Annotated in this window: 64 protein-coding genes and 1 pseudogene (1 of these 65 cut by a window edge); 31 read left to right on the forward strand and 34 right to left on the reverse strand. The window is 58.2% G+C overall.

Going from position 1 to position 54550, the window contains the following annotated elements:
- Both GS612_RS18375 and GS612_RS18380 read right to left on the reverse strand, forming a co-directional pair.
- Nucleotides 1–67, reverse strand: partial view of a hypothetical protein gene (locus GS612_RS18375; protein ID WP_171642279.1) — the 5' end (the start) only. It extends 341 nt beyond the left edge of the window; 67 of the gene's 408 nt are visible here — the first part of the coding sequence; it begins with the start codon at nt 65–67; its stop codon lies beyond the left edge, outside the window.
- Nucleotides 68–111: 44 nt separating this feature from the next.
- Complete coding sequence (locus tag GS612_RS18380) at nt 112–1305, reverse strand: PLP-dependent aminotransferase family protein (protein WP_171642281.1); 1194 nt, start codon at nt 1303–1305, stop codon at nt 112–114.
- A 150-nt stretch (nt 1306–1455) separates the two neighbouring features.
- Here GS612_RS18380 and GS612_RS18385 point away from each other — a divergent pair, with 150 nt between their 5' ends.
- Nucleotides 1456–2226 carry a FadR/GntR family transcriptional regulator gene (locus GS612_RS18385; RefSeq protein ID WP_152457051.1) on the forward strand — a complete coding sequence of 257 codons (771 nt, stop codon included), beginning with the start codon at nt 1456–1458 and terminating at the stop codon, nt 2224–2226.
- Between the two features lie 42 nt (nt 2227–2268).
- Here GS612_RS18385 and GS612_RS18390 read toward each other — a convergent pair whose 3' ends face one another.
- The 6 genes from GS612_RS18390 to GS612_RS18415 form a co-directional block, all read right to left on the reverse strand.
- On the reverse strand, nt 2269–3102 hold the full coding sequence (locus GS612_RS18390) for a hypothetical protein (RefSeq protein ID WP_152457050.1): 834 nt from the start codon (nt 3100–3102) through the stop codon (nt 2269–2271).
- A gap of 201 nt (nt 3103–3303) precedes the next feature.
- A complete protein-coding gene (locus GS612_RS18395; protein ID WP_170344804.1) occupies nt 3304–3864 on the reverse strand; it encodes a F0F1 ATP synthase subunit B in 561 nt (186 codons plus the stop codon).
- Nucleotides 3865–3869: 5 nt separating this feature from the next.
- Entirely contained in the window at nt 3870–4421 is a 552-nt protein-coding gene (locus GS612_RS18400; RefSeq protein WP_171642283.1) for a F0F1 ATP synthase subunit B', read from the reverse strand.
- 86 nt (nt 4422–4507) lie between these two features.
- On the reverse strand, nt 4508–4732 hold the full coding sequence (locus GS612_RS18405) for a F0F1 ATP synthase subunit C (protein ID WP_005981269.1): 225 nt from the start codon (nt 4730–4732) through the stop codon (nt 4508–4510).
- Nucleotides 4733–4780: 48 nt separating this feature from the next.
- Entirely contained in the window at nt 4781–5539 is a 759-nt protein-coding gene (locus GS612_RS18410; protein WP_171642285.1) for a F0F1 ATP synthase subunit A, read from the reverse strand.
- Nucleotides 5540–5541: 2 nt separating this feature from the next.
- Nucleotides 5542–5874: an AtpZ/AtpI family protein gene (locus GS612_RS18415; protein ID WP_171642287.1), complete on the reverse strand. Its 333-nt coding sequence runs from the start codon at nt 5872–5874 to the stop codon at nt 5542–5544.
- Nucleotides 5875–6105: 231 nt separating this feature from the next.
- On the opposite strand from GS612_RS18415, the gene GS612_RS18420 reads away from it, so the two are divergent.
- On the forward strand, nt 6106–6441 hold the full coding sequence (locus tag GS612_RS18420; protein ID WP_170344797.1) for a metalloregulator ArsR/SmtB family transcription factor: 336 nt from the start codon (nt 6106–6108) through the stop codon (nt 6439–6441).
- On the opposite strand, the gene GS612_RS18425 is transcribed toward GS612_RS18420, so the two are convergent.
- The 3 genes from GS612_RS18425 to GS612_RS18435 form a co-directional block, all read right to left on the reverse strand.
- Nucleotides 6438–6851 carry a universal stress protein gene (locus tag GS612_RS18425; RefSeq protein WP_171642289.1) on the reverse strand — a complete coding sequence of 138 codons (414 nt, stop codon included), beginning with the start codon at nt 6849–6851 and terminating at the stop codon, nt 6438–6440. The two genes, GS612_RS18420 and GS612_RS18425, sit on opposite strands and share 4 nt — an antisense overlap.
- Nucleotides 6852–6977: 126 nt before the next feature.
- The gene (locus GS612_RS18430; protein WP_171642290.1) at nt 6978–7892 is read right to left on the reverse strand and encodes a DMT family transporter; all 915 of its coding nucleotides are present in this window, start codon (nt 7890–7892) and stop codon (nt 6978–6980) included.
- Nucleotides 7889–8767: a LysR family transcriptional regulator gene (locus GS612_RS18435; protein WP_171642292.1), complete on the reverse strand. Its 879-nt coding sequence runs from the start codon at nt 8765–8767 to the stop codon at nt 7889–7891. Before GS612_RS18435 ends, GS612_RS18430 begins: the two co-directional genes overlap by 4 nt.
- 120 nt (nt 8768–8887) lie before the next feature.
- On the opposite strand from GS612_RS18435, the gene GS612_RS18440 reads away from it, so the two are divergent.
- On the forward strand, nt 8888–9469 hold the full coding sequence (locus GS612_RS18440) for an FMN-dependent NADH-azoreductase (protein ID WP_171205723.1): 582 nt from the start codon (nt 8888–8890) through the stop codon (nt 9467–9469).
- A gap of 70 nt (nt 9470–9539) precedes the next feature.
- Nucleotides 9540–10277, forward strand: coding sequence for an aspartate/glutamate racemase family protein (locus tag GS612_RS18445; protein WP_171642294.1), 738 nt, complete (start codon nt 9540–9542; stop codon nt 10275–10277).
- On the opposite strand, the gene GS612_RS18450 is transcribed toward GS612_RS18445, so the two are convergent.
- Nucleotides 10278–10808 carry a prolyl-tRNA synthetase associated domain-containing protein gene (locus tag GS612_RS18450; RefSeq protein WP_171642296.1) on the reverse strand — a complete coding sequence of 177 codons (531 nt, stop codon included), beginning with the start codon at nt 10806–10808 and terminating at the stop codon, nt 10278–10280.
- Between the two features lie 278 nt (nt 10809–11086).
- Between GS612_RS18450 and GS612_RS18455 the strand changes: the two genes are divergently transcribed.
- Complete coding sequence (locus tag GS612_RS18455) at nt 11087–11611, forward strand: hypothetical protein (protein WP_171642298.1); 525 nt, start codon at nt 11087–11089, stop codon at nt 11609–11611.
- On the opposite strand, the gene GS612_RS18460 is transcribed toward GS612_RS18455, so the two are convergent.
- Nucleotides 11608–12495, reverse strand: coding sequence for a sulfotransferase domain-containing protein (locus tag GS612_RS18460; RefSeq protein ID WP_171642300.1), 888 nt, complete (start codon nt 12493–12495; stop codon nt 11608–11610). The genes GS612_RS18455 and GS612_RS18460 overlap by 4 nt on opposite strands.
- 251 nt (nt 12496–12746) lie before the next feature.
- Here GS612_RS18460 and ffh point away from each other — a divergent pair, with 251 nt between their 5' ends.
- The 11 genes from ffh to GS612_RS18515 all read left to right on the forward strand — a co-directional run bounded on the left by ffh (nt 12747) and on the right by GS612_RS18515 (nt 20086).
- A complete protein-coding gene (gene ffh / locus GS612_RS18465; RefSeq protein ID WP_171120316.1) occupies nt 12747–14243 on the forward strand; it encodes a signal recognition particle protein in 1497 nt (498 codons plus the stop codon).
- A 41-nt stretch (nt 14244–14284) separates the two neighbouring features.
- Nucleotides 14285–14797, forward strand: a complete 513-nt coding sequence (locus GS612_RS18470) for a GNAT family N-acetyltransferase (protein ID WP_171642301.1) — start codon at nt 14285–14287, stop codon at nt 14795–14797.
- Entirely contained in the window at nt 14794–15345 is a 552-nt protein-coding gene (locus tag GS612_RS18475; RefSeq protein WP_171120321.1) for a GNAT family N-acetyltransferase, read from the forward strand. The genes GS612_RS18470 and GS612_RS18475 overlap by 4 nt, the downstream gene beginning before the upstream one ends.
- A complete protein-coding gene (locus GS612_RS18480) occupies nt 15342–15881 on the forward strand; it encodes a GNAT family N-acetyltransferase (RefSeq protein WP_171642303.1) in 540 nt (179 codons plus the stop codon). Before GS612_RS18475 ends, GS612_RS18480 begins: the two co-directional genes overlap by 4 nt.
- A complete protein-coding gene (locus GS612_RS18485) occupies nt 15878–16174 on the forward strand; it encodes a chorismate mutase (protein ID WP_171642305.1) in 297 nt (98 codons plus the stop codon). Before GS612_RS18480 ends, GS612_RS18485 begins: the two co-directional genes overlap by 4 nt.
- A 41-nt stretch (nt 16175–16215) precedes the next feature.
- On the forward strand, nt 16216–16605 hold the full coding sequence (gene rpsP / locus GS612_RS18490) for a 30S ribosomal protein S16 (RefSeq protein ID WP_010437590.1): 390 nt from the start codon (nt 16216–16218) through the stop codon (nt 16603–16605).
- Nucleotides 16606–16617: 12 nt separating this feature from the next.
- Nucleotides 16618–17253, forward strand: a complete 636-nt coding sequence (gene bluB / locus GS612_RS18495) for a 5,6-dimethylbenzimidazole synthase (protein WP_171329939.1) — start codon at nt 16618–16620, stop codon at nt 17251–17253.
- 148 nt (nt 17254–17401) lie between these two features.
- On the forward strand, nt 17402–17905 hold the full coding sequence (gene rimM / locus GS612_RS18500; protein ID WP_152457030.1) for a ribosome maturation factor RimM: 504 nt from the start codon (nt 17402–17404) through the stop codon (nt 17903–17905).
- Nucleotides 17905–18720, forward strand: a complete 816-nt coding sequence (locus tag GS612_RS18505) for a hypothetical protein (protein WP_171642307.1) — start codon at nt 17905–17907, stop codon at nt 18718–18720. Before rimM ends, GS612_RS18505 begins: the two co-directional genes overlap by 1 nt.
- On the forward strand, nt 18717–19526 hold the full coding sequence (trmD, locus tag GS612_RS18510; RefSeq protein ID WP_171642309.1) for a tRNA (guanosine(37)-N1)-methyltransferase TrmD: 810 nt from the start codon (nt 18717–18719) through the stop codon (nt 19524–19526). Before GS612_RS18505 ends, trmD begins: the two co-directional genes overlap by 4 nt.
- A gap of 134 nt (nt 19527–19660) precedes the next feature.
- Nucleotides 19661–20086, forward strand: coding sequence for a hypothetical protein (locus GS612_RS18515; RefSeq protein ID WP_171229165.1), 426 nt, complete (start codon nt 19661–19663; stop codon nt 20084–20086).
- On the opposite strand, the gene GS612_RS18520 is transcribed toward GS612_RS18515, so the two are convergent.
- On the reverse strand, nt 20083–20883 hold the full coding sequence (locus tag GS612_RS18520) for a GH25 family lysozyme (protein WP_171642311.1): 801 nt from the start codon (nt 20881–20883) through the stop codon (nt 20083–20085). The two genes, GS612_RS18515 and GS612_RS18520, sit on opposite strands and share 4 nt — an antisense overlap.
- Before the next feature lie 370 nt (nt 20884–21253).
- Between GS612_RS18520 and rplS the strand changes: the two genes are divergently transcribed.
- From rplS to GS612_RS18535, 3 genes are all read left to right on the forward strand, one after another.
- Nucleotides 21254–21637 carry a 50S ribosomal protein L19 gene (rplS, locus tag GS612_RS18525; protein WP_152457026.1) on the forward strand — a complete coding sequence of 128 codons (384 nt, stop codon included), beginning with the start codon at nt 21254–21256 and terminating at the stop codon, nt 21635–21637.
- A gap of 11 nt (nt 21638–21648) precedes the next feature.
- A complete protein-coding gene (gene rpmE / locus GS612_RS18530; protein ID WP_050605278.1) occupies nt 21649–21870 on the forward strand; it encodes a 50S ribosomal protein L31 in 222 nt (73 codons plus the stop codon).
- A 165-nt stretch (nt 21871–22035) separates the two neighbouring features.
- Nucleotides 22036–22263, forward strand: a complete 228-nt coding sequence (locus tag GS612_RS18535; RefSeq protein ID WP_171642312.1) for a hypothetical protein — start codon at nt 22036–22038, stop codon at nt 22261–22263.
- On the opposite strand, the gene GS612_RS18540 is transcribed toward GS612_RS18535, so the two are convergent.
- Nucleotides 22260–23867, reverse strand: coding sequence for an MFS transporter (locus GS612_RS18540; protein WP_171642314.1), 1608 nt, complete (start codon nt 23865–23867; stop codon nt 22260–22262). The two genes, GS612_RS18535 and GS612_RS18540, sit on opposite strands and share 4 nt — an antisense overlap.
- A 77-nt stretch (nt 23868–23944) precedes the next feature.
- Nucleotides 23945–24832 (reverse strand): AEC family transporter, encoded by an 888-nt coding sequence (locus GS612_RS18545; protein WP_171642316.1) that lies wholly within the window; start codon nt 24830–24832, stop codon nt 23945–23947.
- A 217-nt stretch (nt 24833–25049) separates the two neighbouring features.
- On the opposite strand from GS612_RS18545, the gene GS612_RS18550 reads away from it, so the two are divergent.
- Nucleotides 25050–25859: a division plane positioning ATPase MipZ gene (locus GS612_RS18550; protein ID WP_152457022.1), complete on the forward strand. Its 810-nt coding sequence runs from the start codon at nt 25050–25052 to the stop codon at nt 25857–25859.
- A 33-nt stretch (nt 25860–25892) separates the two neighbouring features.
- Here the strand turns inward: GS612_RS18550 and GS612_RS20740 are convergent.
- From GS612_RS20740 to GS612_RS18605, 11 genes and pseudogenes are all read right to left on the reverse strand, one after another.
- Nucleotides 25893–26129 (reverse strand): annotated as a pseudogene (locus GS612_RS20740) (XdhC family protein); the annotation flags it as partial.
- Between the two features lie 117 nt (nt 26130–26246).
- Nucleotides 26247–26699, reverse strand: coding sequence for a carbon monoxide dehydrogenase subunit G (locus GS612_RS18560; RefSeq protein ID WP_171120341.1), 453 nt, complete (start codon nt 26697–26699; stop codon nt 26247–26249).
- 103 nt (nt 26700–26802) lie between these two features.
- Nucleotides 26803–27588, reverse strand: coding sequence for an XdhC family protein (locus GS612_RS18565; RefSeq protein ID WP_171120343.1), 786 nt, complete (start codon nt 27586–27588; stop codon nt 26803–26805).
- Nucleotides 27585–28772 (reverse strand): VWA domain-containing protein, encoded by a 1188-nt coding sequence (locus GS612_RS18570; protein WP_171642318.1) that lies wholly within the window; start codon nt 28770–28772, stop codon nt 27585–27587. The genes GS612_RS18565 and GS612_RS18570 overlap by 4 nt, the downstream gene beginning before the upstream one ends.
- The gene (locus GS612_RS18575; RefSeq protein WP_171642320.1) at nt 28769–29644 is read right to left on the reverse strand and encodes a MoxR family ATPase; all 876 of its coding nucleotides are present in this window, start codon (nt 29642–29644) and stop codon (nt 28769–28771) included. The genes GS612_RS18570 and GS612_RS18575 overlap by 4 nt, the downstream gene beginning before the upstream one ends.
- 59 nt (nt 29645–29703) lie before the next feature.
- Nucleotides 29704–32130 carry an aerobic carbon-monoxide dehydrogenase large subunit gene (locus GS612_RS18580; protein ID WP_171642322.1) on the reverse strand — a complete coding sequence of 809 codons (2427 nt, stop codon included), beginning with the start codon at nt 32128–32130 and terminating at the stop codon, nt 29704–29706.
- Nucleotides 32127–32621 carry a (2Fe-2S)-binding protein gene (locus tag GS612_RS18585; protein ID WP_152457016.1) on the reverse strand — a complete coding sequence of 165 codons (495 nt, stop codon included), beginning with the start codon at nt 32619–32621 and terminating at the stop codon, nt 32127–32129. The genes GS612_RS18580 and GS612_RS18585 overlap by 4 nt, the downstream gene beginning before the upstream one ends.
- A gap of 11 nt (nt 32622–32632) precedes the next feature.
- Nucleotides 32633–33487, reverse strand: coding sequence for a xanthine dehydrogenase family protein subunit M (locus GS612_RS18590; RefSeq protein ID WP_171642324.1), 855 nt, complete (start codon nt 33485–33487; stop codon nt 32633–32635).
- A 148-nt stretch (nt 33488–33635) separates the two neighbouring features.
- The gene (locus tag GS612_RS18595) at nt 33636–34739 is read right to left on the reverse strand and encodes an MHYT domain-containing protein (protein ID WP_171232724.1); all 1104 of its coding nucleotides are present in this window, start codon (nt 34737–34739) and stop codon (nt 33636–33638) included.
- A 308-nt stretch (nt 34740–35047) separates the two neighbouring features.
- On the reverse strand, nt 35048–36298 hold the full coding sequence (locus tag GS612_RS18600; protein ID WP_171232725.1) for an adenylate/guanylate cyclase domain-containing protein: 1251 nt from the start codon (nt 36296–36298) through the stop codon (nt 35048–35050).
- A 60-nt stretch (nt 36299–36358) separates the two neighbouring features.
- Complete coding sequence (locus GS612_RS18605; protein ID WP_171642326.1) at nt 36359–36811, reverse strand: MarR family winged helix-turn-helix transcriptional regulator; 453 nt, start codon at nt 36809–36811, stop codon at nt 36359–36361.
- Nucleotides 36812–36868: 57 nt separating this feature from the next.
- On the opposite strand from GS612_RS18605, the gene hmgA reads away from it, so the two are divergent.
- The 8 genes from hmgA to GS612_RS18645 all read left to right on the forward strand — a co-directional run bounded on the left by hmgA (nt 36869) and on the right by GS612_RS18645 (nt 44121).
- Nucleotides 36869–38224 (forward strand): homogentisate 1,2-dioxygenase, encoded by a 1356-nt coding sequence (gene hmgA / locus GS612_RS18610; RefSeq protein ID WP_171642328.1) that lies wholly within the window; start codon nt 36869–36871, stop codon nt 38222–38224.
- Nucleotides 38221–38844: a LysE family translocator gene (locus tag GS612_RS18615; RefSeq protein WP_171642330.1), complete on the forward strand. Its 624-nt coding sequence runs from the start codon at nt 38221–38223 to the stop codon at nt 38842–38844. Before hmgA ends, GS612_RS18615 begins: the two co-directional genes overlap by 4 nt.
- A 21-nt stretch (nt 38845–38865) precedes the next feature.
- On the forward strand, nt 38866–40122 hold the full coding sequence (gene fahA / locus GS612_RS18620) for a fumarylacetoacetase (protein WP_171642332.1): 1257 nt from the start codon (nt 38866–38868) through the stop codon (nt 40120–40122).
- A 10-nt stretch (nt 40123–40132) separates the two neighbouring features.
- Complete coding sequence (locus GS612_RS18625) at nt 40133–41083, forward strand: MBL fold metallo-hydrolase (RefSeq protein ID WP_171642334.1); 951 nt, start codon at nt 40133–40135, stop codon at nt 41081–41083.
- Nucleotides 41084–41217: 134 nt separating this feature from the next.
- Nucleotides 41218–42828 carry an FAD-dependent oxidoreductase gene (locus GS612_RS18630; protein WP_171642336.1) on the forward strand — a complete coding sequence of 537 codons (1611 nt, stop codon included), beginning with the start codon at nt 41218–41220 and terminating at the stop codon, nt 42826–42828.
- A 5-nt stretch (nt 42829–42833) separates the two neighbouring features.
- The gene (locus tag GS612_RS18635) at nt 42834–43031 is read left to right on the forward strand and encodes a DUF2783 domain-containing protein (protein WP_171120365.1); all 198 of its coding nucleotides are present in this window, start codon (nt 42834–42836) and stop codon (nt 43029–43031) included.
- Nucleotides 43032–43042: 11 nt separating this feature from the next.
- Nucleotides 43043–43681 (forward strand): maleylacetoacetate isomerase, encoded by a 639-nt coding sequence (gene maiA, locus GS612_RS18640; protein ID WP_171120367.1) that lies wholly within the window; start codon nt 43043–43045, stop codon nt 43679–43681.
- An 86-nt stretch (nt 43682–43767) separates the two neighbouring features.
- Nucleotides 43768–44121 (forward strand): DOPA 4,5-dioxygenase family protein, encoded by a 354-nt coding sequence (locus tag GS612_RS18645; RefSeq protein WP_171642338.1) that lies wholly within the window; start codon nt 43768–43770, stop codon nt 44119–44121.
- Here the strand turns inward: GS612_RS18645 and GS612_RS18650 are convergent.
- Nucleotides 44100–45728, reverse strand: coding sequence for an acyl-CoA synthetase (locus GS612_RS18650; protein WP_171642340.1), 1629 nt, complete (start codon nt 45726–45728; stop codon nt 44100–44102). The genes GS612_RS18645 and GS612_RS18650 overlap by 22 nt on opposite strands.
- Nucleotides 45729–45949: 221 nt before the next feature.
- On the opposite strand from GS612_RS18650, the gene GS612_RS18655 reads away from it, so the two are divergent.
- On the forward strand, nt 45950–47341 hold the full coding sequence (locus GS612_RS18655) for an aspartate aminotransferase family protein (protein ID WP_171642358.1): 1392 nt from the start codon (nt 45950–45952) through the stop codon (nt 47339–47341).
- A gap of 90 nt (nt 47342–47431) precedes the next feature.
- Here the strand turns inward: GS612_RS18655 and GS612_RS18660 are convergent, their stop codons facing one another.
- From GS612_RS18660 to GS612_RS18680, 5 genes are all read right to left on the reverse strand, one after another.
- Nucleotides 47432–48607 (reverse strand): peptidase S41, encoded by a 1176-nt coding sequence (locus tag GS612_RS18660; protein ID WP_171642342.1) that lies wholly within the window; start codon nt 48605–48607, stop codon nt 47432–47434.
- Nucleotides 48608–48734: 127 nt separating this feature from the next.
- Nucleotides 48735–49100 carry a 50S ribosomal protein L20 gene (gene rplT / locus GS612_RS18665; protein WP_152457001.1) on the reverse strand — a complete coding sequence of 122 codons (366 nt, stop codon included), beginning with the start codon at nt 49098–49100 and terminating at the stop codon, nt 48735–48737.
- 14 nt (nt 49101–49114) lie between these two features.
- On the reverse strand, nt 49115–49315 hold the full coding sequence (rpmI, locus tag GS612_RS18670) for a 50S ribosomal protein L35 (RefSeq protein ID WP_010443552.1): 201 nt from the start codon (nt 49313–49315) through the stop codon (nt 49115–49117).
- A 183-nt stretch (nt 49316–49498) separates the two neighbouring features.
- Nucleotides 49499–51049 carry a sodium:alanine symporter family protein gene (locus GS612_RS18675; protein WP_171232732.1) on the reverse strand — a complete coding sequence of 517 codons (1551 nt, stop codon included), beginning with the start codon at nt 51047–51049 and terminating at the stop codon, nt 49499–49501.
- A 13-nt stretch (nt 51050–51062) separates the two neighbouring features.
- Nucleotides 51063–51500: a universal stress protein gene (locus GS612_RS18680; protein WP_152456999.1), complete on the reverse strand. Its 438-nt coding sequence runs from the start codon at nt 51498–51500 to the stop codon at nt 51063–51065.
- A gap of 198 nt (nt 51501–51698) precedes the next feature.
- On the opposite strand from GS612_RS18680, the gene GS612_RS18685 reads away from it, so the two are divergent.
- Entirely contained in the window at nt 51699–52160 is a 462-nt protein-coding gene (locus GS612_RS18685; protein WP_174830357.1) for an Lrp/AsnC family transcriptional regulator, read from the forward strand.
- Between the two features lie 12 nt (nt 52161–52172).
- Here the strand turns inward: GS612_RS18685 and pyk are convergent, their stop codons facing one another.
- Nucleotides 52173–53618: a pyruvate kinase gene (pyk, locus tag GS612_RS18690; protein WP_171642344.1), complete on the reverse strand. Its 1446-nt coding sequence runs from the start codon at nt 53616–53618 to the stop codon at nt 52173–52175.
- A 142-nt stretch (nt 53619–53760) separates the two neighbouring features.
- Between pyk and GS612_RS18695 the strand changes: the two genes are divergently transcribed.
- Nucleotides 53761–54498, forward strand: a complete 738-nt coding sequence (locus tag GS612_RS18695) for an N-formylglutamate amidohydrolase (RefSeq protein WP_171642346.1) — start codon at nt 53761–53763, stop codon at nt 54496–54498.
- The last annotated feature ends 52 nt before the right edge of the window (nt 54499–54550 follow it).

Here is a 54550-nt window from a genome sequence, read left to right on the forward strand (position 1 = left end):
CGTCACGGAAATGCGGAGTACCGGCGGCGCAGGCGGCCAGCAACAGAGGTGCGAGAAACCGGATCATGCCGCAGAGTTGCAGCATTTTGGTTAACAGAACCTTTCCGGACGTCAGGCCCGCAGCACCTCTCCCAGCCGGCGAATGCCTTCGCGTATTGTCGCCTCGTCAGAATTCGAAAAACTGAGACGGATCGTTTTTGCCCCGCTGCCATCCGGGAAAAACGCCTGCCCCGGAACAAAAGCTACTTTGACGGTGTCCAGCGCACGCGCCAGCAGGTCAGAGCCAACCATCCCCTCGGGCAACGTGACCCAGATGAACATTCCCCCCTCGGGACGTGTCCAATCCACCCCGTCAGGCATATGCTGTTCCATCGCGTTCAGCATCGCATCACGACGGGCGCGATAGACGTTTCGTACTTTCGGAATATGGGTGTCGAAACAGGCCTGCGCCACCTGATGCACGGCCATCTGGTTGATGGTCGCGGAATGAAGGTCGGCTGCCTGTTTCAACAGCACCATCTGGGAAATGACTGGCTTGGACGCAACGACCCATCCCATGCGCAAACCCGGCGACAGCGTTTTCGAGAAACTGCCGCAATAGATCGTCCGACAGTCCTCGATTGACCCTTTGCGCGCCTGCTCCAATGACAGTATGGGGGGGATCGGATCCCCGTCATAGCGCAGAGCCTGATAGGCTCCGTCCTCTATCAACGCGCAATCCAGTTCCTCGGCCAGATCCAGCAAAGCCTCTCTGCCCTGCAAGTCCACGGTTTCTCCTGTCGGGTTCGCAAAATCCGCCGACAGATAGGCAAATTTAACTGCCCCTTCGCCCGCTGCGGCCTTGTATTCCTTGGCCCCCTGATTGCCATTGAGCCGGTCAAAGCGCGGCTCGTAGGCGTTGAATGCAGCCAGCGCGCCCAGATAAGTGGGCCACCCGACCAGGGCCGTGTCACCGGGGGACAGGAACAGCTTGCCCAGATAGTCCAGCGCCTGCTGTGACCCCGAGGTGATCAGGATGTTGTCGATGTCACAGGCCACTCCGATTTCGCGCATGTGCTGCGCCAGCCACTGCCGCAATGGGACATAGCCTTCGCTGACCGAATATTGCAGCGCCTGCGCTTGCAAATCCGGCCCCAGGGCCTGCTGAAACGCCTGTGCAAACGCATCGGCGGGAAACAGTGCGGGATCAGGAATCCCACCGGCAAAGGAAATGATGCCGGGTTGGTCAAGCAGCTTCAGCAATTCGCGAATCTCTGACGCTTTCATTCGCGAGGCCCGGGTGGCAAACAAAGGGTGTTGGGACATGAGGCTCCTCCGATCTCAATTCGGTGCAGCCTAAGCTCTCCACTATTAAAGTCAATATTGCTGACCTAATTATTCAATGGATGCGACCGGGGATTCTTGAACAGCACCGGCGTCCATGGTCAAATGAATTGACCAATTTCGGAAGATGAGATGCCATTTCACAAAGTTCAGACGGAAAAGCTGTCGCTCGCAGTCGTTCGCCAGATCGAGCTTTTGATCCTGCGAGGCATCCTACGCCCCGGCGAGCGCCTGCCATCCGAGCGGGAGTTGGCAGAGCGCATGGGCGTTTCGCGCCCGTCCCTGCGAGATGCGATTTCCGACCTTCAGGAACAGGGGCTTTTGACCGCGAAGGCCGGATCCGGGATCTATGTGGCCGAGGTTCTGGGCTCTGCCTTTTCCCCGGCACTGATCCGTCTGTTCGGCAGCCATGAAGAAGCCGTATTCGATTACCTGTCCTTTCGCCGTGACATGGAAGGGTTGGCGGCGGAACGGGCCGCGCGCCTGGGGTCAGACAGCGACCTGAAGGTCGTTCAGGCGATCTTTGACAAGATGCAGGCGGCCCATAACCGAAACGCTGCGAATGACGAGGCGCAGCTGGACGCCGAGTTCCACATGGCCATCATCGAAGCCAGCCACAATGTGGTGATGCTGCACATGATGCGCTCGATGTATGACCTTCTGGTGCAGGGGGTGTTCTACAACCGTCAGACCATGTTCCGTCAGCGCGCCACCCGCGAGGCCATCCTGGATCAGCACCGCGCCATCAATGCGGCGCTGCAAGAGCGTGATCCCTTGGCCGCCCGAAATGCAATCGAACGCCATTTGGATTTTGTGGAACGCTGCATGGCGGACCAGCAAAAGGCCGATCGGAACGAAGCTATTGCGCAACAAAGGCTGCAACACGAAACCGGGCGGGGCTGAGCGCGGTCCGGATTTTGCAGACTTGGCAGGGCAAGGCCGGGACTAGGCAGCGCCTGACGCGGCTGGCAGCAGATGTCGGGGGAACGGCGCGCCGCTGCCTTCTCCCATTCGGTTCTCCGCGGCCAGTGTCGTCAGCGCCGGGTCGATGAACAGCCTTGCGCCGCGATCTCTCAGACGTTTGTGCAGCATTACATGTTCGCACACCTGTTGGCCTTTTTCGTCCCGGCAAGAATAGCGCAACCCTCGCAACGCGCGGGATTTATACAAACCGGCGCCGCCGAATGCGCTGTCGACCGGGATCAGGGGCGTATCGGCAGGAATGTGGAACTGGCGGTCAAAAACAGCGGACTTCATGACAGACCGGCGCCACTTGCGACGCCCGAACAGCGGCCTGCGCGTGCTTTGAATGCGTTGCCACACGTCTTCATCACACCAACCCGAACAACGCAAAGCGTAGATATCGTCATATGCTGGTTTGGGGTTGGCGAAAACACCCTCCCACAACGGGGCGACCCGCTGCGCTGCTGTCAGAACCGCCTGAGCATCCAGACAGGTATTCGGCCCATCCAGATCCAACACCAGCGTCAACTCCAGGTCCGTGTCCTGATCCTCGAGTTTTTTGAGAACTGCATTTCTGGCCGCCGTGATACGCTCGACCCGGTTTGGCAATTCTGACGCAAGACCATCCAGTCGCAGGATATCGACATGCCGGCTTTGACCCGCATAGTCGGACAACACCTGATCCGTACCGTCCGTGTTGTCGTTCGTGGCAATGGTGACGGTGAACCGGTGCAACTGCGCAGACAGGTTTTCGATCCTGTTGATCGTGTCGATCAGCGCCGACCCGCCATTTCGGACGACGCCGACAATATTCATCGAAACTGCGTTGCCTGACACCGCCTGTCTTTCCCTGTTGTTTTCACGCCCCCATCAGGGCGCTCCTATCAACCTGATCCCCGGCAGGTCGTAGGATTCGGAGTGTTTGAAACAACAGAAACAGAAGCACGACAAAAACAAAAGACCCGACAGCCAAAAGCTCTCGGGTCGTCTGTATCACGTGTCTGTCGGGGTCACCCGTCAGTGCAGCTTGGCATCCACGTCCGCAATCGATGCATCGATCAGCTTGTTGGCCTGCGCTGCGGTCATTTGCTTTGCCAGAACCGAGCTGGCCGCCGAAACCGCAACCGATACGGCCTGATCACGCACTTCCTTCAGTGCAGACGCTTCGGCCGAAGCGATCTGGTCCTGAGCTGCGGCCAGACGACGCTCGATCGACTTTTCCAAGTCAGCTTTCGCCTGTTCTGCCGCCAAGGCCGCGTCTTCCTTCGCTGCCGCGACAATCGCATCGGCCTGCCCCTGAACTTCACGCTGCTTGCGCTCGTACGAGGCCAGCAAACTGCGGGCTTCTTCATGCAGAGCACGGGCTTCGTCCAGTTCGGACTTGATGCCTTCGGCACGGTTGTCCAGCGCACCGCCGATCATACCGGGGACCTTGAAGTAGAACAGGACCGCGATGAAGACGATGAAGCCAAGAAGGACGACAAAGTCGGTATTGCCAAGCGAAAAGAACGGGCCGCTTGCAGCCAGCGCGGGGCTGGCGGCTCCAACGGTCAGGATAAGGGCAAGAGTGTTCCGCATGTCACTTATCCTTTCGTCTGTGCGTCTACTGCACTGTCGATGACTTTGGCATCTGCCTCGCCGCCCAGTGCGGTGACCAGTTCAGCCGCCGTATCCTTGGCAACCACTTGAATGCTTTCCAGCGCACCGGCACGGATTTCGGCGATTGCCTTTTCCGATTCAGCCGCCTTGGCAGCGATTTCCGCATCCGCCTTGGCAATCGCGTCATCCAGTCCAGCCTGAATTTCTGCGCGAGCTTCGGCAGCGATATGCTGCGCTTCGGCACGGGCATCGGCCAGCGCCTTGTTATAGGCCTCTTCGGCCTCGACCGCCTTGGCCTTCAGATCTTCGGCCGCAGCCAGGTCATTTGTAATGGTCCCCTGACGTTCAGCCAGGATTGCCGCGATGCGCGGCAGGGCCACGCGGGACAGGACCAGAAAGATGACGACCAGCGTAATGACCAGCCAGAAAATCTGGTTGGGGAACCAATCGAAGCAGAGCTGTGGCATCCCGATGGCAGAGCCATAGGAGTCGACGCACGAGCCAGCTACCTCTTTTGTAAGGGGTTCAGTCGCCATGATATCCTCCGTCGGAAACTTGTCTTTACAACAGGTGGGCCGCTATGGCTTGGACCCACCTGCGCGTAAGGATCAGGTTCCGCAGATTATACGGCGAACATCAGCAGCAGCGAGACCAGGAATGCGAAGATCCCCAGGGCTTCTGCGAACGCGATACCGATGAAGAGGGTTGCGGTCTGCGAAGCAGCCGCCGAAGGGTTGCGAAGGGCGCCGGCCAGGAAGTTGCCTGCTACGTTGCCCACCCCGATTGCGGCTGCGCCGGAACCGATTGCTGCCAGGCCTGCGCCGATGTGTGCGAGATCGCCTTCCATGATGTATCTCCTTACGAATTGGAAGTTTCGATGTTGGGTGTTCGGACCTTAGTGCGACGGATGCAGCGCATCTTTCAGATAAACACAGGTCAGAATGGTGAATACGTAGGCCTGAATGAAGGCCACCAGGACCTCAAGACCATACATAGCGGTGATCGCCAGAACCGACACGGGCGAGATCACGGCAACCGCGGCGAATCCTGCGAAAACCTTGATAACCGCGTGGCCCGCCATGACGTTACCGGCAAGACGAATGGAGTGGCTGACCGGACGCACGAAGTACGAGATCAGCTCGATGATCGCCAGGATCGGGCGCAGCGCCAGAGGCGCGCTGGAGACCCAGAACAGACCCAGGAATGCGGCGCCGTTTTTCACGAAACCCAGCACGGTCACGGTCAGGAACACGGCCAGCGCCAGCGGGATGGTCACGGCAAAATGCGATGTGGTGGTGAACGAGGTCGGGATCAGCCCCAGGAAGTTTGCGCAGACGATGAACATGAACAGGGTCATGACATAAGGGAAGTATTTCACGCCTTCCTTGCCGCAGATGTCTTCCAGCATCTTGTAGATGAAGCCATAGGCCAGCTCGGCCACCGACTGCATACGGGTCGGAACGATGGCGCGTTTCGAAGTGGGCAGCACCAGCAGAGCGATTATGGCCAGCACCGCAAAGAACAACCACAGGGTCACGTTGGTGACCGTGAACATGCCTACTGCACCGTCGCCGAACAGCGGCTTGACGATGAACTGATCCATCGGGTGGAATACCAGGCTGCTGCCTTCTGCTGCGGTGGTCTCGGTTGCCACGTTCAGTCCCTCTCGTCCTTCTCGGCAGCCGTTGCCGCCGTTTGTTTCTCTTGAACCTCTTTCGCGCTGCGGAGCATAACCTTCACGCCCGCGACAAGGCCCAGCAATGTAAACAGCACCAGAAAGATCGGGATCGTCCCGAGCAGGCTGTCCAGCCCGTATCCGATGCCAAATCCGATCCCCAGACCGGATACCATTTCGATGACCATCCTCCAGGCAAGCTCGCCCCCGGACACGTCAGCGTCCGCACGAGGTTTTGGCGCTTTGGTCTTTTTCGCCGCTTCGATCTTGGCCTCAAGCTGCGCCATACGCTGCTTTTGGTCATCATCGGTCACGGGCGTTTCCCTCGTACAATCTTGGGCATGGTGCTAAGGCGCGAAGCGCGCAGAGTCAACGACCTTGAACGCCCTCATTGACGCAGTCTAAATCATTGAAAATTTTATGATTTTCAGAAGCCACAGGGCGTGTCATTGGTTTCGAGGGCCACCGTTGTGCCGCCAAAGCCCAGAATCCGCATATTCAACCAAATGGTTGACCAATCCCGGCAGCTATGGTTGAGCGGACGCATGTCCAACGATCTCGACACCGTCTTTGCAGCCCTGGCCGACCCCACCCGCCGCGCCATTCTGGCGATGCTGCTGGAGGATGACATGGCGGTGACGGATGTGGCCGAACCGTTCGAGATGTCGTTGGCGGCGATCTCCAAACACCTGGTCATACTGACCAAGGCCGGTCTGATCAGTCAGGAAAAACGCGGGCGGGTAAAATGGTGCAAGCTGGAACCCGACGCCTTGCGTGCCGCTTCGGTCTGGATGCAGGGGTTCGGACAATTCGAGCCCGTCAATCTGGACGCGTTCGAACGGTTTCTGGAAGCTGAACTGCCAAAGTCGGGCGAGGCCTAGCGCACCACAAAGACTGACATGCTGGCGTGTTTCGCCAGATAACCGGCGTGGCTGGAAAAAATATAGTCGGTGATCCGGGGCGCGTGGGTGCCGACAATGACCAGATCTGCGCCGATCTCCTCGGCAGCGCGGGTCAGATCGCTGTCAACCTCTGCGGCAACGTCGACCGAGTGGATTTTGCGCATGGAAACGTTTGATCCACTTTCTGCGGCCAACTGTTCGGTGAACTCCGCCAACTCCTTGTCGATCTCGGCCTCGGTTTCCGAGGATTCACCCATATGAGCCCCGGTAACGCTGATCAGAGTGATTTTGGCGCCCTGCCACTTTGCAACCTGCCCGGCAACATCGGCTGCTTTGCGAACTTCGGGCGGTAGATGCCGGTCAACCGGCAACATGATATGTTTGAACATGATCTCCTCCATTTGCCTGCCAAAGAGGTTATGGAAGGGCCCACAGGGGTGCCTTGATCTGGCTCAACAAATTCCACCGCTGGAATGCATATTGGATCTGCCGGGTTTTTCCAGCGAAGACGTGGCTTATTCCATGGCGCGGCGCACTGGCACCGAGGGCGCGACTTCCTCTTTCAACAACATCAGCAGGGCAATGATTGTCAGCGCCACACCACCCAGAATCAAACCGGTTGGCACGCCTTTGCCCAGCGCAATCTCCCACAGAATGACCCAGCTGGGAACCAGGTAGGTATAGGCCATGACCTTGGCCGACGGCAGCCGCAAGGAAGAAAACTGCACCAGCACGAAGCTGGCTGCCGTTGCAAAGAACGAAATGTAGAACAGGCCGATCCAGACAATAGCCGGAAGCCCGGCCCAATCGGTTGCCATCAGCTCGGACCAGCCGAACACGACCAACAACAGACACCCGGCGACCAGCGTACCGAAGGTGAATACCACGGCGGGCTCTCCTCGGTTCAGCTTGCGTATCATGGGCGTATAGATCGCATGGGCGACGCAGCCCCAGAAATAGATGATTTCGCCGCCACCGATTTCAAAGGCGCGGAACATTTGCCAATCGGCCCGGAAAATCACCCAAAGCGCCCCCATGGCGCCAATGGTCAGGGCCAGCGCCATGCGCGGAGTCGTGATTTGGCGCAACAAGACCCACCCCGCCATGGCAGAGACAACTGGTGTCAGGGTGAACACCGCCGCCGCACTGACAGGTGGGGCGGTTTGCAACCCATAGAACATCAGGACGAAATAGGTGGCGAACAAAGCCCCGAGCACCAGATAGCGCCAAGGGGCCTGCGCGGCGCTGCGCGGCAGGCCGGTTGTCGCCAGTGCGGCCAAACCAATCACGGCAGCCGCAATCGCAAAGCGAACCGCATTCAGGGCGGCTGGCGCGATTTCGTTGGCGATCATGGACCCCAGCGAAAAGCTGCCTGCCACAAGGGCTGAAAAGGCAAGCATGGCCAGATGGCCACGCATCTGCGGGCTCATGGCTGCCAGCCTTTGGCTTCTTCTTTCAGAAAGCTCAGGAACGCCTGTACCTTGGTGGTGCGGTGCAAGTCCACGTGGGTCACCAGCCACAGATTGCCGAACCATTCCGGCAGCGGATCAATCACCTCGAACAGATTACCGTGGCGGGCAGCCTCCCAACGGGCCATGAAGCCGATGCCGGCACCGGCCAGAACGGCCTCGCGCATGCAGAAGTTGTTGGTACAGCGGAAGGTGATGCGATCGGCGGGTACCGTCGCGCGCAACCAGCGTGTGAACGGCGCGCGGCTGGTCTCATCATCGGAACTGACGAAGTGATGGCGTGCAAAATCTTCGATTCCAGACGGCTTGCCGAACCGTTCGATGTACGAGGCGCTGGCATAAAGACCAACTTCCTCTTGTCGGAAAGGCTGGACGACATTGTCGGGTTGATCGGGGGCCGATCCGGCGCGGATCGCCACATGCGCCTCACCGTATTCCAACCGGAACAGCCGGTCGCCCGTCAGGTATCGCACGATCAAGTCCGGATGCATCTTTTGAAACGCGGTGAGCGTCGGCACCACCAACGGGGCAAGAGACCCCAGGGATGTCACGACCAATTCACCCGAGACATCGTCTCCGCGTCCCTTCATCCGGCCGACAAGCTGGTTGAACTGATCTTCGGTCGCCTGTGCCACGCGCAACAGATCGTCGCCTGCTTCGGTCGGCGTGTACCCGCGGGCATGGCGCTGGAACAGTTTGACACCCAATCGCGCCTCGATCGCATCTATGTGGCGGATCACGGTGGCGTGGTGAACACCCAGAACCTCTGCCGCGCCGCTGACCGTCCCCATGCGCGCCACCTGATAGGCGGTTCTCACTTCATCCCAATTATCCATGGCAATGTCGTCACTGTGCAATTTCCAACAATAACTGTTGATGTATCCGAGTTTTGTTCATCAACGCAACAATCATATTGGGCGCAGGACAAGATTCCCCTGACCGAAAGGACCAAAACAATGACCAAAACGATCCTTCACATCGACTCATCCGCCCGCCGCGTGAACTCGACCACGCGCGATCTGTCTGACCGTGTGGTCAAGCAACTGGGCGCAGACCGCATCATCCGCCGCGATCTGGCCACCCCCCTGCCCCTGCTGACAGAAGACTGGATCGCCGCCAATTTCACCCCCGCCGAGCAGCGCGACGATCTACAGCGCGACCGGCTGGCCCTGTCGGACGAACTGGTTACCGAACTGCAAGAGGCCGACACCATCGTCATCGGCCTGCCGATCTACAACTTTTCGGTGCCTGCCGCATTCAAGGCCTGGGTCGACCTCGTGGCGCGCGCGGGCCTGACCTTTTCCTACACGGAAAACGGGCCTAAAGGCCTGCTGGAAGGGAAACGTGCCATTCTGGCCATCGCATCGGGCGGTGTTCCTGTCGGATCCGAAGCTGATTTCGCCACCAATTACGCGCGCCACGTTCTGGGCTTCATCGGCATTCATGACGTCGACGTCATCGCCGCGGATCAGATGGCCGTGAACCCGGATGCGGCTCTGGAAAGTGCCCACAAGGCGGTTGCGGAGCTTGCTGCCTGATCGCCTCTGGCCAACGAGCGTGGAAACGTCCAGTCTGCATGCGAGCAAACAGGCAGACTGGATGGGCCACATGAAGAAAATCGGCATTCTGGGCGGTGTGGGCTGGGCCTCGACCGCCGATTATTACCGGGCGATTGCCGAAGGGGCCGGGCGTTATCACGCGGAACGCGGCCATGGTTCGCCTTTGCCGATCCCACCAATGACCATCGAATCCGTTACGCAGGCCAGAACGCGCGCCCTGCGCGGTGTCGCCGGTGATGAGGCAAGCTGGGCGGATTTTGACGCGGTGTTCCGCGACGCCCTGCTGACTCTCGAACGCGCCGGGTGCGATTTTGGCATAATCGCGTCCAACACCCCCCATGCGCGGCTTCACGCGATACGGCAGGGTGTCTCGATGCCGATCCTCAGCATCTTTGACGCAACCGCCGAGGCGACGGCAGGTACCGGCGCATCACGGGCTCTGGTCCTGGGAACAACCGTGACGATGCAGGCCACCAACTATGCGGATCGACTGGCCGCCGAAGGCATTGCCGCGAATGAACGGTTGCCCGAACCCGAGATTTCCCAGATGCAGGCCATGATCGACAGCGATTTCTACGGTGGTGCGTCTGACATCGCCCGCGCCAGACTGCTGGCGTTTTGCGACAAGCACGCCAGCCCCGGAACCGCCATCCTGCTGGCCTGTACCGAGCTTCCACTGGCTTTTCCCAACCACCTGGACGATCCGGTGTTCGAAGCTGACGGGCATCTGTTCGTCAACCCGTCAGCCGCGCATGTTGCCGCCGCATTGAAAGAGGCGCTGACGTAATCAGGGCAACCACGTAACCGCGCAGCCGATGCGATCGAAAAAGGCCATCATGTCGGCCCGCGTCAGAGCCACGGTGCGGTCGTTGACAAGGGGGTGCATGTAAATCACCTCGGCCTGCTGTGCCGCCGCGTCCATGAAGAACCTGACATCATTCTGAACACCGTTGATCATCGCCAGCGGACTGACCGCGCCGGGGCGTATGCCGAGATTCTGAAACAGCCGATCCGCCGAGCCGAAGGACAGGTTGCCTATGCCCAACTCGGCCCCCAAAGCTTTGAGATCAATCTCGCGGCTTTGTTCCAAGGTCACCAGATAATTGCGCTTTTTCTTGTCGCGCAGATACAGGTTCTTGACCCGCAGCGCGTTCTCTCCGGGTGTCATGAACTGGTCTTCGACCGCCTTTGCATCCTCGACCGTACGCAATGGCACATGGTTATGCAGGCGATAGGTCAGCCCCCAATCTTCCATCTGCGTCAGCAATGCGTCCGAACTCAGCGGCAAAGTGTCCTGATAGGTGGATGAAGCGTCCATGAAGCCCTCGCTTTTTTGGATTGCTCATCGCGCAACAAAACTTGGAATTCAAGCGCGAGAGATACAATTGCCCGGGTGATACCACCCAGAATGCAGATCGCGCGCATCACAGGCGCAGTCAGCGTCTGGCGTGCCGAACCTAGCCTTGACCCCGCCAACCACACTGCCCGAGATCAAGGACGGTGCTGCGCTGGCCCTGCGCGTTTCAGCCTGATTTCACGCAAGACGGTGATGAAACAAACTGGAACAGGGTGTTGGAAAGGTGCTAGCGTACCGCCATGAAAGTGACCCGAGACACCCCGAACCAACTGATCATCGCCAATACGCCCTGGTTCATCGGTATAACGCTGGTCATTTTCATTCTGGCCTTTGTCGGCCCCGGTATCTTTCTGATGAGCACGGGCGGCGAAGGCATCTGGTTCGGCCTGATCTTCGCCCTTGGCGGAGGCGGTCTTGGGTTTGGTGCGTTTTGCGCTTTCGTAAGACGGGTTCAGATCATTCTGGACCGGCACAAAGACAGTATCCTGATCCGCCGCCAATCGGTTTTTGGTTATGAAGCGGTCGAACACAAACTGTCCAACCTGTCCCACGCAGAAATCGAAAGCACGACATCCCGTGGCAAAAACGGCACCTCGACGCTGTATCGCCCGGTCCTTGTTCTTGAGAAAGGCATGAGCGCGGGTCGCCATCCCATTGTCGAAGCGTTTTCCAGCGGCTCCGGCTCTCACCGGTTGGCCGAGGCGGTGAATGACTGGCTTCCATCTAAGCCCGGCCAAGACCGTCGCGCAGTCGGGACGAATTAAGAGGCCAGGCCGCGTTCCAGCCACAATCGTTCTTCGGCTGAGACCAGCCGGGACATGCAGGCGTCATATCGCGCCATGTCCTGCTCGGTCAGCTTGCCTTCCCACTTGTTGCTTGTGCCTGAAGAGAAGAACTGCGCAAAGTCGTGAAAACCGCTGGTGAATCCGGGGGTTTGCTCCAGACGTATGGCATTGTTTTTCATCGATCCGAAACTGCCGGCCTCGGCGATGTCCTTGACCAGGTCCGGGTCAATTTCGATGTCCATGATCCGTGCAAGCCGCGCGACCTGTCCCGGAAGATCCCGGCTGAGCTCGGCATAGTGCAGAAAATGGATGTTGGGCAGGTCGCGATACATCCAAAAGGAATGGAAGTGATGAATGATCGATCTGAGGGTCAGGTCATCTGTGCCCTTGGACGACGCGGGCCGGTTCAAAAACATCTCGAAAGCTTCCGACTGATCGTCGGGGAACAGGTAATCAAGCCAGTCATGTTTCATATTCTCGACATGGCGGCGCATCGAAAAATGAACGTCAACCGGATGGCGGTGAACAACCAGATATTGCGCATTTGGCGAGAATGCGATGCCATCAAGCGGGGTATGTGTTTTGATACAGCGCCGATGGCTTTGCGCGTTCAGTTCATCCGCCTGCGCGACCCGATCGCGAAAACTGCAATCTAGCCACGGCGAGACCCTGTTGTCGTACACGCTGGGGTCGGCCGTTTCGGTGATGAGCATGCGCACCAGTGTTTGCGTCCAAGTGGTGCCGCATTTGGGCGGTGTGCACACAAAGACGTCGCTGGGCCGGATCTCGAATCCGGACCATATATCGGTGTTGGTGACCTCGCCGACATAGTCGGTCGTCTTTCGCGGCAGACCATTCTTCATCGCCCCCTCCCTCAGCTTCAATCACGCAGAATAGCCCGCATTGTGACACTCACATAGCTTATCTTGACTCACACGGCCCAGAGGCGTAGATGACGCCCCAACATCCGGAAGCCTTTCGATCTTCCGGTCCCTTGAGTCGTTCAGGGATCGCCCCCCACCAGCGAGTTTCGCCCGTGGGGGCGTTTGTGCATTGACCCGTCTGCCCTTATCTAAGGGGCGCCAAATCAGAACCGGCTAAGGAGGCCGCAGGCATGTTTGAAAATCTATCCGAACGCCTCTCTGGCGTCTTCGACCGGTTGACCAAACAGGGTGCCCTGTCTGAAGAAGACGTCAAAACCGCCCTGCGTGAGGTCCGCGTTGCCCTGCTTGAGGCCGACGTCTCGCTGCCGGTTGCAAGGGAATTCGTCAAGAAAGTTCAAAGCCAGGCCACCGGTCAGGCAGTCACCAAGTCGATCACCCCCGGCCAGCAGGTCGTCAAGATCGTGCATGACGCTTTGGTTGACACCCTGCGTGGCGAGGAAGACCCCGGTGCGCTGAAGATCGACAACCCGCCCGCGCCGATCCTGATGGTCGGCTTGCAGGGTTCGGGTAAGACGACGACCACCGGCAAGCTGGCAAAACGTCTGAAAGAGAAAGAGGGCAAGAAGGTCCTGATGGCCTCGCTGGACGTCTACCGCCCGGCGGCGATGGATCAGCTTGCGGTTCTGGGCACTCAGATCGGGGTGGACACCCTGCCGATCGTTCCCGGCCAGAAACCTGTCGATATTGCCAAGCGCGCCAAACAGCAGGCGACGCTGGGTGGTTACGACGTGTACATGCTGGACACCGCGGGTCGTCTGCACATCGACGAAGTCCTGATGGACGAGGTCGAACAGGTCCGCAACGCCGTTGACCCGCGCGAGACGCTGCTGGTGGTCGACGGCCTGACCGGTCAGGTCGCCGTCGAGGTGGCCGAGGAGTTCGACGCCAAGGTCGGCATCTCGGGCGTGGTCCTGACCCGGATGGACGGCGACGGGCGCGGTGGTGCGGCCCTGTCGATGCGCGCCGTGACCGGCAAGCCGATCCGCTTTGTCGGTCTGGGCGAGAAGATGGATGCGCTCGAAACATTCGAGCCGGACCGGATCGCCGGTCGTATTCTGGGCATGGGCGACATCGTTGCCCTGGTCGAAAAGGCCCAGGAAACGATGGAGATGGAACAGACCGAGCGCATGATGAAGCGCATGGTCAAGGGTCAGTTCAACATGAACGACCTGAAAATGCAGCTGGAACAGATGATCCAGATGGGCGGCATGCAGGGCATGATGGGCATGATGCCGGGCATGGGCAAGATGGCCAAGCAGATGGATCAGGCCGGTCTGGACGACAGGATCCTGCGCCAGCAGATCGCCATGATCCAGTCGATGACCAAGCGCGAACGCGCCAACCCGCAGATCCTTCAGGCCAGCCGCAAGAAACGCATCGCGGCGGGGTCCGGGATGGAGGTCAGCGACCTCAACAAGCTGCTCAAGATGCACCGGCAGATGTCGGACATGATGAAGAAGATGGGCAAGATGGGCAAAGGCAAGATGCTGAAACAGGCCATGAAAGGCATGTTCGGCAAAGGCGGCCCCAGCCCCGAGGAGATGGCCGCAGGCATGGATCCCAAGGCGCTGGAACAGGCAGCCAAGGCCATGGGCGGCAAGATGCCCGGTCTGGGCGGCGGCATGGGTCTGCCACCGGGCCTGAGCGGGTTCGGAAAGAAAAAGTGACCCCCGCACGCTGCACCCAGCCCCCGTCCGGAAAGGCGGCGATGGCAGCAGCGCAATATCGCGCAGCCCTGCCGGTCATTCAGACCCGGCGGCTGGTCCTGCGCGTGCCCACACTGGAAGACCTGCCGGTGTGGACGTCGATCTGCAAGGACAGCTTTGGTGACACAGCGCAAGCCGCGTGGACCGAGTTTTCCTATTATACCGCGGGCTGGCTTCTGCATGGTCACGGCCTGTTCACGGTCACGCTCAAGGGTGATGATCGGGCAATTGGCTTCGTCGTTCTGGGTTTGGAATGGGACGATCACGAACCGGAACTTGGCTATATGTTCGGCGCTGAACACCGGATGCAGGGCTATGCCACCGAAGCTTGCGCCGCCGTGCGTGATTTCGGATTTGACCTGCTGGGATCGGGGCAGTTCGTAAGCTATGTTTCGCAATCCAACACCCGTTCGAACGCGCTTGCCCAACGACTGGGCGCAGCGCGTGATGCCGATGCAGAAAGCGCCTTTGGGCCAACCCAGCATGTCTGGCGCTACCGCGAGGTACAGGCATGACATTCGCGATGCCGATCCCGACGCTGGAAACCGAACGCCTGATCCTGCGCGCACCGTCCGAGGCCGACGTCGATGCAGACACCGCCTTCTTTGCAAGCGATGCGGCCAAGTTCGTCGGCGGCCCTCTGCGCAGGGATGAGGTTTGGCGGGTGGTCGCCTCGCTGCTGGGGCACTGGGCCTTGCGCGGCTATGGGTATTGGAGCGTCGATGAAAAAGACACCGGCACCTATGTCGGGCGGATCGGGCTTTGGTTTCCCGAAGGCTGGCCGGAACCCGAAGTTGGCTGGACCCTGTTGAACCACGCCACCGGCAAGGGCTATGCGACCGAGGCCGCGCTGACTGCACGCGCCTACGCCTATGATGTATTGGGCTGGGAAACCGCGATCTCACTGATCGACCTGGACAATCACGCCAGCAAGGCCGTGGCCAAGCGACTGGGCGCGCAGTTCGAGTATCACTATGACCACCCCAAGTTCGGAAAATCCGAAATCTGGCGGCACCCGGCGCCCTCGGATCTGGTGAATGGCGGAATGGAGGCATACGCATGACCTCTTTCACCATTCCCACAATTGAAACCGAACGTCTGATCCTGCGCGCGCCGCATCTGGATGACCTGCCCGCGATGACCGCATTCTTCGCGACCCAGCGCAGCCATATGGTGGGCGGTCCAAGGGATGCGCGCGAATGCTGGAGCTCATTGTCGAACCGGCTGGGTCATTGGGCGTTGCGGGGTTATGGCCTGTGGCACCTGACCGAAAAGGCCGGTGGCACATTCGTCGGCTGGGCCGGAATGATCTACGTGCCGGGCTGGGCCGAACCGGAACTGGGTTGGACCCTGATGGAAGAAGCCGAAGGCAAGGGGCTGGCTTTTGAAGCCGCATCGGCTGCGCGTGATCATGCCGCCCGGCATCAGGGCCTGAACGGCGTGATCTCGTACATCGCCCATGCAAATGATCGTTCGCGCGCTTTGGCTGAACGGCTTGGGGCAACGCTGGAGCTTGAGAATGCCGAACTTCTGGGCAAGCACGCTCAGATCTGGCGCCATCCGCAGATTGACTTGACCACCGAAAGGACCGGCCAATGACCAACCCCGTGACACAGGCTGCCACGCTGTTGAAAGAGCATCGCGAAAGCATCGACAGGCTGGACGCGATCCTTGTCTACACGCTGGGCGAGCGGTTCAAGCACACGCAGGCCGTTGGCAAGCTCAAGGCCGAACACGACCTTCCCCCGTCCGATCCCTCGCGCGAAGCTGCGCAGATCGCACGGCTTGAAGACCTGGCGAAAGAGGCGGATCTGGACCCCGATTTTGCCAAGGCTTTCCTGAATTTTATCATTCAGGAAGTCATCCGACACCACAAGAAACACCAGAAATAGCCGGAGCATTCCGGCCAACGCCATCCAAAGGAGATACCACAATGGCAATGAAAATTCGTCTGGCCCGTGGCGGCTCGAAAAAGCGCCCCTTCTACCGCATCGTTGCGGCCGACAGCCGTATGCCGCGTGACGGCCGTTTCATCGAGAAACTGGGCACCTACAACCCGCTGCTGCCGAAAGACAGCGAAGAGCGCGTGAAAATGAACATGGAGCGCATCCAGTACTGGCTGGATCAGGGCGCACAGCCCACCGACCGTATCGCACGTATGCTGGAAGCGGCCGGTGCCCGTGACAAGGCCGAGCGCAACAACCCCAACAAGGGAACTCCGGGCAAGAAAGCCCAGGAGCGCGCCGAAGAGAAAGCCGCCAAGGCCGCTGAAGCAGCCGAGGCCGCTGCTGCTCCGGCAGAAGAAGCCGCAGCAGAAGAATAAGCAGGCACACGCGTGCGGGATCACCCCTTTACAGACGATTTTCGCACGCAGTTCGACCTGTTGTTGCGGCTCCGGCGGGATGTGCGCCGGTTCCGCACCGATGCGATTGACGAGGCAGTGCTGGCGCGCTGCCTCGACGCATTTCGACTGGCCCCTTCGGTGGGGCTCAGCGAACCCTGGCGCGTGATCCGCGTCGAAAGCGAAGCGGCAAGGGCCGCAGCGCTGAAGAATTTTCGCACCGCCAATGACCACGCTTTGACGGGCTACTCGGGGGACAAGGCGCAGCTATACAGCAGGCTGAAGCTTTCCGGGATGCAGGAAGCGCCTGTGCAACTGGCCGTCTTCTGCGACGACAGCACCGAAAAAGGGCTGGGGCTGGGCGCCGGCACGATGCCCGAGATGCGGCGCTACTCTGTCGTGTCCGCGATCACTTTGTTCTGGCTTGCACTTCGGGTGGAAGGGCTGGGGCTGGGCTGGGTTTCCATTCTGGACCCCGACCAGATGAAGCGCGATCTGAGTGTTCCTGAAACCTGGCGCCTAATCGGCTATTTCTGTGTCGGCCGGCCGGAACAGATGTCGGATACACCTGAACTGGAACAGGTCGGCTGGGAAACCCGGGCACAGGGCCTGACGATCGAAACACGGTAAGGCCTTATGTTCGGATTGATACGACTTCCCATTCTGCTGTTGATCGCCTTTATTGTGGGCGTGTTCTTCGAGCGCAACAACCAGCGCGAAGCCTGCAACGGGCTTGGCGAATGGAGAAACGGGATATGTTTGACGACTGGGGCAGCCAATGAGTGATCTGATCTGCGTCGGCAGCATCGCGGGGGCTTACGGTGTGCGAGGCGAGGTGAGGCTGAAAAGCTTTTGCGCCGTTCCCGAAGATATCGAGACCTATTCGCCGCTGACCGATGAAGCGGGCAAAGAGCGTTATCCTGTGGTATTGACGCGCACCATCAAGAACGGATTCGCGGCCCGCCTTGGTGGCGTTGAAACCAAGGAACAGGCGGATGCCCTGAATGGGTTGCGCCTTTATGCAAGGCGCGATCAGCTGCCGTCGCTGCCCGATGATGAATTCTACCACAACGATCTGATCGGGCTAGATGTCTATGACACCGGAGGCACCCTGCTGGGCAAGGTCAAATCGGTGCAGAACCACGGGGCAGCGGACTTGTTGGAATTGCACGGGCCGGGGTTGAAAACCACGGTTTTGCTGCCTTTCACGATGCAAGTTGTACCCACGGTGGATCTGGAACAAGGCCGTATCGTGGCCGATCCGCCCGAAGGCCTGATATAATGCGTCGGGTCCTGCTGCATCTGGGCCTGCACAAGACAGGCATGACCGCAGCACAGTCCTTCCTCCATGAAAACCGGAAACTGATCTGGCCACGCTTCGCGTTGGTTCTGCCCTACAAGACGCGCAACAGCGGCTTGAGCGAGAGCGCCACGCGTCACTCGCTTTACCGGCTGGATTCCACATTGGCGGGTTTTGGAAGCCACCTGCACGCGTTTCTGGACGATCTGGATTTCGGCGCACGCCGGGGGTTGATCCTGAGCGAAGAGAATTTCGCAGGCTTGCGCCCCAGCAGAAACAAGCGTGAAGGTTACGGTGCCGCACCGGAACTGGCGGAAACTCTCGTCAGCGTCGTGCGGCGTCGGTTCCTGGGTCATGAAACCGACATCACGATCTACATATCCTTGCGCGCCCGCGATCAATGGCTGCGGAGCCTGTGGGCACACGACTTGCAGAAATCACGCATGGTGCAGAACTTGCACGCCTTTTCCTCCGACCTTGCCCATTTGCCATCGCTTCAGGAAACCGCTGATGCCGTCCGGAATCGGTTGCCATCCGTCACGGTCAGAACAGAGTGGATGGAGGCGTTGCAGAACCACCGCCTTGGTGCAGGTGCGCCCTTGGCCGAATTTCTGAACCTGCCACCCGAGCTTTCGTCACAACTTGTCGGGCCTGCACATGGCACGCCAACATTTTCAGACGATGTGCTACAGGAAATCCTGGCGCTGAACCGATCCTCGCTGGACGACGCCGCCATGATCACCCAGAAGAAAGCACTGATTCAATCCGCACAGAACGAACTGGCCCGCCAGACATGACAGAGAAACCCAGCAGATCCCATGGCCGCAAGGCGATCCGTCCTTCCCTGAAACCACGCGAGCTGATGACTCCGAGCCCTGATCTGCACGGGGTCTGGAAAGCCAAGATCATCACTCTGTTCCCGTCCGCCTTCCCCGGTGTTCTTGGCGAAAGCCTGACAGGCAAAGCCTTGCAGGAAGGGCTTTGGCAACTGGAAACAGTGGATCTGCGACAGTTCGGTATAGGCAAACATCGCAACGTTGATGACACCCCGGCCGGGGGTGGCGCGGGCATGGTTCTGCGGGCCGATGTTCTGGGTGATGCGATCGAACATGCGATGGCAGGCATTCAAGGGAACTGGCCGCTGATCTACCTCAGCCCGCGCGGGCGTCGCATGAACCAGCGCATGATGCAGAATCTTGCCCGTTGTGACGGCATGACCCTTCTGTGCGGTCGTTTTGAAGGCGTGGACGAGCGCGTTTTGGAACATTATGGCGTGCAAGAGGTGTCGTTGGGTGATTTCGTCATGACCGGCGGCGAAATCGCGGCACAAGCCCTGATCGATGCCACGGTACGGCTGATTCCCGGAGTGCTTGGAAATCAGGCTTCGACCGAAGAAGAAAGTTTTGCCTCGGGTTTGCTGGAGCACCCCCAGTATACCCGCCCCGCAGATTGGAAAGGGCGCCCGATCCCCGAGGTTCTGATGTCGGGCCATCATGGCCGGATCGCGGAATGGCGGCATAAAATGGCACAAGACATCACGCGCGAACGGCGTCCTGATATCTGGGCGGAATACGTCAAAGCCACATCGGAAACCCAGGACTAGACCCGCTCGTTGTGGCCGGGATGCCTCAGTTTGGATGTTTGTCAGAATGCCATTTGAAGTTGAACGCACCTGAACTTATTCACCTCTATGCCCCATTAGATTTTTGGGTAACAAGAAGTGAAATAGAAGGCATTATGAAAAAGTTATTGCTTGGCACGTTACTGGTTGCCTCCGCCTGTACCACCAAACCGCTTGGGATGTCGGTTCCGACGCAAGCCGGTCACAATCTGCACTCTGCGAAGGTTGCCGTTGATTCCTGCTCTCAGGAAGCTGACGAGGGCGGCAACAGCGCCGTAATCGGCGGTTATGCAACCAATATCCTGCTTTGGGGCATCATCATCGGGCCTGCGGTCACCGCGCCATTTCAGGACGAGCTGCGTCAACAGGGCGAAATCGATCAGGTTGATCGCTGCCTGCGCGCGCGCGGTTTCGAGCGGCGCGAACTGACCGCTGGTGAATCGTTCTGGGTGCGAAACGCCTTTGGTGATGAACGCGAACGGCGGCTGGACCACCTGGTCGGGGGCGGCACTATCGAAACCTACGGAACAGCCAAAAACTAGCGGCGCGCTTTCCAGCTGGCCCAAGTCTCTGGGGTGCCGTTGAACGTGTTGATATCCACCCTGCCCTGAACCCCCGGCACCAGCCCGGTGCCGGTGTACTGCCAAAACCGCCAGACCGTGCGGGGATAGACCTGACGCGGATGGCCTGCGACGGATCGCAACCAGAACTCGGTTTTGGGCAAACGCCCGATATCCGTATCCGCAAAGAAATCCACCGTCGTATAGACGATGGGGCGCCGGCCATAATGCCGTTCGAGAATGTCCAGAAAGCGCTGCGCTTCGGCGCGGACGGTTCTGCCATCGGGCCGCAACGTGCAGGTCTTGGAATGCGGCGTCCACTCCATGTCAAGAACATGTGGCAGATCTGCCCCTTTCGGGACGTTCTGAATGAACCAACGTGCCTGTTCCCGGGCCGATCGGCAGAAATAATAGTAATGATAAGCCCCCCACGGCACGCCCGCTGCCTGAGCACCGCGCCTGTGGTCGTCGAATAATGGATCCGCCACATCGCCGCCTTCGGTTGCTTTCAGAAACGCAAAGCTTACGCCCGATGCTTTGGCCGTGCGCCAGTCTATCGGTCCCTGCCAGCGCGAGACGTCAAGCCCGTGGATCGGATACAATCCGGGGTGACGGCCTTCCCACTCATGCGGATCGGCGTCCCCAAAATCAGGATAGATCAGGGATGGTGCTGTCCTGTCCACACCCGGCGTGGGTTCCACGACCTGCGGTTTCGGGCCGCCGCGCCCGCACGACATAAGCAAAGCGGCTGCAATCGTCAGCATAAGTGCAATTCGCATCATTAAGTCCTGTCTGAAATTTCTGCTCTTTCAATTTCCTTCAGAATGCCTGATCTGACCGCCGTGGCAACGGTGGGATTTTCGAAAGGCGGATTCCCACTGCTTCGCCATACGATTTGTTCTTGATCCCGGCACTCAATACCCTTAAACGACCGCAATCCGGTGCCGCATTCTGCGACTCCGGTGTTTTGGTTTGATTATCGGCTTCAAGCCCGGCTTTCTTCGGCGGGGATGTGCCAGATCAAACCAGACCAAAGGAACATTCGATCTGACCTCTGGCGGGCTGCATGCAGGACCCGGTGAAGACCAAGAGCTCTCAGGCCGTGCCCAAACTTCGTGGGCCAACCACGAGCATATAGGAGTACCTGCGATGGATCTTATCGCACAGCTTGAGGCGGAACAGATTGCCGCCCTGGGGAAAGACATCCCCGACTTCAAGGCCGGTGACACCATTCGTGTCGGCTATAAGGTGACCGAAGGGTCGCGCACCCGTGTGCAGAACTACGAAGGCGTCTGCATCGCGCGCAACAACGGCAATGGCATTGCCGGTTCGTTCACCGTTCGCAAGATTTCGTTCGGCGAAGGCGTGGAGCGTGTGTTCCCGCTGTATTCGACCAACATCGACAGCATCACCGTTGTCCGCCGTGGCCGCGTTCGTCGCGCCAAACTGTACTATCTGCGCACCCGCCGCGGTAAATCCGCGCGTATCGCAGAAGTCACGAACTACAAGCCCAAGGCTGGCGCCGAAGCGTAAGGAACGGAAAGATGAAAAAAGACATCCATCCCGATTATCACGTCATCGACGTCAAAATGACCGATGGCACCGTGGTTCAGATGAAATCCACCTGGGGCGCCGAAGGCGACCAGCTGGCTCTGGAAATCGACCCCTCCGTGCACCCTGCATGGACTGGTGGTTCGTCGCGCCTGATGGACGCCGGCGGCCGCGTGTCGAAGTTCAAAAAGAAATACGAAGGTCTGGGCTTCTAAGTCTGACTTGTTTCGATTTCGAAAGGCCGTCCCTTGGGGGCGGCCTTTTTTCTGGAAGCTTCCATGTGTCTTATGGACGCAAAACCGGACAAGATGCGTTTTTGCAAAGACCCGGTGATGTTACACTCCGTGTGAACAACCCTCAGCTTCCACGGAGACCCGGACATGCCCCAGTACAACGACATGATCGAGCTTTCAGTCGATGATATGGATCTGATTGAAACGGCGTTGCGCGACTCGATCGCTTCGTTGTCACATGCCGCTTCGGAGGAACCAGAGGATAGCAGGACCGACCGCGAAGACACGTTGCGGCGCATTCACGACCTTCTGGGCAAGCTACACGATCAAAAGGTCTTTTTTCGCCCTCGGAAAGGGGTCTACCTCGGCGGTTAGGGGCTTGGTTGTCGCGGATTGCGGGTCAATTCCGCCGCACTGTGTACAGGGGGAACCGGCCCGCGCAGCAACATCAGCGCCAGCGTCATTCCGGCCAGCGCCGCAATCGCGGCAACCAACATGGCATTGTCAAAGGCGTTGTCCTGCACATCCCGCAGGGCCTTCGCCAATGTATCTCCCGCAGTCGGATCCATCCCCGAGATCAATTGCTGTATCTGGTTCGGCGTTCCATGTGTCAGCGCATGGGCCAGATCCTCGCGCTGGGTTGACCCGGCAGGCAACGCGTCGATCACCTCGGACAGACCTCGGCGTCTGGTGATCGCTTCAGCCAGACCGCCCACCACGGCACCAAGGGTTGCGCCGAAATAGAGACAGGCGTTGATGACCCCCGAACCCTGCCCCACATGCTGCTCGGGCAGCAGGCGCAGGCCCAGACGTGGCAACAGCGAAAAGCAGATGCCCAACCCGACACCGACGATCAGCAGCTTCCACCAGATTTCCGAAAACTGCGTTGTGTTCGTTGTTGTCATCAGCAGCAGAAACCCGCAGGCCATCGCCCCCAGGCCAATGGCGATCGGCCATTGAAAACTGTAGGGGGCAAGAAAGCGGGGTGCGGTGACCGAGATCACAAACATGCTGAGGCTGAGCGGCATGATCGCCAGACCCGCATCGATGGACGAATACCCAAAGGCATCAGGCGATTGGACGAATGTATTGAAATAGACGAAGAAGCAGAACAGCGTGAAGCCGGTAAAGAACATCCCCGCCGCAGCCATCAGATAACGCGGATGGCGAAAGTACCGAAGCTCGATCAAAGGGTCGTCGCTGCGGCGGGACACGATGACAAGGGCAATTGTCGACACGGCCGCCACGACCAGCGGCACCAGTGTCAAAGGCGAAGTCCACCCGCCGCTTTCCCCGTTGCTGAGCGCAAAGGACAATGGCCCGAGGAAAAACAGAATAGCAACGGCCCCCGCATAATCGAACTTTGCCCCGACAAGACGGGTATCGGGAACGTATTTCCGTTTGCTGACATGCAGCCCGATGGCAAAGGCCACAGCCAGCAGCACCAGGTCGGCTGCAAAGACGGCGCGCCAGCTGACATAATGGCCGAAAGCGCCACCGACGATGGGCCCCACACCGATCGCCAGACCGACAATCGCCCCCCAGACGCCGGTAACGCTGGCGCGCTGCTCTTCGGGCGTGGCCGCCGTCAACAGTGACAGGGACGTGCCGAACAAAGCAGCCGCGCCCGCGCCTTGCGCGCCGCGCCCGATGAGCAGCATCGCCCCATCCTGCGCCAACAGGGCAAAGGCAGACCCGATTGCAAAGACGATCATGCCAAAAAAGAACACACCCATCTTGCCGGTAATGTCACCCAGCCGGCTGACGATGCAGACAAGCGTGGCGCTGGTCACGGAATACGTGGCCATCACCCATTGCAAACCTGACGGGGTCAAATCGAACTCGGCCCTGAGATTGGGCAATATGGTGGTCACAGCAGTTGTGTTGAACCCCACGACCATCATGCAGATGGCCGTCATGGCCAGCACCACACGGGCGCGGGACTGCGGAGATACACTGACCGAGCTCTCATCGCCCATAAAACACCCACTGACCAAGAAGTTTGAATACAAACATCATCAGTTTAACGATTTCTGGCCCTGCGCATAGGGTTGCATCAGATCCAGTATGACAGCGCAACGGGCAGCACCAGCAAAGTGCTGAGCGTCGAGACAAGAATGAACCCCGCCACATCCGGCCCGTATTCCGGAACATGCTGGTCGATAAACAGATAAGTCGCCACGGATGAAGGCATCAGGCAACACAGGATCAGCGCACCCCGCTCGGTTCCCGTGAAACCAAACAACCAGATCAGAACACTGGCAATTGCAACCGCCATCGCCAGATGCAGGGCCGTCAGCAGAACCGCGCGACCCAGGCTTTTCACACGCAGCGTCGCGAGCGTATGCCCCAGGGTCAGCAGCATGAGCGGGATCGACAATCCACCCAAGATGTCAAAGGACTTTGCGACCGGTTGCGGCAGGCTTTGCCCCGTTGCCATCAGGATCAGGGCGAGGCCCACGGCATAGATAATCGGGGACGTCGCCAATTTCCTTGGCGAGAATTCTCCGGCCGGGATCCACATGCCGACGGTAAAGATGCTGATCAGCACAACCACCACGAACGCCATGGTATAGGCCATACCTGCATCGCCCAGCGCCAGCAAAGTGATTGGCAGGCCGATGTTGCCGACATTGCCGTGAATCAACGGCGTCAGAAATGCCCTCACCGGCAAGCGAAGAACCTTGAGCCCGACATACCCCAACACCCCGAAACCGGCCACCGCAAGGGCAGCGGCCGTCATCATGTCAAGAAACGTGCCCACGGCCAGTTTGGTGTTCGACAGATGAGAAATGATCAATGTCGGATAGCCGACTTTTGAGACGATCCCACCAATGACCTTGTTGTCGAAAGGCGCCTGAATCACGGCAAGAACATAGCCAATTCCAGCGCAGATCAGGACAGGCAGAACCACGTTCAAAACGTTCAGGAACAGGTGCTCCAAGCAAAAATCTCCTTGCCGAAACCGTTTGCCGACAGTGAATCAGTGCCATTGCAATGGCAAGCGCTCTGTGTAACTCGTGCGCAGCGTTGGGTTTTCCCGAATAGAGTCTGATATTGCCCGAAAGCGCCGCTTGAGGTTCTTTCCTTCGCAGCCGACACAACATATAGTGGCTGACAACAACGTGTAGTGAAGCACGGCGGGACTTGGGAATACAAGCATGGCACATATCATTGTGGTCGGGAACGAAAAGGGTGGCGCAGGCAAATCGACCGTGTCGATGCATGTGGCGACCGCGCTGGCCCGATTGGGACACAAGGTCAGCACGTTGGATCTGGACCTGCGTCAGCGCAGTCTGGGACGATACTTCGAGAACCGCAACAATTTCCTCAAAAGCTCGGACCTGACTCTGCCCAGCCCGCGCCATCACGACCTGCCCGAGATCGATGCCGCAACGTTGAAACCGGGCGAGAACATCTATGACCATCGCCTGTCTGCTGCCGTATCCCAGCTGGAAAGCGACAGCGACTTTATTCTGATCGACTGCCCGGGGTCTCACACCCGTCTGAGTCAGGTGGCGCATTCGCTGGCCGACACGCTGATCACCCCGTTGAACGACAGTTTCATTGACTTTGACCTTTTGGCGCGGATCGACTCGAAGGGCGAAAAAATCCTTGGCCCGTCCGTCTATTCCGAAATGGTCTGGAACGCTCGTCAACTGCGGGCACAGGCGGGGCTGAAGCCGATCGACTGGGTCGTTGTCCGCAACCGGGTCGGTACGCAGCGCATGGTCAACAAGGAAAAGATGCAGCGCGCGATCGAAATGCTGTCCCAGCGCATCGGCTTCCGCGTCGCCTCGGGCTTTTCCGAGCGGGTTATCTTCCGCGAGCTGTTCCCGCGTGGCCTGACACTGTTGGACCTCAAGGATATCGGGGTCAAACAGCTGAACATCTCGAACATCGCAGCCCGGCAGGAACTGCGTGACATGATGAAAGAGCTGAATCTGCCGGGTGTGGAGATTGACTTCTGATCAGCTGTCCCGGCGGCCGCTATGCGGACTTTTTTAGGCAGTATGAATGTTCTTTGGTTCTGGACTTGCATTCAGAAACAGCTGCAAAGACTTCCCGCATGGAAGCTTGAGAGCAAAGAAAGAAGACCCTGCAACGTTTCGGATCGTTTTGGCCGTGCCGCCGGTTTCAAGCACCGAGACCACCTGTAGTCGGATGTCCCGGTCAATGCAGCCATTGGACATATAGCCGACCATCCTCCCGCTTGAAGAGACAACGGCGCGCGAACCTACTTCGCGCGCCGTTCAGCCCTTGATACTGATCGATGTGATCAGAACAAACAGCTTACCAACGTTTAGCTGGTCAACTGCATGGCCAAGGACATCAACCCGGTGTTCAGGACGTGTGGATCAAGAAACGGGTTCTTCCGACATGACTTCTGCAAAGGATTTGAAGAATTTGGCGGCGAGTTTCTTTGCTGTACTCTGGATGAGACGGCTCCCAAGTTGCGCCAGCTTGCCGCCGATCACGGCCTTGGCTTCGTAGCGCAGAATGGTCTGAGACCCATTTTCAGTCAGTGTGACGTCGGCTCCGCCTTTTGCATGTCCAGCCGGGCCACCATTGCCTTGGCCATCCAGCGAAAACGTCTCTGGCGCGCCATCGGTTTTGAGCACCACATCTCCGCTGAATTTCGCTTTCACGGGGCCAACTTTGAGTACAACTTTGGCTTCAAGTTCGGTGTCGGATTTCTTGATCAGTTCTTCGCACCCGGGAATACAACGTTTAAGTATCTCGGGGTCGTTCAAAGCTGCGTAAACCACATCCCTAGGGGCATCGATGATAATTTCGTCGGCCAGTTCCATGGCGGTTCCTTTCTTTGTTCAGCAACAGGGGTATTTAATCGTGGCAAGCACCTCAGCCTGCTCTGTAGATGGCTTGAAACCACGAGTTAAAATTTTGAAAAGCTTACGCATTTGGGTTCCTTTCTACGGAATTCCTGCGCACGGTGATCAGTTCCGCCAGGATGGAAAGCGCGATTTCTTCAGGTGTGACAGCACCAATGTCCAAACCAGCTGGGGCTGAAACCATCGCGAGTGTGACCTCGGGCACACCAGCTTCGGAGAGCTTTTCAGACAGGGCCGCGAATTTCTTCTTACTGCCCACAAAGGCGACATAGTTTGCTTCACAAGCAAGCGCGTCGCGCAAGGCGTCAAGATCACCCTGCCCTTGCGTCGCCACGACGATCGCACTCATCTTTCCAAGTGCATTCTCCTCATCCACGGCACGTGAGATTGACCAGTGAAAATGCGGTGCGATTTGTGCCAAAGCCTCTGCGACCGGCGAGTTTCCGAGTATTGTCAACTCTGGCATCGGAAGACAGGGCTCAATAAAAATGTCGATGGTGCCACGAGAGGGACAACCGTTGCGCGCATAGAATACGCCCTCCACCATTGCTCCGGCACTGACGCCGATATCGTTCAAAAAGTCTTCCGGCGCGACCGACACAAGCTTGGGTGCGCCGGTTTCGAGGGCTTCCAAGGTGGCTCGCCTCACAGCGCCACGGGTGCAGCCGCCACCAAGAAACCCGTGCAATATGGTGCCATCCGCACCAATGATTGCCTTTGCGCCGGGTTTTGCCGCGGTGGTTCCGGCAGTGCGCACGATTGTTGCAAAGGCAAAAGGTTGTTCCTTTGCGCGCAGTGATTGGGCTGTTTCTGCCAAGTCAGATGAAAACAACTCAGCGGGGGTCATAGCGATACCAACTCCTTCTCCAGCGCGGCGAGGTCCGCCAGCGTGTTGGCGGCGGAAAAGAGGTCCAAATGAGGCAATGCTGCCGTCATGCCCGCTGCGACGGGCGCATAGTCGCGCCAGCCTTTGAGCGGGTTCAGCCAAAGAATGCGGCAGCCGCGTTTGCGCAGCTTGGTCAGCGCCGCGTCAATGTGGTCAGGGGAAGAGGTGTCATAGCCGTCCGAGAGGATCATCACGACTGAACGCCCATCGACGAAACGGCGCGCGTAGGTAGATGCAAATCGATCCAGGCTTTCCCCGATTTTGGAACCTCCGCCGAACCCATCCGCCATCAAGGACATCCGTCCGATGGCGCGCATCGTGTCCTTATCGCGTAAAGCCTCGGTTATCCGCACGAGGCGTGTGTGAAACAGGTATGCGTCGGCGGTTGGATCACCGCGCATCAGGCCGGCCAAAAAGGCCAGGAATACTTGCGCATAGACGGTCATAGAGCCGGAAACATCGCATAGCGCTACGATTTTTCGGCTACGATCAGGGCGTTTGCGCTTGATGAGTCGGATGGGTTCGCCCCCTGTCGCCAGGCTGCGCCGGATTGTTTTGCGGAAATGCAGTCGATCGCCCTTGCGGGCAGCGATGCGGCGGCGGGAGCGGCGGTCGCGCAGCGCTTGTCCGAGGCGGCGAGCAACTTCTTCGGCCTCGGCAATCTCTTCTGCCCGTACCAGATCACGTAGATCGCGCCGGGACAGGTTGCGCATTTCGGTGGCGATCAGCTTACCGTCGCCATCACTTTCGGCATCACCGTCACCTCCGTCTGGCGCTGTCGCATCGCCAGCGCCTCCAACGTCTTCTCCTTTGGCATCTCGTGACGAACGTACGCTGTCGTCGCCCTTGGGATGGGTCGACATTTTCGGCATGACCTTTGTTCGCACGCGACCGGCATCCATCCAGAAACTGTCAAACAACAAATCAAACCTCTGCGCATCGTCCTTGCATCCCGTGCAGACGGCCTTGAGCGCGCAACGCGCCTCTTCAGGGTTGGCTGCCTCAACACAGGTCAACGCCGTCAGAGCTGCTTCGGTTTCCTGCACGCCGAGGCGCAGGCCATTCTCCCGCAAATGGGCCACGAACCCTGCCATGCGCGCCGTGGCGCCGGGATCGCGGCCAGCAAAGCGGGTCACGCGGGTCATGCGGCCTTCCCCGCGATGCGTTGTGCCACTTCGCTGGTTATATGTGCGCGATCGCTCTGCGTTTTTAGAAGTGTCGTGAGTGTGGCTTGGAGGGCTGCCGGGTTTTCCGTCAGATCAGCAATCCCTAACCCCATGAGCGCGGCGGCAAAATCCAGTGTCTCCGCGATTCCGGGCACTTTCTCCAGCTCTTCCTTGCGCAGCGTCTGGACGAACCCGATCACCTGATCGGCCAGCTGCGCTTCAATCCCAGCACACCGGGCTTTTAGGATCGCGAGTTCCGTTGTCCGGTCGGGATAATCGACATAACTGAAAAGGCAGCGACGCCTCAGCGCGTCCGACAAGTCGCGGGTGCCATTCGAGGTCAGTATAACTGTTGGCACGGTGGTGGCTTTGATGGTGCCAAGCTCCGGAACGGTGATTTGGTAATCAGCGAGGATCTCGAGCAAGAAAGCTTCGAACTCTTCGTCTGCGCGGTCGATTTCATCGATCAATAAAACCGGAGAAACGTCTTGCGTGATCGCCGACAGTAAGGGGCGCTCCAACAAATACTCACGCGAGAATATCCGATCCTCGACCGCCTTGCCGGCCTCGCCTGCTTCAGAGGACGCACGGATCGCCAGTAGTTGCCGTTGGTAATTCCACTCGTAGATCGCCTGAGAGGCGTCCAGACCTTCATAGCATTGCAGGCGGATCAACTGCGTGTTCTGGGCCGCAGCCAGTACTCGGGCAACTTCGGTTTTTCCTACGCCCGCCGCGCCTTCCAGCAGTAGAGGGCGGCGCAATGACAAAGCCAAATGCAGCGACACCGCCAGATCGTCTGAGGCGACGTAGTTCTGTTCTACAAGTGCAGATTGGAGATCGGTCCAGGTCATCAGAGCCTCAAGTGGTTTATGAGGCGCGCGCAGCCATCCCTGCCGCGCGCGCCGGAAGCTTAGCCGTGAAGGCCCAGTTCGTTTGCTGTCTTCCAGATCCGCCAGTGATCGTGCGGCATATGGGTGTGACGCAGGCCAAAGGCACGGAAGGCATCATTCACCGCGTTGGAGAAACAGGGCACGCCGCCCACATGAGGGCTTTCGCCGACACCCTTGGCACCTATTGGGTGGTGCGGGCTGGGGGTAACGGTGTGATCGGTCTCGTAATTCGGCACTTCCCATGCGGTCGGCAGGAAGAAATCCATCAATGTGCCGGTCTTGACGTTGCCCATCTCGTCATAGGCGATCTCTTGCCCCAGAGCGACAGCCAGCGCCTCGGTCAAACCACCGTGCACCTGGCCCTCGATGATCATCGGGTTTATGCGCGTGCCGCAATCATCCAGCGCATAGAAGCGGCGAATGTCGGTCACACCGGTGTCCACATCGATGTCCATCACGCAGACGTAGGCGCCAAAGGGATAGGTCATGTTCGGCGGGTCATAGTAGCTGACCGCCTCCAGACCCGGCTCGATGCCCGGAATGGCCTGATTGTAGGCGGCAAAGGCGATTTCCTTCATCGTCTTGAACTTTTCAGGCGCGCCCTTGACCACGAAACGATCCACGTCGAATTCGACATCATCGTCATGCACTTCCAGCAGGTAGGCCGCGATCATCTGTGCTTTGGCGCGGATCTTGCGCCCTGCCATCGCGGTCGCGGCACCCGCTACAGGCGTCGAGCGCGAGCCGTATGTTCCAAGACCGTAGGGCGCGGTATCCGTATCACCCTCTTCGATGGTAATACTATCTGCCGGCAGGCCGATCTCGGTTGCGAGGATCTGTGCAAAGGTCGTGGCATGGCCCTGGCCTTGCGAGATGGTGCCAAGGCGTGCGATCGCTGAGCCGGTCGGGTGAATGCGGATTTCACAGCTGTCGAACATGCCAAGACCAAGGATATCGCAATTCTTGACGGGTCCAGCACCGACGATTTCGGTGAAATGCGTCAGGCCGATGCCCATAAGCTTTCGGGTTTTGCCCGCCTTGAAATCCTCGATCCGTTGAGCTTGTTCTGCACGCAGCCCTTCGTAATTGACGGCCTTTAGTGCCTTGTCCCACGCAGTGTGATAGTCGCCGGAATCATACTCCCACCCAAGCGCGGACTGATAGGGAAACTGCTCTTTCTTGATGAAGTTGATCCGGCGCAGCTCGGCCGCGTCCATGTTCAACTCTATCGCCAGAACCTCGATCATACGTTCGATGAAGTAAGCGGCTTCGGTTACACGGAAGGAGCAGCGATAACTGACCCCGCCCGGCGCTTTGTTGGTGTAAACGCCGTCCACTGCCAAATACGCAGTCGGAATGTCGTAAGACCCGGTACAGATGTTCATAAACCCAGCCGGGAACTTGGTCGGGTCGGCACAGGCGTCAAAGCCGCCGTGGTCTGCGGTCGTGTGGCACCAGAGACCGGTGATTTTACCCTCTTTGGTGGCGCTGATCTTACCTTTCATCCAGTAGTCACGGGCAAAAGCGGTGGTCATCAGGTTTTCCATACGGTCCTCGACCCATTTCACCGGAACACCGGTGACAATCGAGGCCACGACCGAGCACACATAGCCGGGGTAAGCCCCAACCTTGTTGCCAAAGCCGCCACCGATGTCGGGCGAGATCACGCGGATATTGTGCTCTTCAATCCCCGAGATCAGGCTGACCACTGTGCGAATAGCGTGAGGCGCCTGGAACGTGCCGTGCAGCGTGAGCTTGCCGTTGACCTTGTCCATCGAAGCCACGCAGCCACAAGTTTCGAGCGGACATGGGTGCGTGCGATGGTAATACACCATCTCTTCAGCGATCACGTCAGCCTCCCCCATCACCTGCTCGGTCGCATCCTTCTCGCCAACCTCCCAGGTAAAGATGTGGTTAGGGTGTTTGCGTGGGCCGTGGGCCCCATCTGGAATCGCTCCACCTTCGCCCATCAGGTCTTCGCGAAGAACCACGTCGGATTCCAATGCTTCGTGGGGATCGGTCAAAACGGGGAGTTCTTCATACTCCACTTCGACCAGCTCGACTGCATCGGCTGCAATATAACGGTCCTTTGCCACAACAAATGCCACTTCCTGACCTTGGAAGAGCACCTTGCCGTCAGCCAGAACCATCTGTTTGTCGCCAGCCAGGGTCGGCATCCAGTGAAGACCAAGGGGGGCGAGGTCTTCGGCCGTCAGTACGGCAATCACGCCGTCCAGCGCCAATGCCGCCTCGGCATTGATCGACACGATCTTGGCGTGGGCATAGGGCGAACGCACGAAATCACCATGCAGCATGTCGGGCAGTTTGATGTCGTCAACGTAATTGCCTTTGCCTTGGGTAAACCTGGCATCTTCAACGCGCTTGCGCTTGCAACCCATTCCTCCCAGTGCGTCGGTGCGTTCTTCGCGGGTCAGTTCCTTGTTCATTGTGCCGCCTCCTTCGCAGAGTTCATCTCGGCCGCGGCGGCGAGGATAGATTTGACGATGTTCTGATACCCGGTACAGCGGCAGAGGTTACCCGCCATGCCAAAGCGCACCTCTTCTTCAGTTGGGTTCGGGTTTTCTTCCAAAAGCTTGGATGCGCGGGTGATCATACCCGGTGTGCAGAAGCCGCATTGAAGACCATGGTGTTCTTTGAACGCTTCCTGCAACACGTGCAGGCTGTCCGGGTTGCCAAGCCCTTCGATCGTGGTGATTTCGGCACCGTCAGCCTGTGCTACGAACACGGTACAGGACTTCACCGATTTGCCGTTCATGGTCACGGTGCAAGCGCCGCAATGCGAGGTCTCGCAACCAATGTGCGGACCGGTCTTGCGCAGCCGTTCGCGCAGGGTGTGGATCAGCAGTTCGCGCGGTTCAGCCAGGAACTCTTGCTCCTCGCCATTCACTGTTAGAGTGAAATGTTTCTTTTTTGACATGATCTCTCTCCTCAGGCTCTGGCCCAGGCGTTTTCGATCGCACGGCGCAAGATAATCGCCGCTGCGTGACGTTTGAATTCGATGGGACCGCGGTTGTCCTGTGTTGGATCGATGTCACCCAACATGGCGTCCACCGCCGCTTTGATTACCGCATCATCCACGGACGTGCCGACAAGCGCAGCACCAGCATCTTCAGAATGAACTGGAGTATCGCTCAGATTGGTCATCGCGATGGAAGCCGAGGTGCAAGCCCCACCTTCTTTAGTTAAAAGGACCGCAGCAGCCGCGGTGGCGTAGTCGCCGATTTTGCGCTTTTGCTTTTCATAGGCGTACCCGCCCTTTGGTGCATTGAACTCCACCGCTGTCAGGATCTCTTCATCCTCGCGGTCAGTCATATAAGCCGCTTCGTAGAAATCGCGGGCCGCGACTTTGCGTTCACCATCCGGCCCGACCAAGGTAAAGGTCGCGTCCAGGCACTGCATCAAACCCGGCATGTCATTACCCGGGTCGCCGTTTGCAACGTTGCCGCCAACTGTGCCCATGTAACGCACTTGCGGGTCTGCGATCTGCAAAGAAGCCTCGCGCATGATCGGAGCAGCCAACGCCAATTGAGCGTTGTCGATGATGTCATGTTGCGTCGTCATCGCGCCGATGCGGATGCTATCCCCCTCAATGGAGATGCCGCTCAATCCCTCCACATCCTGCAAGTCGATCAGATGTGGCACTTCGGCCATGCGGAGCTTCATCATGGGTATCAGACTGTGCCCCCCTGCGAGGACCCGTGCGTCATCTCCGTGCTCCACAAGTACGGACAGGGCGCCCGCCAAATCCTTAGGTCTATAATATTCAAAGGCAGCTGGAATCATTGCCTCTCCTCCCTGCAGCAACTGTTCTGGCTGTTAGAGAAGCTCGCGCGACGTCGGGTTGTAGACCCGAGAAAACACTTTGTTTTCGCTAGTTTTGCACGAAATGCGCTTCAGGGCGCACGAGTTGCGCTGCCGGAATTACCACGCGTTACCCAAAGGCGGTCAGTGCTGCTTTCAGGTTTGATCGGCTGACCGGCACCGGGGGAAGATCGGCCTCACCAAAGGTGCATTGTCCCTTGTCTTTGGTCCGTTCAAACCGCGCGACTTTTTTGGGGTTCACGATATAGCTGCGATGCACGCGCAAAAAGCCGGTTGGCTCCAGCCGTTTGACCGCTTCAGTGATCGGCCAGACGCAAAAGTATTTTTCTGTGCGGGTGTAGACCTGCGTGTAGTGACCATCCGCCCTGACAAATGCAACGTCAGGCGCGGCAATAAAGACCTTGCCTCCGTCTCTTTCACAGGGGATGCGAATAGGTGGGGTCTGATCTGGTGAAGGCTCGTCTTGGGCCACGCCTGTCATCGGGATCTCTGTGGCTTGCATAGGCACAAGATAAGTTGTGCCGACCCACAAAAATGCGCCGAAGATAACAAAGCTCGACAGGATCACCCCAACGGCCATCACTTCGTTGCTGATGACGGGCCCAAACTCTCGGATATCTTTCAAGGCTACAAAATTGGTTCCTGCCATGGCCAGGAAATGCACTGAAAAGACAGCTACGCCAAAACATAGCGTGCCGATCGCGATGGTCCTGTTGGAACGCTCATTATAGGCAATGCCGATCGCCAGAATGCACAGGACAATAGCCAATACCGACGACCCGAGCACCCCTTGAAGGGTATAAACGGGTTTGCAAAGCTGCATGCCAGCCATTCCCACATAGTGCATCGCCAAGATGCCCGCGCCTACGATTGCTCCGGCAGCAATGATGACCCCCCTGGAGCGCTCAGTGAAATGCAAAAGGACAAGCGCCAAGGCGACCATAAGGATCGCAATAAGCGCAGACGCGAGCGTGATTGCGGCATCATAGTAAAACAGGATGGGCAGCCTTAGGCCAAGCATAGCCACGAAGTGCATTGACCAGATCCCTCCACCCAAAGCAACGGCACCCAACGCGATGGCCAACCTGCGTTGTGAAAGCGACTTTTCGGACAAATCCCTCGTCAAAGACAATCCCGTGGCCCCAGCAACTAGCGCCACAACGAACGATGTAACCACCAACCAAGGGTTATGTCCGAAGTCCAGAAATTCCATGGGCCGGACAATGCCGCAGCGGATTTCTTAATTCAATCTTTGCCTGTACCTAGCAGAGGTACATCCGGCAGAAACAATTCCTGCACAGCCATTGCAAACAAGGACCAGAGTCTGTCTCAGCGTTTATTGCTCGTTGGGCAGGACTGCTGTGAGATGAGTCATCGACCGCTTTGGGCTCTAACCAGCTTAATGTTCATATTCACACTATAGTCGAACATCCGGTCCAAACCGCCGCTCAATCCCGGCGGGTTAAAGGCGTTCCATCAAGCCTTTCAGTTTCGGAACCGCTGGAAGGAATAGCCGCAAATTCAATCGGATTCTGATGGCCCGCCGGGACTGTATACCGTAAACAACTCTTTCGGCTCATTCACGCCGCGCAGCATGTAGCGGCCGACCGAGACAAGCTCCTGCGCGCAGGGCTGTGCAGCGCGGGCGACATCGTCCGAGATAAGGATCCTTTGACCCAAAGACCGGTGCATTCCCGCAATGCGGGCGGCCTGGTTGACAGCCGGGCCGATCACAGTGAAGTCCAGCCGGGTCTCGGACCCGATATTGCCATAGAGAATCTCGCCCGAATGTAGGGCCAGCGTATAATTGGCCACCGGCAGACCTTGCGCGCGGCGCCTTGCGTTCAGTTCATCCATGCGGGACTGCAACAAAGGCACAGCATCAAGCGCGGCACGGGCGTCTTCGTCGATCTCTCCGACATCGAACATTGCCATCAGGCCGTCACCCATGAATTTCAGGATGTTGCCGCCCTTGTCATGCACCACACCCACGGCGACAGCCAGATAGTCGTTCAGCATGTCGATGATCTCATGCCCTGGCAGGTCTTCGGACAGCGTGGTGAAGCCTTCGAGGTCGAAATTCCAGATCACAGCATCGATTTGCTGCAAAGACCCGCGCCGAATTTCACCCGACAGAACCCGGCGACCGGCATCCCGCCCCAGATAAACCCGCATCAAATCCTTGGCCAGATCCTGGTTCTTGGCGGATTTGAGCGCCAGCCCCAGATGCGGCAGTACAGTTTGTATTTTGTTCAGATCGCTGTCTTCGAATCCGTTCGGTGCGTCGCTGGTCCAGGACATCAGAACACCATCGCTGACCTTCTTCGTGCCGTCGGGGCGCAGTTGACTGGCCCCTTCATATGACAAGCCGGTGGCATAATAGTCTGTCGCTCCGATTTCACGCAGATCATTCAACAAAGGAAAGCGGCTGGGTTCATTATGGTCGACCAGTTTGACCCGGATTTCATCCAGATCATCGTTCAGCAGCACATAGAGTGGGCTTTGCTGCCAAACTTCGCTGGGCGTTTCCGTGTATTCAAACTTCTCAGATTCACCGCCCGCGCCGTTGTACCAGCTGTAACCGGTACCACCGTAAACCGGATGCAGGGTCGACTGCGCCGCATGAAAGCGCATCAACGGAATACCCATTTCCACCAATCGGGCACAAAACCCTTCCAACAGCTCTTCTTGCCCGGCGCCCTCTAGCCCCTTGTTGACCAGCCAATCAATCAGGGAATGTGAGAAAACTGAAGCGGAATCTGGCAATGTCATTTTGTTGTCCGTATCAAGTATGATCCCCATTTGGGGGCAGGCCGCGTCAATTGCCATAGGTCAGTCCAAACCAGCCAACCTTTGCAGCATTTGTCGCAACAACGCGGCCTCTTCCGGTTTGAACAGGTCTGACAGTTTCGCATCGTAATTGGCAGCAACGCCGCGCAGGTCACGATACACAGATTGCCCTGCTGGTGTTAGTGTCAACCATTCCGCCCGCCGATCCGCTTCGTCCCGTGTGCGTTTCAGGTATCGACGCTGTTCCAGCTTGGCGACCGCACGGCTGATTTTGGTTTTGTGCATTCTGGCGCGCTCACCGATTTCCTTGGCGGTCATCTCGCCAAACAAACCCAGATGGAACAATACCCGCCATTCGGTTCTGAGCATCCCATAACGGCCCTTGTAAACTGCCTGAAACTCAAGCGAAGCCCGTTCGGCCGCCTGATTCAGCAGGAAGGGCAGAAAATTTTGCAGATAAAAGTCATCATTTTTTTCGGATTCATCGTGTGTCATGCTTGTTAGTTACAAAATCAACTATTAACCGACAAGCAGCAAACGGAGGAAAACGCAATGAATCGTCCGACTGATCCGCATACGCTGACACAGGCTGCGACGCCTGTCGGAACTCATGCAGGCTATATGCCAGGCTTTGGGAACGACTTTGAAACCGAGGCCCTGCCCGAGGCCCTGCCGCAAGGGATGAACAGCCCGCAACGGTGCAACTATGGTCTTTACGGAGAGCAGCTGAGTGGCACGGCCTTTACCGCCAACCCACCCGAGCGCACCTGGTGCTATCGAATTCGCCCATCCGTAAAGCATTCACACCGTTATGAAAAAATCGATCTGCCCTACTGGAAATCGGCCCCCTGCATTGATCCGGATGTAATCAGCCTTGGCCAGTACCGCTGGGATCCTATCCCGCATTCCGATGAAGGTCTGAACTGGATGACGGGTATGCGGACCATGACGACCGCAGGTGACGTGAACACGCAGGTCGGCATGGCAAGCCACATCTATCTGGTCACGGAATCCATGGTGGATGACTATTTCTTCTCGGCTGATTCCGAATTGCTGGTTGTGCCACAGGAAGGGCGCCTGCGATTTGCGACAGAACTGGGAATCATCGACTTGGAACCCAAGGAAATCGCGATCATTCCACGCGGTTTGCTGTACCGGGTCGAGGTTCTGGAAGGCCCTGCGCGCGGCTTTGTCTGCGAGAATTACGGTCAGAAGTTTGAACTGCCAGGGCGCGGACCAATCGGTGCCAACTGCATGGCCAACCCGCGCGACTTCAAGGCACCGGTGGCCGCTTATGAGGATCGTGAAACCCCTTCTACCGTGACAATCAAATGGTGCGGGCAATTCCACACAACCAAGATCGGCCACAGCCCACTGGATGTCGTGGCATGGCACGGCAACTATGCGCCCTATAAATACGACCTGCGCAACTATTGCCCCGTCGGCGCGATCCTGTTTGACCACCCCGACCCGTCGATCTTTACCGTTCTGACGGCTCCGTCCGGCCAGCCCGGCACGGCCAATATCGACTTTGTCCTGTTCCGCGAACGCTGGATGGTGATGGAAGACACGTTCCGCCCGCCGTGGTACCACAAGAACATCATGTCCGAGCTGATGGGCAACATCTACGGCCAGTACGACGCGAAACCTCAGGGCTTTGTTCCCGGCGGCACAAGCCTGCACAACATGATGATCCCGCATGGCCCCGACAGGGAAGCCTTCGACAAGGCGTCATACTCCAACCTGGGGCCGGACAAGCTGGACCAGACAATGTCGTTCATGTTCGAAACCCGCTTCCCGCAGCACCTGACCCCGTTTGCCGCCACCGAAGCGCCGTTGCAGGATGATTACGTCGACTGCTGGACATCGCTTGAGAAGAAGTTCGACGGAACGCCGGGCAAGAAATGAGCTTGGATATCTGGATCACCTATGTGGCAACGGTCCTGCTGCTGATGAGCACACCGGGACCCAGCCAGTTGCTGATGTTGTCAAACTCAGCGACTAACGGGCTTCGGCGCGGGCTGTTCACCGCTGCCGGAGATTTGACGGCGAACTTTCTGCAAATGCTGGCGGCGGGGCTGGGCCTGGCCGCCCTGATCGCCACATCTGCAACCGCGCTGACAGTCATTAAATGGCTGGGTGTGGCCTATCTGGTTTATCTCGGGGTCAAACAGATCCTTAAGGCGCGCGTATCCGATGCGCAAACCGCGCCCAGGGTCAGCCGCAAATCGCTTTTGATGCAGGGGTTCGTTACCTCTGCCGCAAATCCCAAGGCCGTGGTCTTTTTTGCAGCACTGTTTCCGCTTTTCATTGACGCAGCCCTGCCCTTCTGGCCGCAATTCGCCATTCTGTCTGCCACCTATCTGGTCATGGACGGGATGTTCCTGACCACATATGGCGGCAGCGCAAGCTGGCTGGCTCGCCGTTTGCAAGGCCCGGCAAAGCTGTGGCTTGACCGCATTGGCGGCAGCTTCATGATCCTCGCTGCTATCTTGTTGGGGCTGAAATCCCTTCGCCCTTCTGCTTAACCAACAAAACAGGGACATCGTATGCCTCTAATGACATCCTGGGTGGCGTCGGCCAATGACGCGACACATCCGTTCCCACTGAATAACCTGCCGTATGGTGTCTTCTCGACCGAAGGTGATGATCCCCGCTGTGGTGTGGCCATCGGCGACATGATCCTCGACGTCACGGCCGCCGAAGCGGAGGGGTTGATCACCCTGAGCGATGAGCCCCTTTTCGAAATGCCGTTCTGGAACCCTCTGATGGAGGAAGGCCCAGCCGTCTGGGCCGCGCTGCGCGCGCGGCTGATCAGCCTGCTGTCCGAAGGTTCAGATGAACAAACCAAGGTCGAGCCGCTGCTTGTCAAACAGGAAGATGCGGAAATGCATCTGCCCTTTGCGGTCAGCGAATACACCGATTTCTACGCAGGCCGACACCATGCCTTCAACGTGGGCACCATGTTCCGGGGGCCGGAAAACGCCCTGCCGCCGAATTGGCTGCACATCCCCATTGGTTACAACGGCCGCGCATCTTCGGTCGTGGTCTCGGGCACCGATATTCGCCGCCCCTGGGGTCAGTTGAAAGCCCCCGATCAGGACTTGCCCGCCTTCCTGCCCAGTCGCCGTTTTGACATCGAGCTTGAGATGGGCGCGATTGTCGGAACACCCTCGGATGGTCCGATCACCGTGCAGGAAGCGGATGACAATATCTTCGGTTACGTGCTTCTGAATGACTGGTCTGCGCGCGACATCCAGGCATGGGAATATCAGCCGCTGGGCCCGTTTCAGGCAAAGGCCACGGCAACCTCGATCAGCCCGTGGATCGTGACCAAGGCGGCGCTGGAGCCATTCCGCTGTGACACGCCACCCCGCGAGTTCGAGCTGCTGGACCACCTCAAGGATTGCGGCCCGATGCTCTATGACATCGATCTGGCGATCACCATGGCACCTGCCGGGCAACCCGCCACGACGATTGCTCGGACCAACTACAGCCAGATGTACTATTCCGCTGCGCAGCAATTGGCGCATCACACCACATCAGGATGCCCCATGAACACGGGCGACCTGCTGGGATCAGGCACGATCTCGGGGCCGACGAAGGACAGCCGCGGTTCCCTTCTGGAACTCAGCTGGGGCGGCAAGGAACCGATCACGCTGGATACAGGCGAAACCCGCAGCTTCATCGAGGACGGCGATACCCTGACCCTCAAAGGTGCTGCCAAGGGCGATGGCTACACGATCGGTTTCGGTGAATGTGTCGGCACCGTTTTGCCCGCTCTTGAAAACCCATATTCACGATAAGGAACCCACTATGGCCAAGGCATTCGCGTCCCAGGGGGACATGTCGGAAAAAAAGATCAGCTTTACTGAAGTTGGAGAAGGGCTTTATGCTTTTACCGCCGAAGGCGATCCGAATTCGGGTGTGATCATCGGTGACAACAGCGTGATGATCGTCGAGGCGCAGGCGACTCCGCGTCTGGCAAACAAGGTAATCGAATGCGTGCGTTCCGTCACCGACAAACCGATCACGCATGTGGCCCTGACCCACTACCACGCAGTGCGTGTTCTGGGCGCAAGCGCGTTCGGCGCGCAGCAGATCCTGATGTCGGACATGGCTCGCGCCATGGTCGTCGAGCGGGGTCAGGAAGACTGGGACAGCGAATTCCAGCGCTTCCCGCGCCTCTTTGAAGGGCATGAAAGCATCCCCGGCCTGACATGGCCCACCACCACCTTCAGCGATACGATGACGGTGTATCTGGGCAACCGCCGGATCGACCTGATGCATCTGGGCCGCGCGCATACGGCAGGCGATATCGTCATCCATGTGCCGGATCAGAACGTGATGTTCACCGGCGATATCGTCGAATATCGCTCGGCCTGCTATTGCGGTGACGGTCATTTCAGCGATTGGGGCGACACGTTGGACGAGATCAAGTGGTTCGACGTCGACGCCATCGCACCGGGGCGCGGCGATGCGCTGGTTGGCAAGGACATGGTGAATGCGGCCATCGAGAACACCCGCGATTTTGTCGAAAGCACATACCGGCCGGCGGCGAAGGTCGCGGCGCGCGGCGGGTCCCTGAAAGAGGCCTGGGACGCAGTCCGCGCTGAATGTGATCCGAAGTTCGCCGACTACGCAATCTACGAGCACTGCCTGCCGTTCAATGTGGCCCGCGCCTATGACGAGGCACGCGGCATTGACACGCCCCGCATCTGGACCGCCCAGCGCGACCTCGAGATGTGGGAAGCCCTGCAAGGCTGACGAAAAACGGTCGAGTTTGATCCAGATCGTTTTTTGCGGCGGGATTCGATGAAACCATAAACTAAGACCTCCGGCGCCCGTCGCCGGGGGACAGGACATGCAGCACATCGGTGCATCTGTTTCGGGGGGAGCCCATGAACAAGATCTTTGAAACGCCGCTTTACGGATATGAACGCAGCCCGGATCAGGACAGCCCGACGCCCGTCAGGCGCAAGGTGATCGTGATCGGTGCGGGGCCGGTTGGTCTGGCCGCCGCCATCGATCTGGCCCAGCAAGGGGTCGAAGTTGTGGTTCTGGACGAGAATGACAAAGTCAGCTTCGGCAGCCGCGCCATCTGTTTTTCTCAGCGTACGTTGGAAATCGCAGACCGGCTGGGTTGCGGCCAGCGATTGGTCGACAAAGGCGTGCTGTGGGACCGGGGCAAGGTCTTTTTCGACGACCGTCAGGTCTATGATTTCAACCTTCAGCCGGACGAAGGCTATGCCAACCCGGCCTTCATCAACTTGCAGCAATACCATTTTGAAAACTCCTTTGTGGAACGCGTGCGCGAGTTGCAGGCAGAAGGCGCACCGATAGAAATTCGCGGGCGCAACAAGGTTGACGCAATCGGTACGCACGAAGATCACGTTCGGCTGGAGGTCGAAACCCCCGAAGGCCCCTATACGCTCGAGGCCGAATGGCTGATCGCCTGCGATGGTGCTGCGTCGCCCACCCGGCGCATGCTGGGCATCGATTTTGAAGGGCGTGTTTTCGAAGACAATTTCCTGATCGCGGACGTGATCATGGATGCCGATTTCCCCTCGGAACGCTGGTTCTGGTTTGACCCTCCGTTCAATCGCGGACAATCCGCGCTTTTGCACAAACAACCAGACAATGTCTGGCGTATAGACCTGCAACTGGGTTGGGACATCGACAAGGAACGCGAAAAGCGCCCCGAGAATGTGATCCCGCGCCTCAAGGCGATGCTGGGCGATGACGTCGAGTTTCAGCTGGAGTGGGTCTCGATCTATACGTTCCAGTGCCGCCGCATGGAGAGCTTCCGCAAAGGGCGTGTCCTATTCGCCGGCGACAGCGCGCACCAGGTCAGCCCCTTTGGCGCGCGCGGTGCCAATTCCGGCCTGCAAGACACTGACAACCTGTGCTGGAAACTGAAACTGGTGCTGGATGGGAAAGCCCCCGAAAGCCTGTTGGACAGCTACAACGCGGAACGCGTGCACGGGGCTGATGAGAACATCCAGAAATCCAGCCGGTCCACCGATTTCATCACGCCGAAATCCGAAATGTCGCGGGTTCTGCGGGATGCGGTTCTGGACCTCAGCGAGAAGTACGAATTTGCGCGTCCGTTGGTGAATTCGGGACGCCTGAGTCAACCTTGCACCTATGACGGCTCGACCCTGAATTCTGCCGACGCGCTGGATGGCCCAGCCGAAACGCGCCCCGGCTCGGCCTGCCCGGACGCGCCGCTGGGTGATGCGTTCCTGTTGCCCAAACTGGCAGGCAAATTCACCCTTTTGACGATTGATGCGGATGCCCCGGAAGTGCTGGAAGAAGACGGAGTCGAGGTCACGCGGTTGGCGCTGTCGGTCAAGGATGACCAGACCCTGGCGCTGAAACGTCGCTATCTGGGCGACGCAACCAGCGCAGTTTATCTAATCCGTCCTGATCAGCACGTGGCGGCGCGCCGGGACAGTTACGAAGAAAACAGTTTCCGCCATGCTATCCGCAGAGCCTGTGGCAAGGAGTGAGCGCGATGTCTGACCTGATCCTATCCCCGAATATCGACGATGCTGACGACTTCTATGCCGAGCTGCTGGCCGCGCATGAAGGGCTTGAAAAAGCCGACAGTGACGCGCTGAACGCCCGACTGGTTCTGGTGCTGGCCAATCACATCGGCGACAAGGCGGTGTTGTCTGACGCTATTCGCGCCGCCACCCTGGCCGACAAGTGACGGATTCGAATGTGAGCAAAACCGTCCTTTATGACTATTGGCGGTCCTCGGCCAGCTATCGGGTGCGGATCGCCCTGAATCTGGCCGGGATCGACTATCGCGCGGTTGTCGTCGACCTGGTGGGCGGCGAACACAAGGGCGATGCACATATCGCGCGAAATCCACAAGGGTTGGTTCCGGTGCTGGATATTGACGGGCAGCGGCTGACACAGTCTCTGGCCATTCTCGACTATCTGGACAAGACACGTGAATTGAACCTTCTGCCCGACGATGCAGCAGGGCGCGCGCGCGTGCAGGCGCTGGCCTATGCGATTGCGGTGGACATTCACCCTGTTTGCAACCTTTCAGTTGCTCGCCATGCGACCACCCTCAGCAAAGACCCGACCGACATGCCCGGAGAGTGGATGCGGCACTTCATACGGCCGGGGTTGCAGGCCTTCGAGACCATGTTGGGTGAGTTTGAACAAACCCCCTATTGCGTTGGTTCACAGCCCGGCCTCGCCGACATCTGCCTGATCCCGCAGATATATAATGCACGCCGGTGGAAGGTCGACTTGTCGGACATGCCGCGTCTGCTGGGTGTCGAAAAGGCCTGTGCCGATCATCCCGCATTTGTTGCGGCGCATCCTGACAGGCACGCACCCCAATAAGCTTGCACAGGTCCTGTGTGCCGGTGTGCCTAGGCGTCCGTCGCAATCGGACTTAGCTTTGTTTCATCTAAGCAAAAGAGGTTCTGATGCCCGAGATCACCGGATACCACGCCCATGTCTATTTCGACGCCGACACGCAGCACACAGCGCAACAGGTCTGCGCAGAGGCCGCCCGTCTGTTCCCCGTCCGGATGGGACGCATGCATAGCCGCAATGTCGGCCCCCACCCGCGCTGGAGCTGCCAGTTGAGCTTTGCGGCTGATGCCTTCGATCAGGTCACTCCGTGGTTGATGCTGAACCGGCGGGGCCTTACCGTTTTCACCCACCCGGAAACCGGCGACCATCTGGCCGATCACCGTGATCGCGCGATTTGGATGGGTGAAATGCTGGATCTGGACCTGTCGATCTTCGACACGCTTCAGCCCAGCGCCCGCGCCTGATCCCGCAGAACGAATTTCTGCACCTTGCCGGTTGAAGTCTTCGGCAGGGTGCCAAACACCACGGTCTTGGGCGCTTTGAAATGGGCCATGTTGTCCCGGCAGAAGGCAATCAGGTCTGCCTCGGTCGCGGTCGTACCGGGCTTCAGCTCGACAAAGGCACAGGGGGTTTCGCCCCATTTCTCGTCTGGCCGGGCCACAACCGCCGCTTCCATGACTGCCGGGTGTTTGTAGAGAATGCCCTCGACCTCGACGGAAGAGATATTCTCGCCGCCTGATATGATGATGTCCTTGGACCGGTCTTTGAGCGCGATATAGCCATCCGGATGCATGACGCCCAAATCGCCGGATGCGAACCAGCCACCCTTGAAGGCCCCATCGGTGGCATCAGGGTTCTTGAGATACCCTTTCATCACCACGTTGCCCTGCATAAAGATCTCGCCCATGGTTTCACCATCCGCAGGCACGGGCTCCATCGTTTCGGGATCGGCCACCATCAGGCCAGACAGTGCCGTATACCGCACGCCCTGCCTTACTTTCAGGGCAGCACGGTCTTCGGGTCCCTTGTCGTTCCATTCATCCTTCCACGCACAAACGACCGAGGGCCCGTAGGTCTCGGTCAGGCCATAAACGTGCGTGACCTCGACCCCCATCGCCTCCATCGCTTCGATCACGGCGGCCGGCGGCGGAGCGCCCGCGGTCATAACCTTGATCTGATGGTCAAAGTCTTTCAGTTCATCCGGCGCGTGGGCCAACATGTTCAAAACGATGGGAGCACCGCAGAAATGGGTGACCTTCTCATCGCGGAATGCCGCATAGATTGGCTCGGCACGCACAGCGCGCAGACAGACGGACACGCCCGCATTGGCGGCCATGGCCCAGGGGAAGCACCATCCGTTGCAGTGAAACATCGGCAAGGTCCACAGATAGATCGAATGCTTGGGCATATCCCAGTCCAGCAAATCCGATTGTGCATTCAGCGTGGCGCCGCGGTGGTGATAAACCACGCCCTTGGGATTGCCCGTTGTGCCGGACGTATAGTTCAGCGTGATCGCGTCCCATTCATCCTCGGGCATTGACCAGCCAAATTCGGGGTCTCCCTCTGATATCAGGGCGTCATAGGTCAGACTGCCAAGCCTTTCACCGCCTTCAAAGCTGGGATCCTCGATGTCGATTACCAGAATATCATGATCAACCTGCTCCAGCGCCTCTTTCACGACGCCGGAAAACTCGGGGTCAACCAACAAGACCTTGGCTTGGGCGTGGTTCAGGATGAAAGCGACTATCGGAGCATCCAGACGCGTGTTGATGGCGTTCAAAACGGCGCCCGCCATGGGCACACCAAAATGCGCTTCGTACATCTCGGGGATGTTTGCGGCGATAATTGAAACGGTATCACCCTTTCCGATACCCCGCGCATTTAGGGCACCCGCCAGCCGGCGGCACCGGGCATAGGTTTCAGCCCAAGTATACCGCCGCTCACCATAAACGACCGACGGGTAATCGGGATAAACCTGCGCCGTGCGCTCAATGAACGAGAGGGGCGACAAGGGTGTGTAATTCGCCCGGCATTTGTCCAAATGACGCTCATAGATATTGGTCGCTGCCAACTGCTGATCCTCCCTGCACTCGGTTTGCGCGACTTGAGCACAAACTTGGTGCTCTGACAAATCCGTAGTATTACGGTACCCTTATTGACTGGCAATACGGGATGGTGCGATCTGGCCCTACTTAGATCCGGCCATTCGCGGTGATCTGAAGCATCTTAAACATATGCCGGGGCACACCATTTCCGCACCCCGTGCACCGCACCTCACTGAAAGGACTTGTCATGGACGGCACGTTCAACGAAAACGATCTTTCCCGCGTGGTCGAAGCCGACCGCGCCCATATCTGGCATCATCTGATCCAGCACAAACCCTTTGAAACCAATGACCCCCGCATCATTGTCGAAGGCAAGGGCATGCGCGTCTGGGACCAGAAAGGCAAAGAGCATCTGGATGCGGTATCCGGCGGTGTCTGGACCGTCAACGTCGGCTATGGCCGCGAATCGATCTGCAAGGCCGTTTACGACCAGCTGATGAAGCTGTGCTATTTCGCCAATTCGGCCGGCTCGATCCCCGGCGCGATCTTTGCCGAGCAACTGATCGACAAGATGCCCGGAATGAGCCGCGTGTATTACACCAACTCAGGGAGCGAGGCGAACGAGAAAGCCTTCAAGATGGTGCGCCAGATCGCACACAAGAAGTACGGCGGCAAAAAGACCAAGATCCTGTATCGTGACCGCGATTATCACGGCTCGACGCTGGCAACCATGTCGGCAGGCGGTCAGGACGAGCGCACCGCACAATACGGCCCCTTTGCACCGGATTTCGTGCGCGTGCCCCACTGCATGGATTATCGCAAGCACGAACTGGACGGTGCCCCCGAAGAGAATTTCGGCGAATGGGCGGCAGACCAGATCGAACAGGTCATCCTGCGCGAAGGCCCCGACACCGTTGGCGCGCTGTGTCTTGAGCCGGTGACCGCAGGTGGCGGCGTGATCGAAGCGCCCGAGGGTTACTGGCAGCGCGTGCAGGAGATCTGCAAGAAATACGACGTGCTGCTGCATATCGACGAGGTTGTCTGCGGCGTGGGCCGCACCGGCACATGGTTCGGTTATCAGCAATACGGCATCAAGCCGGATTTCGTGACCATGGCCAAGGGCGTGGCCTCGGGCTATGCCGCGATTGCCTGCATGGTCACCACCGAGGAGGTCTTTGACATGTTCAAGGATGATGCTTCGGACCCGATGAGCTATTTCCGCGACATCTCGACCTTTGGTGGCTGCACTGCCGGTCCGGCGGCTGCGATCGAAAACATGCGCATCATCGAGGATGAAAACCTTCTGGGCAATTGCGCGGCCATGGGTGACCGCATGATGGGCAACCTCCAGGCGCTGATGGAAAAGCACAAGGTTATTGGCGACGTGCGCGGCAAGGGCCTGTTCCTGGGTGCCGAGCTGGTCGCAGACCGTACCAGCAAAGAGCCTGTGGACGAGAAACTGGCGCAGGCGGTTGTGGCCGACTGTATGAACCAGGGCGTGATCATCGGTGTCACAAACCGCTCGATCCCAAGCCGCAACAACACGCTGTGCTTCTCGCCTGCCCTGATCGCGACGGCCGATGACATCGACCAGATCACCGACGCGGTCGATGGCGCGCTGGGGCGTGTGTTCGGGTAAGTTCCCTCAATGAATTTACGAAAACCGGCGCTGAATGCGCCGGTTTTTTTGCGTTCGCGTGGTATCTACGTGGGCTTTCCTGCCATTCGTCTAATTTCTCAGACTTCTGAGAATTCGTTGATAGAACGCGCCGTGTGCATCTTCAGCGGTAGGTTCGGTGATCAATTCCCAATCCAAATCCAGTGTTCCAGCCGGAACTAGTTGCCGCGCGATCTCGGCAGGTGTGGTTTCATCGCTGGTTCCGTTCTCCCAATCGTGAAAAGCCGATGAGTATCGAACGACCGCCCCGCTGGTTGGCAAATCGAGCGAACCTCCCTCGGCAAAAAACGTCAACCCGTCACCCATTTCTTCCCCTATGAGCTTGAGCCTAGGTCCCAATCGATGTTTGAGGATGGCGACAAAAACTATCGCAGCCGAAAACGTGAATTTATCGACAAGCACAACAACCTGCCTGCTTGCGTTTTCAGAGATGGCGTCGATCAAGGGCATCGTTTTGAGAAAGTCGCCACCGGTGTTTCCACGAATGTCAATCAAGAGCGTTTTTTCCGAGCAAACGCTTACTTGTTCTGCTGCACCTGAGATGGCTTTCGGCAGCGCACCTTCTCTTGAATCGAGAAAACTGGGCAACAGTATCGAAAGCCCAAGTCCCCGCCAGCCCTTAGTCTCCACAAGTCTCTCGGGTGTCCAAGCCGGATCGGCCCGGCCATGCTCGTTTCTCGGGTAGAGCGTTGATGCAGGAACCGTATGACCGTTTTCCACTTTGAATTCGGATATCTGACCGTTCTCGTCTTGCACGCGATACTCGGTCGTTTCGTCTTTCGAGGAAAAACCGAGACGAGCCAAAGCATAGGGCCACACGAGTATAATCGATCCGATTACCCGTTTCCTTTGGCGCGTTCCTGCCAGAAATGTTTCTGAGGCGGCTTCGATTTGACTTAACGGTGTGCCGTTGACTGCAACAAGCTTTCCTCTGGGCGCAGTTATTTCTGGTGCCGTACCAACTAACTGGACAGCAGTTCCGATACTCACGAATCTCAGCGGGAGCACCGAGATGGCATCATTCGGAATCAGCCGCGTGTGCCCGTTGTCGGGAAGTGCCAGTAGGCGCATTGTTGAAAACAGAAAGGCCTCTTTTAGACCTTCTGAAGCGTATCTTCGGGCATCACTAATGCAACTGTCTATCGCCGTCTGTTCGATCCGCCGAAAGCTGGGATCACGTGGCAAGGCAGTTTCTAAAACTTGCTCAAAGTCTTGTACCAGCGACATAGTTTAAGGTGCGCACGACTGCTGGACGATGTCCAGAGTGTGCTTAACACCGACGTCCACTCTATGGAAAACAAAAAAAGCCGCCCCAATTGGGACGGCCTTTCTTTCACTGTCTCTCGAAAGAGGATCAGGCGGTCAGAGCTGCCTGAGCTTTGGCGACGATCGCGCCGAACGCTTCCGGTTCGTGCACGGCCAGGTCGGCCAGAACTTTGCGGTCCACCTCGATACCGGCCAGGTTCAGGCCGTTGATGAAGCGGGAATATGTCAGTGCCTCGTCATGCGAACGCACAGCAGCGTTGATACGCTGGATCCACAGTGCGCGGAAGTTGCGCTTGCGGTTCTTGCGGTCGCGGGTTGCATACTGGTTGGCCTTGTCGACGGCCTGACGGGCAACCTTGAAGGTGCTCTTGCGACGGCCATAGTAACCTTTGGCGGCCTTGATGACCTTCTTGTGACGGGCGTGAGTTACGGTTCCACCTTTAACGCGGGACATCTCTTAATCTCCTCTTAGCGGTCGTAGGGCATGTAGCCCTTGACGATCTTGGCGTCGGGGGCGGACAGGGTGGTGTTGCCACGGGCGTCGCGGATGAATTTCTTGGTCCGCTTGATCATGCCGTGCCGTTTGCCGGCCTGGCCAGCAAGGACCTTACCGGTCGCAGTCACCTTGAAGCGCTTTTTGGCGCTCGACTTGGTCTTCATCTTAGGCATTTCCGTCTCCTTTTTCGGGTTCGGTTCCAGACGCGACTCGGCATGCCATCTCGGCCGGTCACGCGATCAGAAGCGCCGTTTACGCAAGTTCGGTCATACTGGCAAGGGGGTTTGGATCAGATTCTGCGCTTTTTGCCGGCTGATCGGGCACTGGGGCGACAAAGGCCGCCCCAGTGATTGGGTTTAGTGTTCGAATTTCCGGATTTCACCGGTTTTCAGGCGTTCGGAATACGAGGCCAGCTCCTGACGCACCACTTTCATCAGGAAGTAGAGCGCAAAGACGTTGACCACCGCCATCGCAAAGATCGCCGCATCCGAGAAGTCGATGACCGGGCCAAGGTTGGCTGCGGCACCGATGACGACGAAGATGCAGAAGATGATCTTGAACACCAGCTCTTTAGTGTGACCCTCACCGAAAAGGTAGGTCCAGGCCTTGAGGCCATAGTAGGACCAGCTGATCATGGTCGAGAAGGCAAACAGGATCACCGCAACCGCCAGGATATACGGGAAGAAACCGAACGCGCTGCCGAAGGCGGCAGAGGTCAGGCTGACACCCGAGTTGCCGTCAACAGTGGCAATCGCCGTGCCGGCCTCATTCAGCATGTAGTTGCCGGTTTCGGGATCGATGATCAATTGCTGGGTGATGATGATGACCAGAGCGGTCATTGTGCAGATCACCACGGTGTCGATGAACGGTTCCAGCAAGGAAACGAAGCCTTCCGTGATCGGTTCCTTGGTCCGTACTGCCGAGTGCGCAATCGCTGCCGAGCCAACACCCGCTTCGTTCGAAAACGCCGCACGTTTGAAGCCCTGGATCAGCGCCCCGACCATGCCGCCTGCAACACCCAGGCCGGTGAAGGCGCCGGCGAAGATCTGGCCAAAGGCCCAGCCGATCATATCCGCATTCATCAGGATGATGACCAGAGCGGTCAGAACATAGAGAATGCCCATGAACGGTACCACCTTCTCGGTCACCCGTGCGATGGACTTCAGGCCGCCGACGATGACCATGAAAACAACCGCTGCGAAGACCAGCCCGGTAATCCAGCCCGGATAGTCACCCACGATTCCCGCGATCTGCTGATGCGCCTGATTGGCCTGGAACATGTTGCCCCCACCAAGCGCGCCAAGGATACAGAAGATCGAGAACAAAACCGCCAGGATCTTACCACCCGGCAAGCCCAGTTCGTTGAACCCTTTGGACATATAGTACATCGGACCACCCGAAACGGTGCCGTCTTCGTACTCGTTGCGGTACTTCACGCCCAGCGTACATTCGGTGAATTTCGACGCCATCCCCAGAAGACCCGCCAGGATCATCCAGAAGGTTGCGCCCGGTCCGCCGATGCCGACGGCAACAGCAACACCCGCGATATTCCCCAGACCGACCGTACCGGAAAGCGCCGTAGCCAGAGCCTGAAAATGGCTGACCTCGCCCGCATCATTGGGGTCGGAATAGTCACCTTTGACAAGACTGATTGCGTGGCCAAAAAACCGCATCTGCACAAAAGCAAAATACAGCGTGAAAACCGTCGCAGCGATCACCAGCCACATCACGATCCATGGGAAACTGGTCCCGGGGAATGGCGCGAAGATGAAGCTGACGAATGGACCGGTCAGATTAGCGAAAGTCTGGTTGATTTTTTCATCAAGCCCCGGAGCTTCTTGCGCAAAGGCAGGGCTGGCGACAATAGCGGCTGCCATTGAGGCGCCGAGTTGTTTAAGCATTCTCATTTTGTCCCTCCCTTCAGTTCACAACCGTGACCGGAACATCGGCATGCATCACAAGGTTCTGGGTCGAGCTGCCGAAGATACGTTTCTTGATCCCGTCCGCCGAAGACCGGCCGACAACGATCTGCGAGCCGCCCATTTCCATTGTAATGGCGTTCAAGGTCTCGGCCACGTCGCCGTGGCGAACAACACCCTGCGCTTCAAAACCAGCCTCTCTGAGGGCCTCAACGGCAGGTGTCACGATCCGCGACGTTGCCAGATCAACCTCTTCTTCCCGTCGCTTGTGACGCTGCGCGTTTTCTTCCGGTGTCTGAAAGGTGTAAGGGGACCATTCAATCACATAAGCGACCACCAGTTCACACGACCCGATCAACTTTGCCAAATCTTTGGCAAAGGTAATCACGCGCTCACCGGTCTCTGTCCCGTCGAGTCCTATGACAATCTTTGTTGTCATGTCGTTCCTCCATTATTTTTCATTTGGCCGAGGCCCGTGCCCCCGGCAGGGCAGCCGGAACTTGGAACTTTCAATAAGACCGCCCTTTGGTAAGTATCAGGAATTTTCACTAGGAATTGGGGATTTTTTTGGTCTATATTCAGTGGAAATTGTCGTTTTACACTAAAATAACAGGAAGTTTTACTGATTAGTAGAGAATTGGACAATATCGATCAACGCATCCTGCACGAGCTTGAGGCCAATGGCCGGCTCTCAATAGTTGAGCTTGCGGCGCGCGTAAACCTTACAAACACGCCGTGTTCCGAACGTGTGAAACGGCTGGAAAAGAACGGCTATATCAAGGGCTACAGCGCCATCGTCGACAAAGAGAGAATGGGGCTGGCTCTTCTGACCGTCGTACAGGTTTCGTTGACCGCAACGGCCGAGCAATCCCTGGAAAAATTCAACGAGGCCGTACGCGATGTGCCGGAAATCGAAAGCTGCCTGATGGTGGCAGGGTCGTTCGATTATCTTCTGACAGTCCGCACCCGCGATATCGCGCATTTCCGGATGATACTGGGTGAGAAAATCAACAAGCTGCCCGGGATTCACCAAACCAGCTCATTCACGGTCATGGAGGCCGTGAAAGAGCCGGTTGGCCAACGGGTGTCCGGGCCTTGATACCCGTTCCGGTTATTCGGGATCCGTGCTGTAGATCAGTCGCTCGTCACAGGGTGCCACGCGCAGAATGTTGGTGGTTCCCGGTACGTTGAACGGCACCCCGGCGGTGACAACGATCTGGTCGGTTTCGGTTGCAAAGCCCCCGGCCCTTGCGGCGCGCGCTGCGTTTACAACCGCGCTTTTGAACCGTTCAAGCTCGGGCGTCATGACGCAGTTGCAACCCCAAGTCAGGCAGAGTCTGCGCGCCGTTCCCATCAGCGACGTCATCGCGATAATCGGAACACCGGGACGTTCGCGCGCGGTCAATGCGGCTGTCGTGCCACTTTGCGTAAAGCAGCAGATCGCCTTGATATCGGTTTTCTCGGCTATTTCACGCGCGGCGGCAACAATCCCGTCCGCAACGGTGGTTCCCTTGGCGGTACGCGACGCCGCGATGATCTGCGTATATGTCGGGTCGGCTTCGACTTCGATGGCAACCTTGTTCATCGTCTGCACCGCTTCGATCGGATAGGCACCGGCTGCCGATTCCGCGCTGAGCATGATGGCATCGGTGCCTTCGTAGATCGCCGTCGCAACGTCCGACACTTCGGCACGGGTCGGCATCGGGCTTTCGATCATGCTTTCCAGCATCTGTGTGGCGACGATGACGGGCTTGGCTGCCCCGCGGCATTTACGGACCAGTCGTTTCTGAATCGGAGGCACGGCAGAAACAGGCAGTTCCACGCCCAGGTCGCCGCGTGCCACCATGATCCCGTCCGACGCATCAAGGATGTCGTCAAACGCCTCAACTGCGGCAGGTTTTTCAATCTTGGACAGGATCGCCGCGCGACCATCCGCAAGCGCGCGGGCCTCGAAAACGTCCTTGGCGCGCTGCACGAAGCTCAGCGCCAACCAGTCCACACCCAGTTGGCAGACAAACTCCAGATCCTCTCGGTCCTTGGCCGACAAAGCCGCCAGCGGCAGCACCACATCAGGAACGTTGACGCCCTTGCGGTTCGAGATCGTGCCACCCACCTCGACCGTGCAATTTGCAAAATCCTGCCCGCAGTCCTGAACGATCAGTCGGATCTTGCCGTCATTCACCAGCAGGCGCGCGCCCGGCTCAAGCGCCGCGAAAATCTCGGGATGCGGCAGGCAGACCCGGTTGATGTCGCCCGCAGCAGGGTCGAGATCGAGCCGGAAGGACGCACCTTCTTCCAGCTCCTCTGCCTCATTGGCAAAGACACCAACGCGAAGCTTGGGCCCCTGAAGGTCGGCCAGAATGGCAATCGGGCTGTCCAGATCTTTTTCCACCTGCCGAATAATCTTGTGCCGTTCGCGGATCTCATCATGGCTGCCATGGCTCATGTTCAAACGAAAGACATCCGCGCCAGCCTCGTGCAGGGCACGAATCGTGTCATAGTCATTTGACGCTGGCCCCAGCGTCGCCACGATTTTCACATTTCTTAGGCGTCGCATTGGCATAGACCTCCTTACGTCATCTCAAGTTTGCAGATCAGCTTCCGCGAAATGTTACCGCAAACATCATCTCGATGCTTATTGCGCAATTCCCTTTTCAAAGCAACTGCCCTACACCAGCGGCAAACAAGATGACAGGCTCATGACATACACTCCATTTTTCGTCCACGGTGCGGACCGCCCGTCTCGCTGGCTGATTACATGCGACCATGCAACCAACACTGTTCCCCCAGACGTAAATGGCGGCGACCTCGGTCTGCCGCGCGAGGATATGGAACGCCATATCGCCTATGACGTCGGTGCGTATGAGGTGTCGAAACACTTGGGCGAGATCCTGAACGCACCTGTGATTGCCGCCAACTTCTCGCGGCTGGTCATCGATCCGAACCGGGGTGAAGACGATCCCACGCTGTTGATGAAGCTCTATGATGGGTCAATCATACCCGGAAATCGCCATGCAGATGATGACGAGCGCGAACGTCGCCTGAATATGTGCTACCGCCCCTACCACGAGGCACTGGCACAAATGGCGGCCCTGCCCCATGCTGTGAGCGTTTCGATGCATTCCTTCACCCGCCAGCTGCGCGGTCGTGAGCCGCGCCCATGGCACATTGGCGTGCTGCACACCTCGGACGAGCGGTTCTCTGGCCCGCTGATCGAAAGGCTTCAGGCCGAGGATGATCTGTGCGTTGGCGTCAACCAGCCGTATACCGGAGTTCTGCCGGGGGATGCGATCGACAAACACTGTACCGCGTTTGGACGCCCTAACGCACTGATCGAGCTGCGCAACGACTTGATCGCAGACCATGCGGGGCAAAGGGAATGGGCCGAGCGATTGGCGGTGATCCTGCAAGATGCATTGGAAGCCAGCGACCTTTGACCGCAAGTCCTGCGCGTGCTTTTCCGCGCATCACGCTGTTGTGAGCACGGCC

The sequence above is a fragment of the Ruegeria sp. HKCCD6157 genome (assembly GCF_013110685.1).
Lineage (GTDB): Bacteria > Pseudomonadota > Alphaproteobacteria > Rhodobacterales > Rhodobacteraceae > Ruegeria.

Coding starts and splice junctions, on each gene's coding strand:
- GS612_RS18475 (WP_171120321.1), top strand. CDS start 14,794: ATGACATTCGCGATGCCGATCCCGACGCTGGAAACCGAACGCCTGATC.
- fahA (WP_171642332.1), top strand. CDS start 38,866: ATGCCTCTAATGACATCCTGGGTGGCGTCGGCCAATGACGCGACACAT.
- GS612_RS18565 (WP_171120343.1), bottom strand. CDS start 27,588: ATGACCCCCGCTGAGTTGTTTTCATCTGACTTGGCAGAAACAGCCCAA.
- GS612_RS18400 (WP_171642283.1), bottom strand. CDS start 4,421: ATGGCGACTGAACCCCTTACAAAAGAGGTAGCTGGCTCGTGCGTCGAC.
- rpmI (WP_010443552.1), bottom strand. CDS start 49,315: ATGCCTAAGATGAAGACCAAGTCGAGCGCCAAAAAGCGCTTCAAGGTG.
- GS612_RS18605 (WP_171642326.1), bottom strand. CDS start 36,811: ATGACACACGATGAATCCGAAAAAAATGATGACTTTTATCTGCAAAAT.
- GS612_RS18645 (WP_171642338.1), top strand. CDS start 43,768: ATGCCCGAGATCACCGGATACCACGCCCATGTCTATTTCGACGCCGAC.
- GS612_RS18585 (WP_152457016.1), bottom strand. CDS start 32,621: ATGTCAAAAAAGAAACATTTCACTCTAACAGTGAATGGCGAGGAGCAA.
- GS612_RS18660 (WP_171642342.1), bottom strand. CDS start 48,607: ATGTCGCTGGTACAAGACTTTGAGCAAGTTTTAGAAACTGCCTTGCCA.
- hmgA (WP_171642328.1), top strand. CDS start 36,869: ATGAATCGTCCGACTGATCCGCATACGCTGACACAGGCTGCGACGCCT.
- GS612_RS18480 (WP_171642303.1), top strand. CDS start 15,342: ATGACCTCTTTCACCATTCCCACAATTGAAACCGAACGTCTGATCCTG.
- GS612_RS18560 (WP_171120341.1), bottom strand. CDS start 26,699: ATGGAACTGGCCGACGAAATTATCATCGATGCCCCTAGGGATGTGGTT.
- GS612_RS18450 (WP_171642296.1), bottom strand. CDS start 10,808: ATGGACGCTTCATCCACCTATCAGGACACTTTGCCGCTGAGTTCGGAC.
- GS612_RS18535 (WP_171642312.1), top strand. CDS start 22,036: ATGCCCCAGTACAACGACATGATCGAGCTTTCAGTCGATGATATGGAT.
- GS612_RS18505 (WP_171642307.1), top strand. CDS start 17,905: ATGCGTCGGGTCCTGCTGCATCTGGGCCTGCACAAGACAGGCATGACC.
- GS612_RS18600 (WP_171232725.1), bottom strand. CDS start 36,298: ATGACATTGCCAGATTCCGCTTCAGTTTTCTCACATTCCCTGATTGAT.
- GS612_RS18440 (WP_171205723.1), top strand. CDS start 8,888: ATGACCAAAACGATCCTTCACATCGACTCATCCGCCCGCCGCGTGAAC.
- GS612_RS18680 (WP_152456999.1), bottom strand. CDS start 51,500: ATGACAACAAAGATTGTCATAGGACTCGACGGGACAGAGACCGGTGAG.
- trmD (WP_171642309.1), top strand. CDS start 18,717: ATGACAGAGAAACCCAGCAGATCCCATGGCCGCAAGGCGATCCGTCCT.
- GS612_RS18580 (WP_171642322.1), bottom strand. CDS start 32,130: ATGAACAAGGAACTGACCCGCGAAGAACGCACCGACGCACTGGGAGGA.
- rimM (WP_152457030.1), top strand. CDS start 17,402: ATGAGTGATCTGATCTGCGTCGGCAGCATCGCGGGGGCTTACGGTGTG.
- GS612_RS18595 (WP_171232724.1), bottom strand. CDS start 34,739: ATGGAATTTCTGGACTTCGGACATAACCCTTGGTTGGTGGTTACATCG.
- GS612_RS18425 (WP_171642289.1), bottom strand. CDS start 6,851: ATGTTCAAACATATCATGTTGCCGGTTGACCGGCATCTACCGCCCGAA.
- GS612_RS18550 (WP_152457022.1), top strand. CDS start 25,050: ATGGCACATATCATTGTGGTCGGGAACGAAAAGGGTGGCGCAGGCAAA.
- GS612_RS18485 (WP_171642305.1), top strand. CDS start 15,878: ATGACCAACCCCGTGACACAGGCTGCCACGCTGTTGAAAGAGCATCGC.
- GS612_RS18635 (WP_171120365.1), top strand. CDS start 42,834: ATGTCTGACCTGATCCTATCCCCGAATATCGACGATGCTGACGACTTC.
- GS612_RS18470 (WP_171642301.1), top strand. CDS start 14,285: ATGGCAGCAGCGCAATATCGCGCAGCCCTGCCGGTCATTCAGACCCGG.
- GS612_RS18420 (WP_170344797.1), top strand. CDS start 6,106: ATGTCCAACGATCTCGACACCGTCTTTGCAGCCCTGGCCGACCCCACC.
- GS612_RS18395 (WP_170344804.1), bottom strand. CDS start 3,864: ATGCGGAACACTCTTGCCCTTATCCTGACCGTTGGAGCCGCCAGCCCC.
- GS612_RS18655 (WP_171642358.1), top strand. CDS start 45,950: ATGGACGGCACGTTCAACGAAAACGATCTTTCCCGCGTGGTCGAAGCC.
- GS612_RS18695 (WP_171642346.1), top strand. CDS start 53,761: ATGACATACACTCCATTTTTCGTCCACGGTGCGGACCGCCCGTCTCGC.
- GS612_RS18575 (WP_171642320.1), bottom strand. CDS start 29,644: ATGACCTGGACCGATCTCCAATCTGCACTTGTAGAACAGAACTACGTC.
- GS612_RS18590 (WP_171642324.1), bottom strand. CDS start 33,487: ATGATTCCAGCTGCCTTTGAATATTATAGACCTAAGGATTTGGCGGGC.
- GS612_RS18540 (WP_171642314.1), bottom strand. CDS start 23,867: ATGGGCGATGAGAGCTCGGTCAGTGTATCTCCGCAGTCCCGCGCCCGT.
- pyk (WP_171642344.1), bottom strand. CDS start 53,618: ATGCGACGCCTAAGAAATGTGAAAATCGTGGCGACGCTGGGGCCAGCG.
- rpmE (WP_050605278.1), top strand. CDS start 21,649: ATGAAAAAAGACATCCATCCCGATTATCACGTCATCGACGTCAAAATG.
- GS612_RS18570 (WP_171642318.1), bottom strand. CDS start 28,772: ATGACCCGCGTGACCCGCTTTGCTGGCCGCGATCCCGGCGCCACGGCG.
- GS612_RS18445 (WP_171642294.1), top strand. CDS start 9,540: ATGAAGAAAATCGGCATTCTGGGCGGTGTGGGCTGGGCCTCGACCGCC.
- rplT (WP_152457001.1), bottom strand. CDS start 49,100: ATGTCCCGCGTTAAAGGTGGAACCGTAACTCACGCCCGTCACAAGAAG.
- GS612_RS18630 (WP_171642336.1), top strand. CDS start 41,218: ATGAACAAGATCTTTGAAACGCCGCTTTACGGATATGAACGCAGCCCG.
- GS612_RS18430 (WP_171642290.1), bottom strand. CDS start 7,892: ATGAGCCCGCAGATGCGTGGCCATCTGGCCATGCTTGCCTTTTCAGCC.
- rpsP (WP_010437590.1), top strand. CDS start 16,216: ATGGCAATGAAAATTCGTCTGGCCCGTGGCGGCTCGAAAAAGCGCCCC.
- GS612_RS18385 (WP_152457051.1), top strand. CDS start 1,456: ATGCCATTTCACAAAGTTCAGACGGAAAAGCTGTCGCTCGCAGTCGTT.
- GS612_RS18460 (WP_171642300.1), bottom strand. CDS start 12,495: ATGAAGAATGGTCTGCCGCGAAAGACGACCGACTATGTCGGCGAGGTC.
- ffh (WP_171120316.1), top strand. CDS start 12,747: ATGTTTGAAAATCTATCCGAACGCCTCTCTGGCGTCTTCGACCGGTTG.
- GS612_RS18520 (WP_171642311.1), bottom strand. CDS start 20,883: ATGCGAATTGCACTTATGCTGACGATTGCAGCCGCTTTGCTTATGTCG.
- GS612_RS18455 (WP_171642298.1), top strand. CDS start 11,087: ATGAAAGTGACCCGAGACACCCCGAACCAACTGATCATCGCCAATACG.
- GS612_RS18625 (WP_171642334.1), top strand. CDS start 40,133: ATGGCCAAGGCATTCGCGTCCCAGGGGGACATGTCGGAAAAAAAGATC.
- GS612_RS18615 (WP_171642330.1), top strand. CDS start 38,221: ATGAGCTTGGATATCTGGATCACCTATGTGGCAACGGTCCTGCTGCTG.
- rplS (WP_152457026.1), top strand. CDS start 21,254: ATGGATCTTATCGCACAGCTTGAGGCGGAACAGATTGCCGCCCTGGGG.
- GS612_RS18380 (WP_171642281.1), bottom strand. CDS start 1,305: ATGTCCCAACACCCTTTGTTTGCCACCCGGGCCTCGCGAATGAAAGCG.
- GS612_RS18435 (WP_171642292.1), bottom strand. CDS start 8,767: ATGGATAATTGGGATGAAGTGAGAACCGCCTATCAGGTGGCGCGCATG.
- GS612_RS18390 (WP_152457050.1), bottom strand. CDS start 3,102: ATGAATATTGTCGGCGTCGTCCGAAATGGCGGGTCGGCGCTGATCGAC.
- GS612_RS18515 (WP_171229165.1), top strand. CDS start 19,661: ATGAAAAAGTTATTGCTTGGCACGTTACTGGTTGCCTCCGCCTGTACC.
- GS612_RS18675 (WP_171232732.1), bottom strand. CDS start 51,049: ATGAGAATGCTTAAACAACTCGGCGCCTCAATGGCAGCCGCTATTGTC.
- GS612_RS18405 (WP_005981269.1), bottom strand. CDS start 4,732: ATGGAAGGCGATCTCGCACACATCGGCGCAGGCCTGGCAGCAATCGGT.